Source organism: Lactobacillus sp. wkB10 (assembly GCF_000760615.1).
Classification (GTDB): domain Bacteria; phylum Bacillota; class Bacilli; order Lactobacillales; family Lactobacillaceae; genus Lactobacillus; species Lactobacillus huangpiensis.
Map to the genome: position 1 here is coordinate 1 of NZ_JRJB01000003.1, position 57,671 is coordinate 57,671.

At 35.2% G+C, this 57,671-nt stretch carries 54 protein-coding genes and 1 riboswitch (1 of these 55 running past the window's edge); of the genes, 18 read left to right on the forward strand and 36 right to left on the reverse strand.

The window, feature by feature from the left end:
• Positions 1-129: 129 nt before the first annotated feature.
• Both purB and LACWKB10_RS02375 read right to left on the reverse strand, forming a co-directional pair.
• On the reverse strand, positions 130-1,425 hold the full coding sequence (gene purB, locus LACWKB10_RS02370; RefSeq protein WP_034978345.1) for an adenylosuccinate lyase: 1,296 nt from the start codon (positions 1,423-1,425) through the stop codon (positions 130-132).
• Positions 1,426-1,428: 3 nt separating this feature from the next.
• On the reverse strand, positions 1,429-2,718 hold the full coding sequence (locus LACWKB10_RS02375) for an adenylosuccinate synthase (protein ID WP_034978348.1): 1,290 nt from the start codon (positions 2,716-2,718) through the stop codon (positions 1,429-1,431).
• Positions 2,719-2,912: 194 nt separating this feature from the next.
• On the opposite strand from LACWKB10_RS02375, the gene LACWKB10_RS02380 reads away from it, so the two are divergent.
• The 5 genes from LACWKB10_RS02380 (at position 2,913) to LACWKB10_RS09960 (ending at position 6,464) form a co-directional block, all read left to right on the forward strand.
• Positions 2,913-3,905, forward strand: coding sequence for a GMP reductase (locus LACWKB10_RS02380; protein ID WP_034978351.1), 993 nt, complete (start codon positions 2,913-2,915; stop codon positions 3,903-3,905).
• Between the two features lie 314 nt (positions 3,906-4,219).
• Positions 4,220-4,396 carry a hypothetical protein gene (locus tag LACWKB10_RS10175; RefSeq protein WP_161779302.1) on the forward strand — a complete coding sequence of 59 codons (177 nt, stop codon included), beginning with the start codon at positions 4,220-4,222 and terminating at the stop codon, positions 4,394-4,396.
• On the forward strand, positions 4,393-4,764 hold the full coding sequence (locus tag LACWKB10_RS02385) for a hypothetical protein (RefSeq protein WP_034978355.1): 372 nt from the start codon (positions 4,393-4,395) through the stop codon (positions 4,762-4,764). Before LACWKB10_RS10175 ends, LACWKB10_RS02385 begins: the two co-directional genes overlap by 4 nt.
• A gap of 32 nt (positions 4,765-4,796) precedes the next feature.
• Positions 4,797-5,399: a hypothetical protein gene (locus LACWKB10_RS02390; protein WP_034978358.1), complete on the forward strand. Its 603-nt coding sequence runs from the start codon at positions 4,797-4,799 to the stop codon at positions 5,397-5,399.
• Between the two features lie 51 nt (positions 5,400-5,450).
• Entirely contained in the window at positions 5,451-6,464 is a 1,014-nt protein-coding gene (locus tag LACWKB10_RS09960; RefSeq protein WP_034978361.1) for an SLAP domain-containing protein, read from the forward strand.
• 108 nt (positions 6,465-6,572) lie between these two features.
• Here the strand turns inward: LACWKB10_RS09960 and LACWKB10_RS02400 are convergent, their stop codons facing one another.
• The 19 genes from LACWKB10_RS02400 to lysA form a co-directional block, all read right to left on the reverse strand.
• Positions 6,573-8,273 carry an adenine deaminase C-terminal domain-containing protein gene (locus LACWKB10_RS02400; protein ID WP_034978364.1) on the reverse strand — a complete coding sequence of 567 codons (1,701 nt, stop codon included), beginning with the start codon at positions 8,271-8,273 and terminating at the stop codon, positions 6,573-6,575.
• Positions 8,274-8,336: 63 nt separating this feature from the next.
• Positions 8,337-9,392, reverse strand: coding sequence for an ABC transporter substrate-binding protein (locus LACWKB10_RS02405; protein ID WP_034978367.1), 1,056 nt, complete (start codon positions 9,390-9,392; stop codon positions 8,337-8,339).
• A 60-nt stretch (positions 9,393-9,452) separates the two neighbouring features.
• Complete coding sequence (locus LACWKB10_RS02410) at positions 9,453-10,505, reverse strand: PotD/PotF family extracellular solute-binding protein (protein WP_034978370.1); 1,053 nt, start codon at positions 10,503-10,505, stop codon at positions 9,453-9,455.
• Positions 10,506-10,528: 23 nt separating this feature from the next.
• Positions 10,529-11,572: an ABC transporter ATP-binding protein gene (locus LACWKB10_RS02415; RefSeq protein ID WP_034978373.1), complete on the reverse strand. Its 1,044-nt coding sequence runs from the start codon at positions 11,570-11,572 to the stop codon at positions 10,529-10,531.
• Between the two features lie 12 nt (positions 11,573-11,584).
• Positions 11,585-12,373 carry an ABC transporter permease gene (locus tag LACWKB10_RS02420; RefSeq protein ID WP_034978376.1) on the reverse strand — a complete coding sequence of 263 codons (789 nt, stop codon included), beginning with the start codon at positions 12,371-12,373 and terminating at the stop codon, positions 11,585-11,587.
• Complete coding sequence (locus tag LACWKB10_RS02425) at positions 12,366-13,196, reverse strand: ABC transporter permease (protein WP_034978378.1); 831 nt, start codon at positions 13,194-13,196, stop codon at positions 12,366-12,368. Before LACWKB10_RS02425 ends, LACWKB10_RS02420 begins: the two co-directional genes overlap by 8 nt.
• A 247-nt stretch (positions 13,197-13,443) precedes the next feature.
• On the reverse strand, positions 13,444-15,333 hold the full coding sequence (locus tag LACWKB10_RS02430) for a helix-turn-helix domain-containing protein (protein WP_034978381.1): 1,890 nt from the start codon (positions 15,331-15,333) through the stop codon (positions 13,444-13,446).
• 54 nt (positions 15,334-15,387) lie between these two features.
• Positions 15,388-16,446, reverse strand: a complete 1,059-nt coding sequence (locus LACWKB10_RS02435; protein WP_034978384.1) for a tyrosine-protein phosphatase — start codon at positions 16,444-16,446, stop codon at positions 15,388-15,390.
• Positions 16,436-16,936, reverse strand: a complete 501-nt coding sequence (locus LACWKB10_RS02440) for a PTS sugar transporter subunit IIB (RefSeq protein WP_034978387.1) — start codon at positions 16,934-16,936, stop codon at positions 16,436-16,438. Before LACWKB10_RS02440 ends, LACWKB10_RS02435 begins: the two co-directional genes overlap by 11 nt.
• Positions 16,911-17,354: a PTS sugar transporter subunit IIA gene (locus LACWKB10_RS02445; protein ID WP_052060246.1), complete on the reverse strand. Its 444-nt coding sequence runs from the start codon at positions 17,352-17,354 to the stop codon at positions 16,911-16,913. The genes LACWKB10_RS02440 and LACWKB10_RS02445 overlap by 26 nt, the downstream gene beginning before the upstream one ends.
• A 17-nt stretch (positions 17,355-17,371) precedes the next feature.
• Entirely contained in the window at positions 17,372-18,208 is an 837-nt protein-coding gene (locus tag LACWKB10_RS02450) for a PTS system mannose/fructose/sorbose family transporter subunit IID (protein WP_034978392.1), read from the reverse strand.
• Positions 18,205-19,023 carry a PTS sugar transporter subunit IIC gene (locus tag LACWKB10_RS02455; RefSeq protein ID WP_052060247.1) on the reverse strand — a complete coding sequence of 273 codons (819 nt, stop codon included), beginning with the start codon at positions 19,021-19,023 and terminating at the stop codon, positions 18,205-18,207. Before LACWKB10_RS02455 ends, LACWKB10_RS02450 begins: the two co-directional genes overlap by 4 nt.
• A gap of 231 nt (positions 19,024-19,254) precedes the next feature.
• The gene (locus LACWKB10_RS02460; RefSeq protein WP_034978395.1) at positions 19,255-20,322 is read right to left on the reverse strand and encodes an aspartate-semialdehyde dehydrogenase; all 1,068 of its coding nucleotides are present in this window, start codon (positions 20,320-20,322) and stop codon (positions 19,255-19,257) included.
• On the reverse strand, positions 20,319-21,506 hold the full coding sequence (locus tag LACWKB10_RS02465) for an aminotransferase class I/II-fold pyridoxal phosphate-dependent enzyme (protein ID WP_034978398.1): 1,188 nt from the start codon (positions 21,504-21,506) through the stop codon (positions 20,319-20,321). The genes LACWKB10_RS02460 and LACWKB10_RS02465 overlap by 4 nt, the downstream gene beginning before the upstream one ends.
• Before the next feature lie 18 nt (positions 21,507-21,524).
• Positions 21,525-22,283, reverse strand: coding sequence for a 4-hydroxy-tetrahydrodipicolinate reductase (gene dapB / locus LACWKB10_RS02470; RefSeq protein ID WP_034978401.1), 759 nt, complete (start codon positions 22,281-22,283; stop codon positions 21,525-21,527).
• A gap of 1 nt (position 22,284) precedes the next feature.
• On the reverse strand, positions 22,285-23,205 hold the full coding sequence (dapA, locus tag LACWKB10_RS02475; RefSeq protein ID WP_034978404.1) for a 4-hydroxy-tetrahydrodipicolinate synthase: 921 nt from the start codon (positions 23,203-23,205) through the stop codon (positions 22,285-22,287).
• Between the two features lie 18 nt (positions 23,206-23,223).
• Positions 23,224-24,363, reverse strand: coding sequence for an N-acetyldiaminopimelate deacetylase (locus LACWKB10_RS02480; protein WP_034978407.1), 1,140 nt, complete (start codon positions 24,361-24,363; stop codon positions 23,224-23,226).
• A gap of 8 nt (positions 24,364-24,371) precedes the next feature.
• Positions 24,372-25,082 (reverse strand): 2,3,4,5-tetrahydropyridine-2,6-dicarboxylate N-acetyltransferase, encoded by a 711-nt coding sequence (dapD, locus tag LACWKB10_RS02485; RefSeq protein ID WP_034978410.1) that lies wholly within the window; start codon positions 25,080-25,082, stop codon positions 24,372-24,374.
• A 9-nt stretch (positions 25,083-25,091) separates the two neighbouring features.
• On the reverse strand, positions 25,092-26,405 hold the full coding sequence (gene lysA / locus LACWKB10_RS02490; protein WP_034978413.1) for a diaminopimelate decarboxylase: 1,314 nt from the start codon (positions 26,403-26,405) through the stop codon (positions 25,092-25,094).
• An 84-nt stretch (positions 26,406-26,489) separates the two neighbouring features.
• A riboswitch (Lysine riboswitch) is annotated at positions 26,490-26,668 on the reverse strand.
• 281 nt (positions 26,669-26,949) lie between these two features.
• Between lysA and LACWKB10_RS02495 the strand changes: the two genes are divergently transcribed.
• Positions 26,950-28,302: an aspartate kinase gene (locus LACWKB10_RS02495; RefSeq protein ID WP_034978416.1), complete on the forward strand. Its 1,353-nt coding sequence runs from the start codon at positions 26,950-26,952 to the stop codon at positions 28,300-28,302.
• Positions 28,303-28,319: 17 nt separating this feature from the next.
• Positions 28,320-29,306 carry a diaminopimelate epimerase gene (gene dapF, locus LACWKB10_RS02500; RefSeq protein WP_034978419.1) on the forward strand — a complete coding sequence of 329 codons (987 nt, stop codon included), beginning with the start codon at positions 28,320-28,322 and terminating at the stop codon, positions 29,304-29,306.
• Positions 29,307-29,482: 176 nt separating this feature from the next.
• On the opposite strand, the gene LACWKB10_RS02505 is transcribed toward dapF, so the two are convergent.
• Complete coding sequence (locus LACWKB10_RS02505) at positions 29,483-30,373, reverse strand: LysR family transcriptional regulator (RefSeq protein WP_034978423.1); 891 nt, start codon at positions 30,371-30,373, stop codon at positions 29,483-29,485.
• A gap of 102 nt (positions 30,374-30,475) precedes the next feature.
• On the opposite strand from LACWKB10_RS02505, the gene LACWKB10_RS02510 reads away from it, so the two are divergent.
• A complete protein-coding gene (locus LACWKB10_RS02510) occupies positions 30,476-31,915 on the forward strand; it encodes an FAD-dependent oxidoreductase (RefSeq protein ID WP_034978425.1) in 1,440 nt (479 codons plus the stop codon).
• A gap of 71 nt (positions 31,916-31,986) precedes the next feature.
• Here the strand turns inward: LACWKB10_RS02510 and LACWKB10_RS02515 are convergent, their stop codons facing one another.
• Genes LACWKB10_RS02515 through LACWKB10_RS02525 form a run of 3 tightly spaced genes read right to left on the reverse strand, consistent with a single transcriptional unit; the run spans position 31,987 to position 36,018 of the window.
• Positions 31,987-33,228, reverse strand: a complete 1,242-nt coding sequence (locus LACWKB10_RS02515; RefSeq protein ID WP_081945325.1) for an MFS transporter — start codon at positions 33,226-33,228, stop codon at positions 31,987-31,989.
• Between the two features lie 42 nt (positions 33,229-33,270).
• Positions 33,271-34,755 (reverse strand): FAD-binding protein, encoded by a 1,485-nt coding sequence (locus LACWKB10_RS02520; RefSeq protein WP_034978431.1) that lies wholly within the window; start codon positions 34,753-34,755, stop codon positions 33,271-33,273.
• Positions 34,756-34,764: 9 nt separating this feature from the next.
• Positions 34,765-36,018, reverse strand: coding sequence for an MFS transporter (locus tag LACWKB10_RS02525; protein ID WP_034978433.1), 1,254 nt, complete (start codon positions 36,016-36,018; stop codon positions 34,765-34,767).
• A gap of 138 nt (positions 36,019-36,156) precedes the next feature.
• On the opposite strand from LACWKB10_RS02525, the gene LACWKB10_RS02530 reads away from it, so the two are divergent.
• Both LACWKB10_RS02530 and LACWKB10_RS02535 read left to right on the forward strand, forming a co-directional pair.
• Positions 36,157-37,074, forward strand: a complete 918-nt coding sequence (locus LACWKB10_RS02530) for a LysR family transcriptional regulator (protein WP_034978436.1) — start codon at positions 36,157-36,159, stop codon at positions 37,072-37,074.
• Positions 37,075-37,203: 129 nt separating this feature from the next.
• Complete coding sequence (locus LACWKB10_RS02535) at positions 37,204-38,100, forward strand: alpha/beta hydrolase (RefSeq protein ID WP_034978439.1); 897 nt, start codon at positions 37,204-37,206, stop codon at positions 38,098-38,100.
• A 57-nt stretch (positions 38,101-38,157) separates the two neighbouring features.
• Here the strand turns inward: LACWKB10_RS02535 and LACWKB10_RS02540 are convergent, their stop codons facing one another.
• Positions 38,158-39,561: an APC family permease gene (locus LACWKB10_RS02540; protein WP_034978442.1), complete on the reverse strand. Its 1,404-nt coding sequence runs from the start codon at positions 39,559-39,561 to the stop codon at positions 38,158-38,160.
• A 9-nt stretch (positions 39,562-39,570) separates the two neighbouring features.
• Positions 39,571-40,299 (reverse strand): gamma-glutamyl-gamma-aminobutyrate hydrolase family protein, encoded by a 729-nt coding sequence (locus tag LACWKB10_RS02545; RefSeq protein ID WP_034978445.1) that lies wholly within the window; start codon positions 40,297-40,299, stop codon positions 39,571-39,573.
• Positions 40,300-40,512: 213 nt separating this feature from the next.
• Here LACWKB10_RS02545 and LACWKB10_RS02550 point away from each other — a divergent pair, with 213 nt between their 5' ends.
• Positions 40,513-41,634: an SLC13 family permease gene (locus tag LACWKB10_RS02550; RefSeq protein ID WP_052060248.1), complete on the forward strand. Its 1,122-nt coding sequence runs from the start codon at positions 40,513-40,515 to the stop codon at positions 41,632-41,634.
• A 5-nt stretch (positions 41,635-41,639) separates the two neighbouring features.
• On the opposite strand, the gene LACWKB10_RS02555 is transcribed toward LACWKB10_RS02550, so the two are convergent.
• The 5 genes from LACWKB10_RS02555 to LACWKB10_RS02575 form a co-directional block, all read right to left on the reverse strand.
• Positions 41,640-43,190 carry an ATP-binding cassette domain-containing protein gene (locus LACWKB10_RS02555; RefSeq protein WP_034978448.1) on the reverse strand — a complete coding sequence of 517 codons (1,551 nt, stop codon included), beginning with the start codon at positions 43,188-43,190 and terminating at the stop codon, positions 41,640-41,642.
• Positions 43,191-43,465: 275 nt separating this feature from the next.
• Positions 43,466-43,909 (reverse strand): ASCH domain-containing protein, encoded by a 444-nt coding sequence (locus LACWKB10_RS02560; protein WP_034978452.1) that lies wholly within the window; start codon positions 43,907-43,909, stop codon positions 43,466-43,468.
• Positions 43,909-44,301 carry a cytidine deaminase gene (locus tag LACWKB10_RS02565; RefSeq protein ID WP_034978454.1) on the reverse strand — a complete coding sequence of 131 codons (393 nt, stop codon included), beginning with the start codon at positions 44,299-44,301 and terminating at the stop codon, positions 43,909-43,911. The genes LACWKB10_RS02560 and LACWKB10_RS02565 overlap by 1 nt, the downstream gene beginning before the upstream one ends.
• Before the next feature lie 43 nt (positions 44,302-44,344).
• Positions 44,345-44,728, reverse strand: a complete 384-nt coding sequence (locus tag LACWKB10_RS02570; protein ID WP_235191487.1) for a GNAT family N-acetyltransferase — start codon at positions 44,726-44,728, stop codon at positions 44,345-44,347.
• Positions 44,729-44,975: 247 nt separating this feature from the next.
• A complete protein-coding gene (locus LACWKB10_RS02575; protein ID WP_034978456.1) occupies positions 44,976-45,863 on the reverse strand; it encodes an SDR family oxidoreductase in 888 nt (295 codons plus the stop codon).
• 160 nt (positions 45,864-46,023) lie between these two features.
• On the opposite strand from LACWKB10_RS02575, the gene LACWKB10_RS02580 reads away from it, so the two are divergent.
• Positions 46,024-46,389, forward strand: coding sequence for a DUF805 domain-containing protein (locus tag LACWKB10_RS02580; RefSeq protein WP_034978458.1), 366 nt, complete (start codon positions 46,024-46,026; stop codon positions 46,387-46,389).
• 93 nt (positions 46,390-46,482) lie between these two features.
• Here the strand turns inward: LACWKB10_RS02580 and LACWKB10_RS02585 are convergent, their stop codons facing one another.
• Complete coding sequence (locus LACWKB10_RS02585; protein WP_034978461.1) at positions 46,483-46,923, reverse strand: MerR family transcriptional regulator; 441 nt, start codon at positions 46,921-46,923, stop codon at positions 46,483-46,485.
• 156 nt (positions 46,924-47,079) lie between these two features.
• On the opposite strand from LACWKB10_RS02585, the gene LACWKB10_RS02590 reads away from it, so the two are divergent.
• From LACWKB10_RS02590 to LACWKB10_RS02610, 4 genes are all read left to right on the forward strand, one after another.
• Entirely contained in the window at positions 47,080-47,724 is a 645-nt protein-coding gene (locus tag LACWKB10_RS02590; RefSeq protein ID WP_034978463.1) for an NAD(P)H-binding protein, read from the forward strand.
• Between the two features lie 1,731 nt (positions 47,725-49,455).
• Positions 49,456-50,721, forward strand: coding sequence for a M20/M25/M40 family metallo-hydrolase (locus LACWKB10_RS02600; protein WP_034978471.1), 1,266 nt, complete (start codon positions 49,456-49,458; stop codon positions 50,719-50,721).
• 1 nt (position 50,722) lies between these two features.
• Positions 50,723-51,541 carry a DUF3100 domain-containing protein gene (locus tag LACWKB10_RS02605; protein WP_034978475.1) on the forward strand — a complete coding sequence of 273 codons (819 nt, stop codon included), beginning with the start codon at positions 50,723-50,725 and terminating at the stop codon, positions 51,539-51,541.
• Positions 51,534-52,019, forward strand: a complete 486-nt coding sequence (locus LACWKB10_RS02610) for a hypothetical protein (RefSeq protein WP_034978478.1) — start codon at positions 51,534-51,536, stop codon at positions 52,017-52,019. The genes LACWKB10_RS02605 and LACWKB10_RS02610 overlap by 8 nt, the downstream gene beginning before the upstream one ends.
• Positions 52,020-52,425: 406 nt before the next feature.
• On the opposite strand, the gene LACWKB10_RS02615 is transcribed toward LACWKB10_RS02610, so the two are convergent.
• From LACWKB10_RS02615 to LACWKB10_RS02625, 3 genes are all read right to left on the reverse strand, one after another.
• On the reverse strand, positions 52,426-53,592 hold the full coding sequence (locus LACWKB10_RS02615; RefSeq protein WP_034978480.1) for a MalY/PatB family protein: 1,167 nt from the start codon (positions 53,590-53,592) through the stop codon (positions 52,426-52,428).
• 5 nt (positions 53,593-53,597) lie between these two features.
• Positions 53,598-54,488 carry a DUF3737 family protein gene (locus LACWKB10_RS02620; protein WP_034978483.1) on the reverse strand — a complete coding sequence of 297 codons (891 nt, stop codon included), beginning with the start codon at positions 54,486-54,488 and terminating at the stop codon, positions 53,598-53,600.
• Between the two features lie 254 nt (positions 54,489-54,742).
• On the reverse strand, positions 54,743-55,738 hold the full coding sequence (locus tag LACWKB10_RS02625; protein WP_052060249.1) for an AraC family transcriptional regulator: 996 nt from the start codon (positions 55,736-55,738) through the stop codon (positions 54,743-54,745).
• Positions 55,739-55,858: 120 nt separating this feature from the next.
• On the opposite strand from LACWKB10_RS02625, the gene LACWKB10_RS02630 reads away from it, so the two are divergent.
• Both LACWKB10_RS02630 and LACWKB10_RS02635 read left to right on the forward strand, forming a co-directional pair.
• On the forward strand, positions 55,859-57,334 hold the full coding sequence (locus LACWKB10_RS02630) for a glycoside hydrolase family 1 protein (protein WP_034978489.1): 1,476 nt from the start codon (positions 55,859-55,861) through the stop codon (positions 57,332-57,334).
• Between the two features lie 19 nt (positions 57,335-57,353).
• Positions 57,354-57,671 carry the beginning of a glucose PTS transporter subunit IIA gene (locus tag LACWKB10_RS02635; RefSeq protein ID WP_081945326.1) on the forward strand. 1,533 nt of this gene lie beyond the right edge of the window, so only the first 318 of its 1,851 coding nucleotides appear in the window; the start codon lies at positions 57,354-57,356; the stop codon falls past the right edge of the window.

The following is a 57,671-nucleotide window of genomic DNA, read 5'->3' on the forward strand; positions in this document are numbered from 1 at the left end:
TCCATTTTCAAAGTAGTTGAATATTTAGTCATGAAAAAAGTGCTCCTAATAGTCAGATTAATGTCTAACTATTATGGAGCACTTCAAATTTGGGGGTCATATCATTAAGTGAACTGCTTTACTAATTATTTATTCTAAACCAACTTTTTTAAAGATTTCATCAACATGACGCAAATGGTAATGATAATCAAATGCATCACTTACATCATCTTCTGAAAGATAGTTCATGATTGGACTGCTTTCAACTAATTTTCTAAAGGAAATTCCTTCGTTCCAAGATCTTGTGGTTAACTTCTGAACCATATCATAAGCATCTTCACGAGAAAGACCTGCTTCATCAATTAATTTTAAAAGCAAGCGCTGTGAATAAATCAGACCATAAGTTTTATCCATGTTCTTAAGCATGGTTTCTGGAAAAACATCAAGGTTAGTCAAAATGCGGTTAAAACGATCAAGCATATAATCAATACCAATTGTAGTATCAGGTAAAATTACACGTTCAGCACTGGAATGGGAAATATCGCGTTCATGCCAAAGTGATACATCTTCATAAGCAGTTATAATATGACCCCGTAAAACCCGTGCCATTCCGCAAAGATTTTCTGAGCCAATAGGATTACGTTTGTGAGGCATTGCTGAAGAACCTTTTTGCCCTGCACGGAAATGCTCTTCTACTTCGTGAATTTCAGAACGTTGCAAACTTCTAATTTCGGTTGCCCAATTTTCAATACTTGTGGCTATTAACGCCAAAGTAGCAATATATTCAGCATGCAAATCACGCGGCAATACTTGACTGGTAATTGGCTGCTGAGTTAAGCCTAGCTGTTTTAAGACACTGGTTTCAACAGCTGGCGGTACGTTAGCAAAAGTCCCAACGGCTCCGGAAATTTTTCCTGATTCTGCTCCTTTTGCTGCATGTTCAAAGCGTTCAATATCACGATTAATTTCCGCATACCAGCGAGCTAGTTTTAAGCCAAAAGTAGTGGGTTCAGCTTGCACACCATGCGTGCGCCCCATTTCCACCGTATTTTTATATTTACGTGCTTTTTCAGCAATCGTCTTTTTTAGTTCGTGCAGATCTTGAAGAATAATCTCATCTGCCTGTTTTAAGATATATCCTTGTGCCGTATCAACAACATCCGTCGAAGTCAGACCAAAGTGTACCCACTTTTTCTCAGGTCCAAGGCTTTCAGAAACTGTTCGTGTAAAAGCAACCACGTCATGATGAGTTACCTGCTCCAATTCTGCCACCCGCTCTGGCGTGAAGCTGGCATTTTGAGCAATTTTAGCAGCATCTTCTTTTGGGACTTCGCCTAATTCACTCCAGGCATTGGTAGCGGCAATTTCTACTTTTAGCCATGCTTCATATTTATTTTCATCAGACCATATTTTACCCATTTCAGGGCGAGTATAACGTTCCAGCATAAATTACATTTCCCACGGATTTTGTAAAACAATCGTTTGTTCACGATCAGGGCCAACCGAAACAGTAACTAAAGGTATGCCTACAAGTTCTGAAACACGGTTTAAAAACTTCTGTGCGTTTTCTGGCAAATCAGACCAAGTCTTAGCACCTGTGATATCTTCTTTCCAAGCAGGTAATTCTTCGTAAACAGGTTGGCAGCGGTCTAATTCTTTTAGACTTGCAGGATAGTAATCAATTTTCTGACCATCAAGTTCATAAGCAGTTGCAATTTTAATAGTGTCAAAACCGCTAAAAATATCAAGCAAGTTAAGACTTAAACCATTGATGCCAGAAACGCGTTTGGCGTGACGTAAAGCAACTGAATCAAACCAGCCCACGCGCCGAGGACGACCGGTAACTGTGCCATATTCATGAGCAGTTTCGCGAATACGGTCACCAGTTTCATCTAGTAATTCAGTAGGAAAAGGACCAGCACCAACACGGGTGGTATAAGCTTTGCAGACACCGATGACACTTTTTACCCGATTAGCACCAACACCGATACCGCTGGCAATTCCACCTGAAATTGTATTTGACGAAGTAACAAATGGATATGTTCCCTCATCTATATCAAGCATAATTCCTTGTGCCCCTTCAAATAATACCTTTTTATCATTATCCAAAGCATCATTAACTAACACTGAAGTGTCTGTGACGTATTTCTTCATTTTTTGACCATATTCAAAGTATTTGTCAAAAATATCTTCAAATTTCAGTGCCGGCTTGCCGTAAATTTTAGTAAATACTTCGTTTTTTTGCTCTAAATTAGCGCGTAATTTTGCTTCAAAAGTGTCTTTTTCAAGGAGATCACAAACACGAATACCAATTCTGGACGCTTTATCCATGTAAGCAGGTCCAATACCGTTTTTAGTAGTACCAATTTTTTGATCGCCTTTTGCTTCTTCTTGGTATTCATCTTGCTTGATATGATAAGGCATAATGATGTGAGCTCGATTAGAGATCTTCAATTTACTGGTATCAATACCCTTTTCAGCCAGGGTTTCTAATTCACTAAATAAAACCTCAGGATTAATAACTACGCCATTACCAATTACGGCCCCTTCTTTTGACGCAAAAATACCTGACGGAATTAAACGCATTTTAAAATCTTGACCATTTATTTCAATAGTATGGCCAGCATTATTACCACCATTTGAACGAACAGTATAAGCAGCTTCATTACTCAAAAAATCAGTAATTTTGCCCTTTCCTTCGTCGCCCCATTGGCTACCAACGACTGCAACTGCTGTCATATTTATTCACCTCATTAAATTTCTACAAATATCACGTAAATAGTCTAGCAATTTACCATTCTTTAGTCAAATTTAAATGCGAATTATTATGGTGGTTATATTTTTAATAGTTCGATTTTTATATTGACAAAAAAAGCATTTTTGATTATAGTTACTTCGTTTGTAAAGATATTTATTTAGGAGCCGATTTACTTATGAGCAATTATTTCAGTATGGAAGCATTTGATTATGATGATATCCAGCTTGTTCCGAATAAAGGGATCATTAAGAGCCGTCATGATGCAGATACCAGTGTTAAGTTCGGAAACCGAACATTTAAAATACCAGTCGTACCTGCCAACATGGAAAGCGTAATTAACGATGACTTGGCGGTTTGGCTGGCCCAAAAAGGCTACTATTATGTCATGCACCGCTTTCAACCTGAAAAGCGTTTCGCTTTTATCAAGATGATGCATGAAAAAGGTCTATTTGCTTCTATATCTGTTGGTATTAAAAAAGGCGAATATGATTTTATCGATCAGCTAGTTGCTGAAAACATTAAGCCTGAATATATCACGATTGATGTAGCTCATGGGCATTCTATCTATGTTATTGATATGATTAAATACATCAAAGAAAAATTGCCAGATACTTTTTTAACAGCAGGCAATATTGCGACTCCGGAAGCAGTTCGTGAATTAGAGGGTGCAGGAGCAGACGCCACAAAAGTTGGTGTTGGTCCTGGCCGCGCATGTATTACCAAGCTTAAAACCGGTTTTGGCACCGGTGGCTGGCAACTCGCCGCTTTAAGAATGTGCAGCAAAGTAGCAAGCAAACCACTGATTGCTGATGGCGGCATCCGTTATAACGGCGATATAGCGAAGTCAATTCGTTTTGGCGCTACAATGGTTATGATTGGCTCAATGCTTGCAGGGCATGAAGAGTCACCTGGTAATGTAATCAAAATTAACGGTAAAACATATAAGCAATATTGGGGGTCAGCTTCGGAAGTCCAAAAAGGAGCTTATCGAAACGTTGAGGGTAAACAGATGCTCGTTCCCTATCGTGGTCATATTGCCGATACCTTAAGAGAGATGCAGGAAGATCTGCAGTCCTCAATTTCATATGCCGGGGGCAGAGATCTTAGTTCAATTAAATTAGTTGATTATGTGATCGTTAAAAATACAATTATGAATGGCGACAAATAAGCAGTTCAAGTTTTTATCCCCAAATCATTGACAAATATGGTAATAATTTGCATTTTCCGTTAAAATAATGTTATCCCAGTTCTGTAGGTAGTCAGCGCTGGGATTTTTTGTGTTCAAAATATAAAAGGTTTTGTATCTTTATCAAAGGCTGTTTTGACTTGCCTAAATCTGAAAGCAGAGCTTATATATTTTCAATTATGTGGCTTGTATTTCTTTATTTATGTTTTTTTATCCTCTTTAAAGTGTTACACGAAGTACAGAAAGCGTATAATTTGTTTGTAGTAAAGTTGAATTTTTTATAGAGGTAATAAAAAATGAAATTTAAAAAAGTGATTATGTTGGTAGCCACCTTGATAGGTATTGGCACGATTGGCAATTTTATTAATACGCCAAGTAATGTGCAAGCCAAGCAAACCCAGGCTGTTTTCCTAAAAGCTGGCGTGGGACATGGTACTCATACAATCCCAAGACAAAGAAAATCGATAAGATGACTTTCACTAAAACAAAACAAATTTATTACGAAAATGGTCACCAGTATCCTAAATTGTTAAAAGCTAAACCTAAGGTTATGCCTAAACCAAGTAAAAAAACAAGATCTTGGGTTTATTTATCAAATAAAATGACTCAAAAAGGCTATACTTGGACTGGAGTTGGCATTTGGGGTTACCCTGACGAAGGTACACTTGATTGGTATAATGTTGCTAAATTAGCTGGTAATAAAGTTTTAAGTTATGCAGAATATCAGAATGTTTATTGGTATGTAGATAGTCACTGGTATCAGACAGCTAAACTTGCAAAAAAGTTAAAAGATCACAAATATCCAAATTACGACTTTATTATTGGCGGCGATGACTTATAAATTTATCCGGATATTTTTAAAGGGAATAAATAATGAAGAAAAAATCAGTTGTTAAATTTATTGCTACTATTTTTGTGCTATTGACTGGCCTTATTCTATTTTCACCTAAAAGCGTTAGTGCATCTGCTATAACAATTAAAGCAGCTTTTGATAAAAAATATTATAACGTTAATTCTACTAAAAAGGCTTATGGTAATTGGGTAGGAAATGTTACTTTTTTTACTCGTCATCTAAAAGTTAACACGGGGAAGCCAACGTTCTTTACTCCAAGCATATATGTTGTTAATAAAAAGGCGACGGGACTTTCTGCTAAAGAAGATGGTATTTACATAAATAACATCGACCACAAAAAGTTTGTACATGGTCGTGTTTATTTAATGCGATTTCGCTTTAATCTCTCTCACCTTAAGCCAGGGAAAAAATATCGTTTTAAAAATGACATGCACTTCAATAGCCCACATTATGCTAAATATCGGTGGTTTACTCAGAAGGCTTCACGCAAAGGCAATCTTTCCAATAGTACCCACCTTCCTCAAGTAGACCTGTATGTCAACTGTGGCGCCAAGAAATCCTTTTTGAAAAAGGTAATGCATAATAATAAAAAGATCGTTAATTCGAAAATTAAATTATATTAATTTAATAATTTTTTGGCTAATAAGTTTTATTATTTTATGAAGGGAGAAGCAATGAAGAAAAAGAGTTTTATTGTAATAATTGCCAGTATTTTAATATTACTAGGTACTGGTTCATTTAGTAGTCCGCAACCAGTATCTGCTGCTAAACATCAAATATTTGTGTCTAGTAAAACATATGTCTACGATCACAAGGGTAAAAAAACAACAAAAGTATATAAAAAGAGCAAGAGTCTTTATTATACTTCTATTAAAAAGATTAAAGGCTATAAATATTATCGTATCGGTAAAAATAAATACATTCACTACTATGATGGTTTACCGCTCAATATAGTCAAAACACCAAAAAATAGGCCTGCTAAAAACGGGGCAAGTTTGATGGATTTTATGGCAAATGATACTTCGCTAACTACTGCCCAAAGACAGGAAGCACAAAAAGCAGCCACTTTACTCAGAACAGGCAAGATTGATAGTCAAGCGCAAAAAGGTGCACCATCATGGTTCAATACTTATGTCAAGTTAGGTTGCAAAGATGATGCTACCAGCAACGTTAATATTAAAGCTTCTCTTCAGAGTCTTGCTAATGCAAACAAGGAAAGAACTAAAGCTGGAGTTGGTGCGCTAAAGATTTCTCCAACTTCTACAGCAATTTCAATGATTGATGCAGATTATCAAAAACAGGGTTCCTTAAATCATCCGGGCTTTTACGGCTATCATTTCAACCTGGAAAATCTTTCTGCCGGTGCTGAGCCAATTAGCAACTGGATGACTGAAAAAGTAGCCTGGGAATGGAACGTAAAGAAAAGCCCTAGCCTAGCGCCCTATGAGTTCACTCCTAATTGGGAAGACCCTGTATATAATCAGGCCGTTTTAGGAACAAACGGTTATAGAATGGCAGGACACTATACCAATTTATTAAATAAGGGACATCGCGTAATGGGCATGGCTCACATGACTCAAACTCCTTATGGTGCTGCTGATGCTTTTAACGCAACTAGTGAAGGTGAAGATGGCGCAATTACTTTGGCTCAATATAAGGCTATAGTAAAAGAATGGTTAAAGAAATAAACATCTTCACTTCTTAAGTATGAAAAAATCTGTTAGTTTATATTGTGAAATCTCACAATATCTGACTAGCAGATTTTTTAGTCATTATTTAATTAATTTTTTCACTCTCTACTTAATTTCTTCAAAAAGTGGAATCTTTTTCTGACTTTTGACTTCAAATAGACCCTTATCTGAAATTTTAATGGTTGGTGAAACCAGTAAAGACAAAGTAGAAAATGACATAATCTCGTTAGGATTTTTATACCCTAGTTCCTGCAATGTTTTGCGCACCTTGCCTATTTCTGTGCCTAAAACAGACATCGGTTGGTCACTGGCAACGCCGCCAATAGCTAATTTTGCATTGGCAACTATTTTATCACCCTTTGCTGCGATATAGCCGCCCTGCTGTTCAACCAGTTGATTCTGAATCTTGAGCATTGCGGTAGTATTCGTACCCATGATCATTATGTTGTGGTGATCATGAGCCCAAGTCGCTCCTACCGCACCGTCTTTTATAATACCACGGTCAACGAAGCCAAGACTATAATGTCCGCTGCCGCTATAACGGTCCTGCACCATAATCAGTGCTAAACCGGCTTTCTGCCATTGAACTATGTGATCTTTTACCTCGAGTTTTTCTTGAATATGGTTAGTAAAAGTACCCACAGGATTAAGTTGAATAATATTTGCCAATACTTCTCCGTTTGCGACTAAATTTGTTTTAACCACAAAGTCATCAGGTAATAATTTAGGCGCATTAACCGAGTGACGCAACTCTGGCAAAAATTGGTAACCTGTCTGCTCTTTGATATCTGCGGCATTAATCCCATTTTTATAAACAGCCGTGATTGACAAATCCTGCAGATCATCTAGGATAACAAAATCAGCTACTCGGCCAGGAGCAATTGCACCTCTATCCCATAATCCCATATGGCGAGCCGGTGTATAGGTAGCTATGTAAATTGCTTCTTCTGGTGTCATCCCCATTTTGATTGCTTTTTTCACCAAATAATTCAAGTGACCGTGAAGCAGAGTGTCAGGCATAGAATCATCAGTCACCAGGGCAACATGTTCAAAGTAGTTATTCTTAATAATCGTGTCAATTACTTCCTGCAGCATTGATTTTAGTTGCACCTCAACAAACATGCCATTAGGAACTTTCTCATTAACTAAGGCAGCTGTCTGTTCCGTATGGTCAGTGGTAACTCCAGCATAGATAACTTTAGCCAGATCTTCACCAGCATATGCCGGCACATGACCTTCAAGAGGCATTGTAGGTTTTTCCTCACGACAAACTTTGATAATGTCTTTGATCAAGGTTTTATGCGGAGAAGTCATATCCTTAAAGTTCATTACTTCGCCTAAACAAATAAAGCGCGAATCTTTAAGCAGTTCTTGTACTTCTTTCATGCCAATTTTGCCACCTGTCGTTTCCATATCCGGATTCGTTGATGGAACTGAAGATGGAATGCCAAAGAAAATATCAATTGGTGACGGCTCTGCAATGAAATTTTTTAGTCCCTTGATACCAGCAACATTTGTTACTTCATGATCGTCAGCAATAATCGTTGTTGTACCGTATTTTAAAATTGTTTGTCCCATAATCGCAGGAGTAGTCATGGATGAATCAATATGCATGTGGGCATCAACAAATCCTGGGATTAGATACTTACCCTTGAGATTAATTGTCTTTTTAGCCCTAATTCCTGGTAAATCCTGGTTAACCCAATAGAATTTGCCATTTTTGACTGTAACTTGAGTATCAACAAATTTACGTAAAAAAACATTAAAAACATGGCCATTTTTTATTAAAAGATCAACTTGTGTCATTTTTCTCCCCCATAAACAACGAAAGAGTTGAAATATTCCAACCCTTCATTTTTAAATTACTATTTACCGATTCATAATTTTATTCCATTGATTAACCCATGAAGACAAATGACTATTAACATAGAAGAAATTCATGCTCTTTGCGCGTTTTGCCACATCCCCATAAGTCTTATTAGCGGCTTCAGCCGGTGTTAACTTAACTTGCGTGTTAACTGGGGCGTTATTAAGTGATTTTGCACTGGCACATCTCTTTTGAATAGCTTCACTTAGTCTAAAATTAATATACTTATATGCAGCATCTGTATTCTTGCTATTCTTTAAAATGGCAACAACGTTGCTGTTAGAATATGTGCCTGATGCTGGAACAATGTATTTAAGGCCTGGATTAGTAGCCTGCAACATGCTGATAGCATAGTCACCAACAACGGCCACACTGATTTCACCTGTTTTGAACATATTGGTTAAATCTGAACTTTGGTCGTATGTCTTAACCACATTAGGCTTCAATTCTTTCATAGCCTTGAAAGCCGCCTTACCACCATCGCTTGGGACATCGACTTTAGCATGGCGACCCGCAATATACAGCATTGCAGGACCAAAAGTTGTTACGATATCAGGAATTGCAATCTTGCCTTTTAACTTTTTAGACCACAGTTGATCCCATTCTGTAATATGAACTTTTTTAGGATTATAAATTATACCTACGCTGTTAACAGTGTAAGGGACGGTACCTGTGTCTTTAGCCAGCTTTTGTTCACTACTGGATAAATATTTAAAATCTTTGATTTTAGAAAAATCTACTTTTTTATACAACTTCTTTTTCGTACCCGCATAAGCATTCTTTTGTGCCACTTCAATCACGTCAACTGAAGAATTAGGATTATGCTCAATTTGGGTTAAGCTCGTAGTTGTATCTGCAGCAAATTGTGCGGAAACTTTAACGTTATTTTTCTTGGCAAAAGGATTGAGTACATCTGATCTCATTTGCTTAGTCAAGATGCCGAACGTAGAAACAACTAACTTGCCACCGTTTGCTTTAGAAGAACAAGCTGAAGTAGCAATAGCTGCTCCCGCAACAATTAAACTTGCTGCCATTAAACATACTTTTTTAATTTTCATAATAGACCTTTCCGAAAATCATACTTGCCTTATTAATGAAGACAAGTTCTTTTTTGATAATTATTGGTTCATAATTTTATTCCATTGACTGATCCATGAAGGCATCTGCTTGTTCACGTAATAAAAGTCAATAGTTTTTGCTCTTTGTGCGATCGCACCATATGTTTTATTGGCAGCTTCAGCAGCAGTCAATTTTACTTGTGAATTAACCGGTGCATTATTAAGAGATTTTGCACTGGCGACTTTCTTTTGGTTAGCTTCACTTATACGAAAGTCAATATACTTATATGCCGCTTGAGTATTCTTACTGTTTTTCAAAATTGCAATATTATCGTAGTTAGCATATGTTCCTGAAGCTGGTACCAGATACTTCAAACTAGGATTAGTGGCCTGCAGCATGCTGATTGAAAAATCACCTACAACCGCTGCGGTAATTTCTCCCGTTTTAAACATATTGCTTAAATCTGAACTTTGAGAATATGTTTTAACAACGTTCGGCTTTAACTGTTTTAACGCTTTGAAGGCAGCCTTGCCATCATCCTTGGTTACGCTGACTTTAGCATGATCCCCTGCCACATAAAGCATTGCGGGACCAAAAGTTGTTACAATATCAGGAATTGCAATCTTGCCCTTTAAGTTCTTAGACCACAGGTCATCCCAACTTTTAATGTGTACCTTTTTCGGATTATAAATAATGCCAAAACTGTTAACAGTATACGGAACAGTATTAGTGTCTTTTGCCAGCTTTTGCTGGTCAGCGGATAAATACTTGAAGTTCTTGAGTTTGGAGAAATCCAATTTTTTAAAGAGTTTCTTTTTGGCTCCTGTAATTGCATTGTTTTGTGCCAATTCAATGACATCTACAGGTGAATTAGAATTGTGCTCAATCTGCGTTAGGCGAGTAGAACTGTCCCCAAACTGTGTAGACACCTTAACATTGTTTTTCTTAGCATATGGATCAAGCACGTCCGAGCGCATCTGCTTAGTTGCTAAGCCAAAAGTAGAAACCGTCAGCTTACCGCTGCCAGCATTAGACGAGCAAGCTGAAGTTGCCAAAGTTGTGCCGGCAATGATAAAACTAGCTGCTAACAAACAAGCTTTTTTAAATTTCATAACAAAACCTTTCTAAAGAATGATTATTCTGATAACGGATGAAGATGTTTAGCAGGAAGAGTTAGCGTTACTTCTTCTCCTGAGCTGCGCATCTTTTGCCGTGCTTCCTCAACTTGAAAATCCCCAATGGCTGAATGAATAGCATACTTAAAACTTTGTCCTAAATATTCACGACTCATGATTGTACCGGCAAATGTATTTTCAGAAGCATCTGCTAAATTCAAGTGGATGTTTTCCGGACGAATAGTCAGCACTTTTGCATCTTGATTTGGTTCAACCGTATTCAAAACTGTTTCGCCTACTTTGATATGATGCTCATCCTGACGATTAGCAGCAGTGACAGTAATAAAATTGTCATAGCCAATAAAACGGGCAACATATTCTGTCCGAGGATGATGAAAAATATTTTGTGGCGTATCAAACTGATCAATGCGTCCCTGTTTCATAATTAAAACCTTGTCAGAAATTGCAAAACATTCTTGCTGATCATGTGTTACAAACAGCACTGTCATTTTAAGTTTTTGCTGCAAGTCACGAATTTCTTCACGCATCTTCAGTCGCAATTTTGCATCAAGATTGCTTAATGGCTCATCCATTAGTAGCAATTCAGGATTGGTAACCAGAGCCCTTGCTAACGAAACTCTTTGTTGCTGCCCTCCGGAAAGCTGTGCTGGAAATTGCTTAGCCAGTTGACTTAAGCCGGTAGTTGCCAGCATTTCAGTCACTCTTTTCTTGATGGCACTTTTGTCAAGCTTGCGCATTTTCAGTCCAAAAGCAACGTTATCAAAAACATTCATATGGGGAAAAAGTGCGTAACTTTGAAAAACCATCCCGAAATTTCTCTTATAAACAGGTACTTTAGTAATATCTTTACCGTTAACTAAAACTTGTCCTGCAGTTTCTGGAATTAAACCGGCAATAATTCTAAGTGTTGTTGTTTTGCCACAGCCAGAAGGACCGAGAATTGAAACCAGCTCTCCGTTATTGACAGCAAAAGATATATCTTTTAAAACTTTAGTTTTGCCATCGTATGATTTTGCTAAATTTTGAACTTCTAAATTTGCCACTGCACTACTCCTCTACTTTGTAATATTTTTAATACCAATTGCTTTTTCAACCAAGAACATCATTAGTGCCGTAAAGATCATTAACAGCACAGAAATTGCTGATACAGTAGGGTCATAATTATTTTGCAAATAATTCAAAATTGCCGGTGGCAACATTGTAAGAGAAGGTCCGTTCATGAATAAAGAAACCGGAATGTTGTTGAAGGAATTGATAAAGCACATCATAAACGCAGCAATGATACTGGCTTTGATATTAGGTAAAACAATCAGAAAAAATCCTTTTTTACGAGAACAGCCACAAATCCAACCCGCTTCTTCGATATGACTGTCCATTAGCAGCATGCTGGCTGTAATTAAGCGAATGACATATGGTAAACAAAGCAGAAAATGTCCGACAATCAAGCCGATAAATACCGGAATTCTCATAGTAATGACTGCAGCTTGATAGAGTGCAAACCCAATAACAATTTCAGGAATTAAAGTTGGACTGAGGAAAAACGACTGAAACCAAGCGGCATGATGAATGTTGTAACGCGTCAAAGCGTAGACTGCAGGGATGCCAATTACTAAAGCCGATATGCTTGCAATCAAAGCAACAATTAGACTTGATTCAAAACCTGAAATAAAATCAGGCTGTTGGAAAATATTGCTATACCAAGAAAGGGTAAAGCCGGTAATTGGTAATGAAATTGAGCTTTGCGTATTAAAGGATGTAATTACGACTAAAATCAATGGCAACATGATTAAAGCCAAAATAATAATCGAAATCACCGTCAGAGTTTTATTTTTACGATCAAGCATTAATTGGCCTCCGATCTAAATGATGGCTAAGTCTTCTCATAAGCCACATTGAAAGAGCAGAAATAACAATTAAAATTAGTGAGATAACGCTGGCATTTTGCCAATTGCCCAACGTCATTGCTTGCTGATAAATCAAAGTCGCCATTACCAGATGGCGGTTGCCACCAAGAATTTCTGGGGTAGTATAGGCTGTCATTGTTCCGGCAAACACTAAAATGCAGCCAGTTAAAATGCCAGTAGTTAATTGAGGAATGATCACCTTAAATAATGTTCGCCAAGGACTGGAACCAAGAACGGCTGCAGCTTCTTCAATCTCCACATTTAATTCAGCCACGCTGCCAATTAATGAATTAATCATAATTGGTAAAAACAAGTAAACTGAACCAATAATAATAGAAGTATTAGTGTAAAGAATATTTAGCGGTGACTTAATTAGATGCAATGCCAGCAAAGTTTTATTGACGATTCCATCATGTCCCAAAATAATAATCCAGGCAAAGTTTCTTACAACTGCATTGGTTAACATGGGAAAAAGGATTAGCAAATTTAGTATTTGTCTAACTACTGTTTTTTGTCTTCCTATCCAGATAGAAATAGGCACTCCAAGGATCAAAACAACAATCACCGTTACAATTGCTATTAGAAAACTACGTCCAATGACTGCCCAATTAAAAGAACTTTTTAAAAATTGCGCGTAAAGTGAAAAGAAGCCACTTTTACTTTGGAATGTTGGTATTGCAATTTGAATTAAAGGGAAAAAAGTGAATACCAATACTCCCAAGAATGCAGGAATTAACAACCATACTGCTGTTTTGCGATTCATATATTACCTCCGCTTTGTATATTAGGTTATCTAATTTTTAATCTGCTGTCAACATCAAATACGAATAAAATTTATACTTGTTCATCAAATAGTTTGTATTTATTAGCAAATGAAAGTGCTTAATATTAACATACGCGTATAATTATAATTAATACGAACATTAAGCAAAAAACTCTTTTAAACTGAATAATTCAGTTTAAAAGAGTTAATTTTTATATTCCAAAGTAAATTATTATTAATGCCTTAATTACCTGTTAACAGTAATATTAAAGTATTGCTGCAATTCAGAGTCACCATTTTTAATTTCTAATAAACCTTTACTAAGATCGAGAACTATAATTTGTAAACTAAAAACCTTATGCTTATTTAACATCACCGGTTGTTTAAATTTAAAAACAAAATAATGTTTATTAACTTGGTGAGGACCCAAAAGTGTGAGATACATATTATATGGATAAGCATGATACCCTTCACTTAAAAGTAGTGCCTCAACATATCTAATAAAATTAGGTTGATATTTTGGCAAAATATTTAATTGAGTGATTAGATGGTCAGCTATTTTTTCTTGGATTCTTCCATTCAAACTTCCTATTGTAATTATTACTGGCTGTTTAAAATAATTGGCTATTGAACCAATTTTTCGCTTGGTCGATAATATTCTTTGCCATAAAGCCATTCTCAGACGATCATCAGAAAAGAAAGAAAAGGTTATTTTAGGAATGGGGATATTTTTAAGCCTGGATTTAATCTTTGAAGAAACTAATAAATAATCAAAATTAGCATAATCGATATTCTTTAATTCATACGAATAAACAAAAGTATAATTAGCATTATATTTAGCTAAATTAAGTTTGCCAATTAAATGACTACTTGCTAATTTACCATAGTCGTTTACAACTAAAAAGTTGGTGGGAAAATAGCTATTTTGTTTCTGGTGAATTTTACTGTATAGACCCAAAATAATTTCATTGAAGAGGCTGTCATTTAACTCCATTTGATCATAATCAGAGCAACAATTATATAAAGCCACAGTTAAGGAGCTGGTGGCAAAAAGTTTATGAGCCACATTTTCTGTGCTTAGCTCTCTATTGTAGAAAACAAAATTATATTTTTTTTTGAGATATCTAATAAAGAAGCCTCGATAAATGTAAGAAGCAATATCAGATTTTTTATCAATGTATAAAGAAAATTGTTCTGTAAGAGATTCCGAGATTTGTTTAGTTTGAAGATATACTTGCTGCGAAAAAGTTTTTAGTATTTTAAGATCAGGTATTTGATCAATTTCCGCATTAATTAATAAAAACAAGGCTAAATATAGCTCTTCTTTTATATTATTTTTAATTAGCTCTTTTGCAATTAAGAATGCTTTTGACCGCATCAATTCAACTTTAATGCTTTGATTTATTTTTAAGTTAATGTCTGGACGTAATTTATAAATAAGCAGGTATTTTGTTACTTGTTTAAAGCCATCATCTGTCAACGGAAAATCATATTTATGAACTAATTGGCATATACTTTGGCTCTTTTGCAATAAATTATCTTTAGTGACTCCATATTCAGAAAAAGCATATTCGGGCAACAACGAATCTTCTTGATCAAAATTATAAACGTCAAATAAATCGACTAAACATGAGCGAATTGCACCAAATTTTCCTATTATTTTCATACCATAGTATGGAACAGACTTTATTTTTAAGTTATAAATTCTAAAGAAATTCTTCACATCACGCATGTCCTTATTAATAGTTGCAATACTAAAATTTAGCCTGCTTGCGAGTTGATCAATTTTAGTGAAGTTTGGGCTTGCACAAAGGAATCTGCAGATTTTAGCAATTCGTAATTTATTATGAAATAAGTGGTTAAATTTAAGATTTAAATATTCCGAACAATTTTGCTTTAATAATTTCAGCCATTCATTTTCTGCTAAAGAATAGTCAAGTAAATAGCCTTTAGCTCTTTGACTAACAATTCTGATATCATGTCCTGCATTAAGCAAAGTTTTATTAATTTGCGCAAATTCAGTATTCAATGTTCGTGCGGAAATTCCGCTTTTCTTTTTTAATTCGGAAATAGTAAGTAAATCATTGTTTAAAAAAAGATTTAGCAAATTAATTTCGCGAAAAGTTAAATTTAACATTGTTTTACAAACTCACCTTTTTAGACAATCTTAATGCTTACTTTAACTGAAAACTTATGCTTTTTCTAATAATAACTGGCGTAACTTCAGATATTCCGTTTCAGTCAGTCTTAATTCGGTAGTTGCATAGTTATAAATAGAGCCATATTCGCGCATTATTTTTGTAATTGAAGCAGTAATAAATTCTTCTTTAGTATCAAAAAGAGAATACATATAATCTGCAATTTTCTTATCACCAGTTTGTTCTAAAAACTTTTGATAATAACGGGCATTCTTTTTGGCTCGTGCCTTTTTAGTTAACATATAATCATATACTAGTAAATCTTGTGGCACACCCAGAATACCTTCTAAAACCATAAAAGCAAAACCCGTTCTGTCTTTGCCACCTCGACAATGTTGCAAGCTAGGTAAATATTTGCTTTGCGCTGTGACTTTTATAGTATTGCTAAAAGCCGCAATACTTGAATGACTATTAACAAAAGATTCCTGTTGTCTGATCATTTGATCATTACCAGTTTCACCTTTAACTAAGGCTTCTTTTGCCTTTTCTTTCATGTCTTTTCCCGTATCCAAATTTTGAGCTTTACCTGCTATAGCCGCAGTTTGTGCATTAGGATCAAAATTGAAAGTGTGAATCTCTGGATCAATAACAGGATTAGGCGTTTCTTTAACTTCATCAGAGCTACGAAAATCAATTATTGAATGTAATCCCAGGTTCTTAACAAAGGTGTAACCTGAGGGCTGTAAATTATGCAAATAGTCAGAACGATAAACTTGTCCCCATTTAATTCTCATGCCATCGGTAGTTCTATATCCACCGATATCACGCAGGTTGTACATACCTGGTACGGGCAAAATGCGGTAACCAAATAATAATGGCTCATAGTTTTTAAAATTTAAAATAAAATAAGTTGGTCTAACAGTCGAATAAGCAAATTGAAAACATACCTTACATTTATTACTTGTTAACAGATATTTCCTTTGTCTAGTATATCTATCGTTATCTAGAGTCCAATAAAGTTCATAGTTATCTAGATTTTGTTCACTAGTTTTAATATCTATTTCTGTCTGACCATTATCCAAAACGTATGCTTCTGCGTAATCAATTTCCATTGTTCTTTCCCTGTACTTGTTGAATATATTCTTTGATCGGTATAGGAGCATCATAAGCGGCCATTTGGAAATTAATTTCCAATCCCGAGTCCACCAATTTGTCCAAAGCATCTTTTTCTTCATGAGTAAAACACAAATCATTGTTATAACGAATCGTACGCTCTTTACGTTCTCTCATGCCACCGAAGTTAACTGACTTTATGTCAACTCCCCCCTCAATTAAGTGCAATAAATCAAGAGTACTGGTTAGTATCAAAAAAGTGGTTTTTTTAATCGGATTTTTCTGATAAACACGAACAAATTTGTCAACTCCAAAAACATGCACAATATAACCAGGTGCGGCCATTTTTAACACTTGTTCCTGCACTGGATTACTAGCTGCCCTATCACTAATACATATAATTTGTTCAGCTCCAACATGACGCAGCCAAGAACTGGCTACCTGTCCGTGAATCAATCTATCATCAATACGAGTCCATTTGATTGCCATTTTGCTTTTCTCCTTCTTTTGCTTTTTCAGTAATATTCACTAATGCTTGTGGATATGCTCTTTCAATAATCTTCTTAGCTTCTGCTAAATTTTCAGGATTGCTTAAGCATAGTTCCAGTAAAACTGGCATATTTAATCCTGAATAAACCAAAACATTTTCATTTGTCAAAGTTAAATACGTAGACACATTAGCTGGGGTGCCACCGAAAATATCAACTAAGACAAGAGTTTCCGCATTTTTTTCATTAAGCGCTTTTAATTTAGTTTGAATCTCATCAAGACTTTCTTCATAAGTTTTACCTTTAGTAACAGATAAAACCGCAATATTTTTTTGGGGCAATCCGATAATCATTTCAGCCGACTTTAATGCTTCTTGAGCAAACAAGCCGTGACTGGCCAAGATAATATTTATAGCCATCATTAACCTCCTTACAATTATTTGATAATTCCCATTACTGCTAAAACTGTTCCCAAAATCAAAATAGCAAATATTAACCAAGTTAAATACTTACGTGGTAAATAAGAATGTAATTTATATAGACCTAGGGTAAAGAGCAAAGGTAAAAGTTTAGGCATGACACCATCTAATAGTTTTTGAATTACAATTTTTGTGCCTTTAGTATAAATTACCGTACCAACATTTATTTTGACGTATTGGGCAATAAGTGCGCCAATGACCATTACGCCGATCGCTGTTGAAATATTAATTATCCTTTGCATAACTTTCTTTTGGTTGCCACTTTTAATAAACTCGGTACCCTTTTCATAGCCAAAAATAATTCCATAATATTTAACAGCAATGTTAATTCCGTTATAGATTAAAAACATTAAAATTGGGCCTAAGACATTTCCTTGCAATGCATATGCAGCACCAATACTACCTGCTATAGCCTGAATAGTTATTTTAAAGACGCTGTCACCAATACCAGCTAACGGGCCCATCATACCTGCCTTGATAGCAACGACCGCTTCTTTTTCATCTTCACTAGTTGTTTCTTCAACAGCCGCAGTAATTCCAAGTATCATACCTGTTGCCGTAATTTGTGATAAAAAGTAGGTCAAATGTCGCTTCATGGCCTCTATCCTAAGCTCTTTATTATCACCATAAAGACGACGAATAATCGGCACCATAGCATTGAGAAAGCCAATAGCTTGAGTCAAGACCAACGTTGAAGTAACGTTTAGTCCCCAAATTTGCAACCGCCAAAATACTTTATTCAAATCTTTACGGGTAATTTTTTTCCTGTTTTTAGTTTCAACCTCATTAGTCATAAATCGTACCCCGCATCTTCATCAACTTGTTGATTATTAACACTATTACCTTCTGAGCCCATTTCATTTTGCTTATCGATGATTTCCATAATGTAGGAATAAATTACAGCGAAAATCAAAGAAATTAACGTAACTGGTAAAATACCCAAATTTAAATAAGCTGATAAAACAAAGCCAAAGATTAAGAATGGCCATAACGTTCCTTTCATCATCATTGTCATTAAAATAGATAGACCAACGGCAGGCAGTAGAGATGACGCTGTTCCTAAACCATTTAAAATATTGCTTGGAACAAACGCCAATATTTTATCAATTATGCCTTTTTGAAAATAAACAAAAAGAAATGTTGGCACTGCACGAATTGAAAACTGAATGATAAAAGCAACAATATTTATTTGCATTATTCCGCTTAAATCACCATTATTAGCCAGTTTTTGGGCCCACGGTTCAAAAAACTGCTTTAATACTCGAGTAACTACTATTAATTGTTGAATCAAGACAGCTACAGTAGTTGCTGCTGCAACTCCAGCTGCAATTCCTTTTGATGTAGCTCCCGTTCCAGAAGTAATGGAAACAGTTACCCCGATAATTGTACCGACAATCATATCTGGTGTTTGATAACCAGCCATATTGCCTAATCCCATCCACATTAATTCCAATGTTGCTGAAATTACCAATGCAGTTGGCAAGTCTCCCAAAATAAAGCCAACAATTGGACCAACAAGGAGAGGCCTCCGAAACATTTGTGGTCCCTGATCGTCAAACGAACAATATCCTGCCCAAAATGCGATGAGCAAAGCTTTTAAAAGACTCATTAATATACTCCTTTCATAAAATAACTTCTAATTTATATATATTTGATTAATACATTGCCAGTATAAAATAGCGCTTTCACAATATCCATGGATTTTTTACTGTTTAAAATTGCAAAAAAATAGTAGGAAAATTTGGCTAATATTTATTTCAATAACTAATTTTAAGTAAATAAAAACCAAGCTTTTGTCTTTTGCAAGCTTGGTTTATCTTATTAATTAACTTAAAACTTCCTATCTACTTGGTACATCTACTAAATTATCTCTGACTAAACACTCTGCAATTTCCACGGTATTGCTGGCAGCGCCCCTTAATAAGTTATCAGCAACTACCCACATATTAAACGCACCAGGATTTTCTTGGTCTGGACGAATACGGCCAACAAAAGTCTCTTTTTTGCCTGCTGCTAAAAGTGGTTGCGGATAAATTTGGTTTTGCGGATCGTCTTGTAAAACTAATCCGGGAGTCCGCTCAATTTCCTGCTTTATTTCAGCAGCAGTCGCTGACTGATCTTTTAAGGTGAAATAAACCGTTTCACCATGACCAATCTCAACTGGCACACGGACACAAGTAGCAGTAACTTTTATTTGCTTTGAATCCTGATCATTAAACAAAATTTTTTTAGTTTCATGAATCATTTTCCATTCTTCGTGCGTATAGCCATCATCTTCAAAAACATCAATCTGAGGCAATAGGTTAAACGCCATGGGGTAATGCTTTTTAGCAGACGCAGTTGGCAAAATTTTGGCTTCAGTTTGTTGATTATTCAGCCTATCTTGTGCTTGTCGCAACAATTCATCCCAGGCCGCTTTGCCAGCGCCAGAAACAGCTTGGTAAGTTGAAACAATAATTTGCTTAATACCCCATTTAACGTGAAGCGGATAAAGCGCGGCTACCATCTGAATGGTCGAGCAATTAGGATTGGCAATAATGCCATGATGATTAGCTAATTGGTCATCGTTAACTCCAGGCACAATTAGTGGAACATCATCATTCATACGGAAAGCACTTGTATTATCTACACATACTGCCCCCCTTTTTACAGCTTCAGGCAACAACTTTTTTGAAATAGCACCGCCAGCAGATGATAAAACCAAGTCAACGCCAGTGAATGACTCAGGTTGTGCCTCTTCAACTGTAATTTCTTGCCCTTTGAATTGTAACTTCTTGCCTGCTGAACGCTTGGAAGCCAGCAATTTAATTTGCTTGACTGGAATTGCTGCTTTTTCCAGTTCACTAATTAAACGTTGACCTACTGCACCTGTAGCGCCCAAAATTGCAACTACATACTCTCTCATCAATTTTCACCCTTTTCTGTTAAAAACTTTTGAATTCGACTCATAGCCGTATGTAGATTTTCGTCACTGGCAGCATAAGAAAAGCGAATATAGCCTTCTCCGCCAGGACCAAAAGCATTACCCGGAGTGCCACCAACTTTGGCTTTATGGGCCAAATCCAGTGCGAAGGCTTCATCATCCTTACCATAACTTGCCGGTATTTTGGCAAAAACGTAAAATGCACCCTCACTGGCATGAGTTTCTAAACCCATATTATTTAATGCACCAACAATATAGTCACGCCGTTTTTGATAAATTGGTCGTGCTTCTACCGGATCCTGATCACCATTTTCCAAGGCCTCAGCAGCTGCTGCTTGTGCCGAATTTGATGGAGCTGTAACCAAGAATGCATGCATTTTTGCAATTAAGCTAATTAGATCGGCTGGTCCAGTTACATAACCCAGACGGTAACCGGTCATCGCATGAGACTTGGATAAGCCATTAATTAGTAGGGTACGATCGGGTAAATAATGCGCAATCGATACGTGATTAAAGTTATAAGTCAGCTCACTATATATTTCATCAGAAATCACATAAAGGTGATGCTCTTTAATGATTGGTGCTATTTGCTCTAAAACAGAACTGGGACATTCCCTGCCAGTTGGATTAGTAGGATAATTCAGTAAAATTGCTTTAGCATGAGGGTGCTCATCCAGTGTCTTTTCCAAATCTTCGGGAGTTAACACAAAATTTGTTTCTGCTGTATTAATAGCAACCAACTCAGCTTTAGTGTATTGAATTAATGGAAAATAAAGGGCATAAGAAGGAGTAGGTACAATAATTTCATCCCCCGGTTGAAACAAAGCCAGCATTGTTGCGGCTATAGCTTCAGTTGCACCCACTGTAACTACAATTTCGCTGTCAGGATCATAAGTTAAGCCCTGCTTGCGCTGTAAAAAGTTGCTAATAGCCTGACGCAATCTGGGTGTTCCTTTTTGAGCAGAATAATGTGAATCATTATCTAAAATGCTCTGAGCAGCTGCTTTTTTAACATGTTCAGGTGTATTTAAATCAGGTTCTCCTAAAGTCAATTTTATTAAGCCAGGAATATCCTCAACTTTTTGGGCAAAAGCACGTATACCAGAAGGAGGGATTTTTTCTAATGGTGTATGAATAATAGAAGTTAAATCAGTAGCTAATTGTGGCATTTTTGTTCTCCTTATAAATTATAAAATCTGGTCTAAACCGACCACTAAATCTGGTAAATCCATTACCCGACTCAAGGCCACTTTCACGCCCTGCATAAATGAAGAACGAGAAAATGAATCTTGTCTGATAGTTAAAGCTTCTCCGGGACCGCCAAAAAGCACTTGTTCGTGAGCTACATAGCCTGGTAAGCGAACGGAATGTACAGGAACACTATCATAATCAGCACCGCGAGCTGCAGAATCATTCGCAGATTGAGAGCAATTTTCTGGGTTACGACTAGCTGCTATTAATTTTGCAGTCGCTATTGCTGTTGCACTAGGTGCATCCCTTTTATCAGCATGATGCATTTCAATTACTTCTGCATCAGGAAAATAACGGGCAGCTTCTTGTGCAAACTTCATTAATAAGACAGCCGACAAACCAAAATTTGGAGCAATAATGCCACCAATTTTTTCTTTTTGTGCAATTGCTTGCAGCTTTTTTGTTTGATCTGGGGTTAAACCACTTGTTCCAACAATGGGGTGCATATGGTGTTCCAAAGCAAATTTAGTATTTTCATAAACGGCTTGTGGGGTGGTAAAATCAATCCAAATATCGGCATCAATATCAACAGCAGTCAAATTGTCAAAGCATTTAACTGAAGCTCCAAATTCTGAACTTTTAGATGCCGTTGGAGCTAAAACAGCTACTAATTGACAATCAGTTAATTTATTAACTAATTGCACTGTTTGTTTTCCCATAGATCCTGTGGCCCCAGCTACCAAAATTTTTTTCATATTATACTCCTAGTTCTAACGGCAGTTTATGCAATAAAGCTGATTCATCTAAACCTAAATGAACAGCTAATTGCCTTTTTTCTGCTTCATTTAAATCCATAATAGGCAGACGACAGCCACCAGATGGTAAGCCTTGTGCATTTAAGACAGCTTTAACTGGAGATGGTGAAGGATACATGAATAAGGCTTGCATCTTCGGCATTAGTCGTCTTTGCAATTTCCCTGCTGCAGCTACTTTACCCTGATTTAAATCATCATACATTTCACGCATGGCCGAACCATAAACATGAGAAGCTACCGAAATCACTCCTTTTGCACCTAAAACTTTAGCAGTTAAAGATTGCAAGTCTTCGCCTGTATACACTAAAAAGTCACTTGCTGCGTGTTCGACAATATATTCTAAGTCTTCTAACTCCGCACATTGCTTAACACCAGCAATTTTAGGATTATGTGACAGACTAACCAAAGTTTCTTTGCTAATCTTAATTCCAGTCCGACCTGGAATGTTATAAATAATAATTGGGACGGGAGAATTTTCTGCCACTTTTTCAAAGTGGGCTATAATTCCTCTTTGATTAGGCTTGTTATAATATGGCGCTACTACCAAAGCCATATCAATGCCAGGAATTTGCCCTACTTCTTGAGTAAATGCAACTGTCTGTTCAGTATTATTACTGCCCGTGCCCGCAATTACGGGGACTCGCCCCGCAATTATTTGAGCAAACTTAGTATATAGTTCTATTTTTTCATCATGGGTCATTGTTGCTGTTTCCCCAGTGGTGCCACCAATCACAAAACCATTGCTGCCGGTATTAATTAAATGTTCTGTCAATTCTTTCAGTCCGGGATAATCAACTTTTCCTTCTTTATTAAAGGGCGTAATTATCGCGGTCAATAAATCTGCTTTATCAAAATTAGTCATGTTTTTTCTCCTTTTGAGCTACATATGACTCAGTAAAAAACCTACCATTGCTTTAATTCCTGTTACTATTGCTTCTTCGTGTGGGTTAAAGGTTGCAGAATGGAGTTGAGAATTATCGTTCACCCCCAGCCAGAACATGGTACCGGGAATTTGTGCCAGTAAGTAGCCAAAATCTTCCCCTGTCATAGCCGGTTGCATCTCTTGGTAATCAATTTGAGGATTTTTCTTCATATAATTAATGAATTCTGCTGTAATTTGGGGGTCATTTTCAACTGGCCAATAGCCACCCTGATTAAGCTGCAAATCAACCTTAGCATTAAAACTTTGCGCTATTCCTTGAGTCACATCCCGCAGGCGCTGATCTATTCTTTCAATCATTTTTTGGGTTAGTCCGCGAATAGTCCCTTCTAGATGAGCATGACCTGCAATAGCATTTCTAACTGTTCCGGCTCTGACCTTTCCTATTGTAATAACTCCGCTTGCAATGGGATCAATACTACGTGATACAATTGTCTGAATTTGTTCTATTAAAGAAGAAGCAGCTACTACCATATCATTGGCTTGTTGTGGATATGCGGCATGCCCATCTTTACCATATAAATCAATATTGATTTCAGTTGTTCCCGCAAATAATGTTCCTAAACGGCAGCCAATTGTGCCAGTAGGTAAGTCAGGAGTAACGTGCAAGGCAAAAAACTCGTCTGGACGCCATTTGCCAGTAAAGATTCCAGCCTCATAGGATTTTTTACCGCCACTTTCACTTTCTTCAGCTGGTTGAAAAAAGAAAAGCAAATTATCCTGTGGCTGATGTTCACAAAAATAATCCAAAATTCCCAGTGCCACTGTCATGTGAATATCGTGACCACAGGCATGCATTTGACCTTGAGATTTGGAGGCAAACGGCAGAGACGTTTTTTCTTCAATAGGTAATCCATCAATATCTGCTCGATAACCGATTGTTTTTTGCGGTTTACTTCCCTGAACCCTGACCAATATTGCTGTGGGCACCTCAGGGCATGTGCGAACTTCAATATATTTTTGAGTAAAATTGCCAATAATCTGTAATAAATATTTTTGTGTTTGGTGTTCATGCAAGGCTAATTCAGGGATTTGGTGTAAATCTCGGCGAATTTTAACGAGTTGCTCAGAAGTTAACATTAATTAATTCACAGCTTTCTTAATCCCTGTTCAATTCCTGTCTTAGAGGCAGTTTTTTGATCACGCATTTTAACAACTTTTGCCGGCACTCCGGCTACGACACTATTTGCTGGGACATCTTTAGTTACTACAGCACCTGCTGCTACCACTGCATGGTCGCCAACTTGGACACCTTCTAAAACCACGGCGTTAGCACCAATCAAAACGTTTTTGCCAATTTTCACAGGCTGTGCTGAAGCCGGTTCGACAACTCCGGCAATTACGGCACCCGCTCCAACATGACTGTTAGCACCAATGATTGCTCTACCGCCCAAAACAGCATTCATATCAATCATGGCATTTTCACCAATTTCCGCACCAATATTAATGACTGCACCCATCATGATTACAGCATTTTTCCCTATCTCAACGTTTTCACGGATAAGCGCACCAGGTTCAATTCTGGCTGAGACGTTTTTTAGATCTAATAAGGGAATAGCAGAATTACGACTGACATTTTCCACTTGATAATATGTTATCTTTTCTGCGTTTTTTTCTAAAAAGGGTTTCAATACTTGCCAATCTCCAAAAACGACACCAGTGTGAGTTTCATTAAAAATTTTGCAATCTTCAGGCCAGTCCAGTTTAGCCATCTCACCTTTGACATATACTTTAACTGGTGTTTTTTTGGTTGAATTAGCAATGAAATCAATGATTTCAGCAGCCGACATTTTTTTCATATTTATTAATTATCCTTTCGTTTGATAAAAGCGATCATGGCTGATTAGATCCGCATAAGTTTCACGTGTAACTACTACTTGTGCTTGACCATTTTCTGCAAATACAACGGCTGGACGTGGAACACGGTTATAATTTGAAGCCATACTATAGCCATAGGCCCCAGTAGCCAGAACTGCAATTACATCACCTGGTTTACTTTGAGGCAGTGACAGTTCGTTAATAAGAATATCGCCTGATTCACAATAGCGCCCTGCCAGTCTGACAGTTTCTTCAGGCTCTGCATGAGGATTTTCTGCTAATAATGCCTCATATTGTGCTTGATAAAGTGCCGGTCTGATATTATCTCCCATACCACCATCTACTGTAACGTAAGGCAATAGTCCCGGTACTTCTTTGCGTGCACCAACTGTATATAAGCTATAACCAGCCTCCCCTACAATTGAACGACCCGGTTCTATCCAGATAGCCGGCATTTTTAAGTGACTTTCTTGTATGCATTTTTTGACTGTCTGCACTATTTGGCTGATAAAAGCTTGCGCAGTCAAAACTTTGTCCTGTTTGGTATATCTAATGCCAAACCCGCCACCTAAATTTAAGACTTGAGGCTGGTAATCATATTTTTGTTTCCAGTTATTGACCAGTTGCATAAGTTTTTCAACTTCCAGCTTAAAACCAGCTGTTTCCAAAATTTGTGAACCGATATGAGCATGGAGGCCGATCAAGTCCATCTGTTTATTAGCTTTTACCTCTAAAAATGCCTGCTCGGCTTGACCTGATCTAATATCAAAACCAAATTTACTGTCCTCTTGACCAGTTTGATCATACTCGTGAGTATGAGCTGAGACTCCTGGAGTTAGCCTCAGCATTACTTGCACTTGAGCATTTGTTTTTTGCAAAATTTGCGTCAGCAACTTAATTTCATAAAAATTATCCAAAACAATGACACCGACATGATTTTGGACAGCCATTAATAGCTCATCTGCTGTCTTATTATTACCATGAAAACTGATTTTTTCTGCCGGAAATCCTGCTTCTAGAGCTGTGTACAATTCTCCGCCAGAAACCACATCAACATGTCCACCAAGTTCATTAATTACCTGATAAATCGCAATTGTAGCAAAAGCCTTACTGGCATAACTAATTGCATAATTCACATTTTCTTCTGCAAATGCATTTTGGAAAGCCTGAAATTGCTGTCTGATTTTTTGTACGTCATAAACAACTAATGGGGTACCAAACTCCTTTGCCAGTTTCAATGCATCCACCCCACCAATTGCCAAGTGACCTTGAATGTTAGTCTGGTAATAATCATTAGCAGCCATTTAAGTCTCTCCTTTTTGTTAAATAAAAAAGGCTCTCTTGTTGTGCTTAACAAAAGAGTCCTTCAAGTTATTATCTGGTATCAATTTTGTCGATAGCGCTCCGCGAATATAAAATTGCGACAGTCCGTAACCTGTTAGATTACGTCCCAGCTAATTAATTACCGCAATAATTAATGCTTCGGCAACCGCCCCTTTTACTGGCTTCTCAGCTTTTGCAGAAACTCCACCAGCTACTTTTGTTGGTTGCAACCTCTTCGATTTATTAAAATATTATTATTAATTAATATGATTGTCAACCATTTTTGCTGGTAAATATTTTTTGATTTTCAAATCCCTAAAATTATTTTTTGTAATTAATTGTTTCAAAGCTGCAGCGAAGACCGTTAAAACCGGCATTTATCGACAGCTTTTTTACCAAAGTTATCTTAAGAGAAATAATAGCGTTATTAATTAGCAATTTTCTTTTTCGGTTGAAGATTAAAATTTTAATGTTAAAATCCAATACTAATTACTTAAATTAAATTTAATTGTGAAAGGTATTAACATGAAAGTTGTAAAATTTGGTGGTAGTTCTCTAGCGGACGGAGAACAATTTCAAAAAGTTTTAAAAATTATTAATGCTGATCCGGCTCGTAAAATCGTAGTTACCTCAGCGCCAGGAAAAAGATATAAAAATGACACTAAAGTAACAGATTTATTAATTGAGTATGCGCAAAAAGCAATTGCTAAACAAGATTACAGGGAAGTCGTTAAAACAATTTGGTCCAGGTATCATGACATTGCCTCTTATTTTAAAATACCCGAACAATTATTAAAGCCCTTATTGCAAGAATTACAAAATCTACCCAATATCTCTTATCCAAACAAGGATTTTTTAATGGCGGGCTTTAAAGCGCACGGAGAAAAACTAAATGCTCAGCTTTTGACTTTAATTTTACAAAGTCGTCATATACCAGCTCGCTTCTTAGACCCGAAAGAATCTGGTTTTATTGTGACCAACAATCCTAATGACACTCAGGTTTTACCGGAAACTTACAGCAATTTGCAAAAGTGGGCTCAACCTTCAGACTTATTAATTGTTCCCGGCTTTTATGGTGTTACTCAAGACGGTTTAATTGCTACTTTTTCTCGTGGTGGTTCTGATATTACAGGAGCAATTTGGGCACGCGGACTTGACGCTGACCTTTATGAAAATTTCACTGATGTCGATGCTATTTACGCTGCTGATCCTAGAATAGTTACGCATCCCCACGCTGTTAATGTTATGACATACCGCGAGTTGCGGGAACTGTCATATGCGGGCTTTTCAGTTTTTCACGATGAAGCTATTATTCCTGCAATTGAAGGACAAATACCAATTAATGTCAAAAATACCAATCACCCAGATTTGCCGGGAACAATGATCGTACCTGAAAATAACTTTCAGCCTCAAAGTACAATTACAGGAGTAGCTAGTTCTGGTCATTTTGCAGCATTATATTTACATAAGTACTTGCTAAATAAACAGGTTGGTTTTACTCTTAAATTACTACAAATTTTTTATAAATTTAATATATCTTATGAGCACATGCCTTCAGGAATTGATGATTTAACTGTGATTTTTGACAAACGCCAATTTAATGAGCAAATCCGCCAGCAAATGTGTCTTGAAATTCAACAGGCACTTAATCCTGATCAATTAGAGTGGATTAATGACTATGCCATTATCATGGTTGTAGGAGAAGGAATGAAAAACAAAATTGGGGTAATGAAGAATATCACGCTGCCTTTGGCACAAAAGCATATTGCAATTCATATGATTAACCAAGGTGCTTCAAGGATCTCAATTATGCTGGGTACTAAAAAAGCAGACGCAGCAGCTGCCGTTAAAGAAATCTATCACAAGTTTTTTAATTGATTTAAGGAGCAATTTTTATGGTACAACTACAAAAAGTTCACGGTTCACAGAATACATTTTTTCTACTAGATCAAACCCAATTGCAAACTCCTTTAACTAAAAATGAATTAGTTAATTTGGCCCAACAAATAACTAACTCCGCCACAGGATTATTAAACGGTGCTGATGGCTTGTTAGTAGTAAGCAATTCGCAGCACCCACAAGCCATAGGCAAAATGCAGGTCATTAATGCTGACGGTTCTTTTGCTTCCATGTGTGGCAATGGCCTACGAACTGTAGGTCGTTATCTAGCGCAAAAATACCACAAGCAATCTTTCAAAGTCGAAACAATGCAAAGCGATTTGCGTGTCAGTTGTCAGGCAGACTGGGCTCAAAACGTTAAAGCAGTTAGTGTCGAAATCAGCCCAGTTAGTTTTGCAGCTGGAGATCTTCCTTTTACTAACTTAGGTTGCTCTGAACTACTAAACCAAGCAGTACCTGAATTTGCACCCAAGTTAACCTTTTCAGCAGTTGCTGTTCCCAATCCTCATTTGATTAGTTTAGTTTCAGATGAAGTTTTAAAAAGTGACTTGTTAGCAAATTTAGGAACAAAATTAAATCAGAAAAATCCTTATTTTCCAGACGGAGTAAACGTCAGTTTTGCTCAGGTTCTGAGTTCTGACCACCTTTTCGTCCGCACTTTTGAGCGCGGTGTAGGTTTTACCAATGCTTGTGGTACTGGCATGTCTGCAGCAAGCTTAATTTACGCTTTGACTAACAAGTCACAGGATCTGTTTAATAAATTGCTGACTGTTTCAAATCCCGGAGGATTTGTCCAAACAAAGGTACATCGCAACGCCAATAGCTGTTGGATTGAATTAATTGGAAATGCGACAGTTACACATTATATTGACGTTGCAGAAAATGACTTGCACCAGAAGCAGCCCGATTTTAATAATTTTAAGATTACAACTACTTCAGAAAATGAAGCATATCAGAATTTTATTGCTGTGAATAATAACTAAAGCAGCTGATATTTTAAAAACCAAACTTAAACAAGTTTGGTTTTTTATGGCTTATATTTATAGTTACATTATCATTGTTTTTAATTAATATATTAATAATTTATTATGATTTTTTATCAAAAACATCAGAACATAGACAACTTTTGAAATTGAGCTTTTTCTTTAAAGAATAGTATCTAGATATCAGATTTGATACTTTGCCTTAAATTTGCCATTATTTTTGAAATCAACGGATCTCTTTCTCTTAGAGATGAATACGCTAATCCATATGAAAAATCATCATAGTAATTTAGTTGCCGGTAACTTATACCTTTTTGAGCAGGATTAATGGCAAAATTAGGAATAATCGCTACTACTCTTTCCGCAGCCAGAACGTAGTTGTACATTAAAAAGTAGTTATCAACTGCCTTAACATTCTTCTTATCGAGTTTTTGATATAGAAGTTGGTTAAGCTTAAAAAGGCTAGGATAAGTTTGATCTGTGAATAAAACTAATACTCTATAATTTTTAAGTTCAGCTAAATTTACTGTTTTTTTAAAACGCAGATTGTTATCAGAATTAAACATCAGCAAAAACTTTCCAGCAAGTAATTGGTCAAATCTTATTCCTACAGCATTATTAACAAGGTCACTTGAAACCAGTGCCATATCAATCTTATTATTAGCAATTTGAGAAACATAGTTTCCTAAATAATTAACAATAAAATTGAAACTTGTTGGTTCAAACCCCTTTAAAAAATCTGGTAAAAAGATACTTTCAAAAGGCGAATAGTCCAACCCAATTTTGATATCACGGAAAGACTTTTCCTGATGAATATTTTTGATATTAGCAATTGCTGCATCTTTTTCCTTAAGAATATTGAGGGCCACATTGTAAAAATAGATACCATCAGTTGTCAATGCAATTTGATGTGGATTACGAACAAGAAGTTGGGTTTTTAATTCTTTTTCCAAGTCATTAATATTTTTTGAAATTGCAGATTGCGAAAAATTAAGTTTGCGTGCTGCAACCGTGAAGCTTAAATTGTCACTGACAGTGATGAAACAACGAAGTTGGGTAAAATTCATTTTACTATTCCTTTTAGTGATAAGCTATTCCAAATTATAAAACTCAGTACTATACCCCGCAGTCTATCATTAATTGCAAGAGTAAAAGAAAGGATATTTAAAATGTTGGATAATTATGATGTAGTCATTGTAGGCGGTGGTCTGTCTGGATTTGCCGCAGCAACTGAAGCGGCTGATAAAAACTTAAAAACTCTTCTTGTAGAAAAGGGTCATACTACTGGTGGAACAGGCAACTATGTTGAAGGGATTTTTGCAGTTCAGTCACAGATGCAAAAAGAAGCAGGAATCAACATTAAACCTGAAAGCATTCTCAAAACCGAACTAGATTACTCCCATTATGAAGCTAATGGATTAATCTGGAAAAAGTATATTGAACAATCAGCTGAAAATGTCACTTGGCTGCAACAACATGGCGTAAAATTCAAAGGTGTCGTTAATATGGGCACTGGTTTTGCCACATGGCATCTATTTGAAGGATATGGTGATAAAGCTATTCATAACGCCTTAGAACCCTATATCAAAAGTAAAGGTATTGAAATAAAAACTTTAACCCAAGCCACTGAAATAACTCAGGCAGAAACAGGAGAATTTAGTCTTAAACTTGTTAATGTTAGCGATAAGTCTGAACAGACTGTTTTAGCTAAAAATATTGTTTTGGCTTCTGGAGGTTACTTAAACAATAAAGAACTAATGAAGCATGCTCATAAATATAATCCTCAAAAAATTGTTGCTGTCAATTCTGGTAAAAGTACAGGTGACGGTCTAAAATTGGCCTGGTCACTAGGTGCACGTAAATTTTTCACCGGAATGACAATGAATTTTGGTGGCCAAATTTATGATGAAACTAATCAAGTGCCCGCTTACGAACTATCTGATTGGAACTTAGGCAGTGCTGTCTGTGATGAGCCAGTTTTATGGGTTAACGAAAATGGCGATCGTTTCGTTAATGAATATGCATGTGTAACAAATTGGGCCAATGAAGGGAATTCTATGTTACGTCAAGATCGTATTTTTGCGATTTTTGATCAAAAAACAATTGATGATTTTACTAATAAACAGTTCCCACTTGATTTGCATCCATTTTATGAATTACCTAACTATCCCAACTTGAAAAAAGAAATTAAAACTGCCTTAGACAAAAAACTCAGCTTTATAACTAAAAGTGAAACTATATCTGACTTAGCAGAAAAATTAAATACTCCTAACCTTCAAAGAAATATTGCAAGATACAATCATTTTTCAGAAATTGGAAGTGATAATGATTTCGGTAAATCTGCAAAATATTTGCTACCGGTCAAAGAAGGCCCATTTTATGCTTTGGAAATGCAAGTTGGAGCCTTTACAACAGGCGACGGTCTAAAAGTTAACCTGAAAAACGAAGTTATTGATACCAACGGCAAAGCTATAAATCACTTATATGCTATCGGAAGCGATGGTTCCGGCGTTATTTATGGTGATACATATGGAGTCGAAGTTAGCGGCACACACGCAGGATACTGTGTCTACTCTGCAAGAAATGCAATCGATGACATTGCAAAATAAACAAGAAAGTACGTAATTTAACAAAAGAGGGATTGCTCAGTACGGTAGATTACTGAACAATCCCTTTTAGTCTACTTATATTCTACTTTGTGATAACCCCAAAAGAGTACAGATAGCATTATTATTAACAAAATGATTCCTAAAATAAAAACCACGTTCCAGTTTAATGAAAGTTCATAAACCAGACTAACTGCAGGTACTGCAAAGGCTCCTACTAAATAAGTAATAGAATTAATATATGAATATCCTGCCGCAAAATCTTTACCTAAAATGTCTTTTGCAAAGATCTGTTCTCCTGGTCCATAAATATCTGTCAAGATGTCAGCGCCAATGGCACTAACTAGGGCAAAAATCGGCTCATGTTTAACTGTTGCCAGAATCAGAAGAGGAAATGTGCATAAACCCAAAAATAACCATACTGGCAGAGACTTGGCCCCACCAAATTTTTCAGTAGTGATAGCAAACACTGGTGTAATTAGAATATCAATTCCCGTCATAATTGTTTCCATTAAGCCTCCTATTGCTGCGCCAAAACCAACTTTAACCGCATAAGTAGGAAAAAGCTGATTCATGTTTGAAGCAAAAGTAATTGCAATGAAGAAAATCAATGTGAGTATAAATGGCTGCGAGAGCCAAAGATTTTTCAACTGCTTTGAATTATTTACAGTTTTACTATTAGTATTTCTTTTTGAACGCTTATCAAAACCGTACGGCTTTAGGCCTACATCCTGAGGTTTGGCCTTCATTATTAACGAACAAGGTATCCCTAAAATTATTGTCAACCAAAACAATATAAACATTGTTTGTCTCCAACCTGAAATAGAAATTAGATAAGTTAAAACTGGTGTCATAATCAATAAATAAATAGTAGAAACAAATGAGCCCATTGTAAAAGCTAAATTTTTTCTACTAACAAACCAATTATTGAGGACAATACCTTGAACAACGGTTCCACACGTTGCACTACAAATTCCAACAATAACAGCAAGAATATATAATTCCCAAACTTGAGTGATATGTGAAAAATACCAAATACTGAGTGAGCCTATAATTATTGCCGTGAAAGTTATTTTACTTAAACTGATTTTAGCAATTATTTTATTAATTAACGGCAGCATTGCCGCAATGGAAAAACTAATCAACGTATAATAAAGTGACACAATTGACATTCTACTATTTAGTGAATGAACTAAAGGGTTTAGGAAAAGGCTAAATAACAATGTGTAGGTATATTCCAACAAACTCATTAGTAAGCCTGAAGCAATAATAATTAACCACGGGTATATTTTTTGTAATTTTGTTATTTTTGTCATTTTTCAACTAAACAATCATTGAACTTATTAAAAGTCAAGTTATCATTGCAAAGCCGCTTGCTGCCCAGCTAGTCTGCCAAAAGTTTGAGCATGGCTGCAAGTTAAACCTGGAACATGGTCTGGATATGAACCCCAGAAAAAGCCACCACTGGCATTACCAGCTGCGTACAAATGAGGAATCGCTTCTCCTGCTTTATTAAGTACTTGCATCTTGGTATTAATTCTCAAGCCATCAAGTGTTGCTAACAACCGGCCACCATAAACTGCTCCGTAAAAAGTACCTTCTTTGAGTGGTAAAAGTCTGAAATCTTCTTTACCAAATTGGTTGTCCTTACCTTCTGCACACATTTTATTGTAAGTATTCACGCTGTCCTTTAAATTTTCTACCGGAAGATTCAATTTCTCAGCTAATTCTTCGATCGTAGAAGCTTTTTGTATGAAGCCTTCTTTAATCCTAGTTGCAATTTCTTGCTTATTTTCTTCAGTATTGTAAAAGCCGGGCCAGTTTAAGCGGGCACAACCTAAAGTATGGAATTTTTGCAAATTATCCATTGTAGCATCATTCCAAATTGCTACTTGTAAATATCCTGGCTGCTTAGTTGCCCTATTCATATCAAACTCATATGGCGCACTTTCATTTCCTACACGTTCACCATTTAAGTTTAGTTTTAACAATGGATAACTTCCCATCCAAAAATAGCCGACATCTTCCCAAGACTTAACATAATATTCATTTGTATTAGTGCCAACTGGAACTGACCCACGATCAAATATGATTTCTGCAGGTTCTTCATCCCTCCAGGCACCAATTTCTAAGGCAGCAACCTGACCTGAACCATCATCTCGTGGACTATCAGAGTATACATTCTTCTTTAGGCCTAATGGATTCCATTTTGCCATTAAGGCTTCATTTGAACCATAACCACCTGTACAAATAATGACACCCTTTTTGGCTCTAAATTTCTTTACTTCAGAGGTTTTGGTATTTTTAGTTACCACACCGGTTACCACACCATTTTCAGTAATCAAATGCTCTAACTTAGTTTGCCATAAAAATTCGGCACCAAGTTCCTTGGCTTTTTCAACGACCCACTTACCATAGAAAACATCTTCATGCTTATCATTTGTAACATCATGTTCAGTTGGAAAAGCCGTGTTAATCAAAGTATGATATTCAGCATCTGGTTGTGCATAAAGATGTGAACCATGAGGCTTTAAAACATTATCTTCGAGCCAATCAACAGTTTCGGCACTATTATTAACCCACTTCCACAATAATTTTTGATCTACATTATCTTGAGCAAATGCTGACAAATAGTTAATTAACTTATACTTGTCAATTTCAATTCCTGCTTTTTTCTGAGCCTTTGTTCCAACAGCTGCAATACTTAAACGGTATAAAAAGCCCGTACTATTCATTTTATCAATGACTAAAACTTTAGCACCTTTTTCAGCAGCTGCACAAGCTGCCATGCCGCCAGCATTACTTGCACCAACAACAATAACATCATATTCGTTCATATTCATAATCTCCTCCTATTTTGCTAATTTATCTGCTCTTTTTTCACCAATAATAACTGCAAACAGAACTATAACTTCACAGATTGCTACAATACCAACAACAATATTCCAATTATGTGTTGCATCAGCAATATTACTCAAAACTGGCGTAGCAAAAGCACTTACTACATATGTAATAGAACTTGCATAAGAATAACCGGCATCAAAATCTTTGCCTAAAATATCTTTAGCAAAAATTTGTTCTCCTGAGCCCATAATGACAGAAATAGCATCTGCAGGTACTGCAGCTATCAAAGCCAATGGAATCAGCCTCGTTTGATTTGCAATAATCATCAATACTGGAGCTAGAATTGTTAAAAATAGCCACCAAGGCAAAGCTTTTCTTCCACCAAAGTGATCACTGGTAACCCCAAATAATGGAGTCATAATCAAATCAGCTACAGTAATGATAGTTGCAATTAAACCACCCACATTTGCGCCAAATCCAACGCCTTCAGCAAATGACGGCCAAAGAGATGTCATATTACCGGCAAACTCATTGAAGCAGAAGAAAATTAAAACAAGAACAAATGAAACTGATAAAAGCACTTTACCTGTACTGGAATTACTACTTTCTTCCTCTTCACTATCATTATTTACTTGATCTAGTTCAGCTTGTGAAGAAACCCCATAAGGCAATAAATTCAACTTAGCTGGTTCTACCTTAGTAAACAATGAACATGGAACACCAACGACCAACATAATAATTGCTAATATGATAAAAGCTCTGCGCCAACCATTACTTTGAATAATTTGAGATGCAACTGGAGTAATAATTGCCAAAAAGATAGTATTAAAGAATGCCCCAGCAGTGAAAGCAAAGTTTTTGCGTTTAACAAACCAATTGTTAATAACGACTCCTTGAACTACATAACCGCTGAAACCACAACAAATGCCTACAACTGCCGCTAAAACATAAAAAGCCATCACATTGTTGGCCATGGAAAATAACCAAGTCGAAGCTGCCGTAACGACAATAGCACCTAATAAGATTAATGAAACGTTAACCTTGTGAATAAATTTTCCCACTAGTGTTGTACCAACTGCAGTGGCTAAAATTAAAACAGTGTAGTAGTAAGAAACTGAACCTAATTTTCCGCCACCAATAGAATTAGCAAGCGGTGTCAAAAATAGTCCCATTACTTGTGTAAAAACACCAGAGACTACACCGCAAAGCAAACCAGTAGTAACAATCATCAACCAAGGATATATTTTTTGCTTTTTACTCATTTCCTCTATCTCCTTCTCTAGTTTAATTAAATTTATGGTAGCATGGTGTAAAGCACTTTCAGCAGATAATAAAGAAAGCAGCTTTTCCAATTTGGCAAAGCTGCTAATTTATTTTTGTTAATGAAATAAGGAAATTACATGAATACTAATCAACTTAAATATTTTCTATCTTTAGTTCAAACCAGAAATATTACACAGACTGCAAATCAGTTATTTGTGGCCCCTTCAACAGTTTCAAAAAATATTCATAAATTAGAAACCTTCTTAGGGATGAAATTAATAAAACCTGGTAGGCGTGGTATTGAACTCACGGCAAGTGGTGAATTCTTTTATATTAAGGCTAAAAGAATATATGCAGATATCAATGAAACAGTTACAGATATTAAAAACAGCAATTTAAGGGCTACTGAACCGATTACAATTGCTTTTACAGGATCACTATTTGAAATTGAATTTTTATCAAAGTTCATTCAAAACCTAGATAGTAAATTGCAGTCCAGAATAAATCTTGAAATTTTTGATCCTAATGACGGCAATGATATTTCCACATCATTGATTCAAGGAAAATATGATTTTGTTTTATATCAGAAAGATTTTTTTATAGACAAAAAGGAAATAACTTTTGAACCGGTCTTTTCAACTGGTCTATCAGTTATTGCTTCTAAAAAGAACCCGATTAGCAAAAATAAATCTTTAAAAATCAAAGATTTATCAAAACAAGAAGTTTACATTTGGAACTCTATTCCGCCCTTACCTTTAATCAATCACTTTAAATTTGAATTAACTCTTAAATATCCTGAATTTGATTTCAAAAGTATCAGCGATGAAGTAGTATTAGAAATATTTTGTGCCAGTAACAGATGTTTAGGAATCGTTCCGAGTATTCTTTACGACAAGGTCAATGAAAATTTGAATTTTATTTTATTGAATTACAATATTTCTTTTGCAAATGGCATTGCCTATCGCAAAGGATATGAAAAAAAGGAATATTTTCAACAAGTTTTCACAGCTTTAAAGCATGCGGAACTATCCGAAAAAAGCACGTGGATTGACTAGTTACAGGTTGTGTTTATTTCTTAAAAACGTATTCAATAATCACTTTAAAGTTAATTTATGACCTTCTTTTTTACTTATATTGAAGTAAAATATAATACTAAAGCGATTACAAAAAAGGAGAGCTGTAAAATGTCAGAACCTGACTATCAAAAATTAGTTGAAGAAACACGAATTGCAATAAAAAAAGGTGATGATCAGCGCGATGCTGGATTGCCAACACAAATTCCGGAAGTAGAACGGTTTGACAATATTTCCTATGGTAAGGATTCCAAGTATCAGATACTCGATGTTTATTTACCAAAGAATAGAACCAATGCCAAATTACCGGTAATCGTAAATATTCATGGTGGTGGCTGGATATATGGCACCAAAGAAACCTATCAGTTTTATTGCTTGGCTCTGGCTAAAGAAGGATTTGCCGTAGTTAATGCCAATTATCGATTAGCACCAGATGTGGTCTATCCCGGAGAGCTGGATGATATCAACCGTGTATTTCACTGGGTAGTCCAAGAGGAAAATGCGACAAAATATCAATTCGATCTAAATAACGTCTTTATTGTTGGAGACAGTGCCGGCGGCCAAATGGGAGAACAAATTTTAGCAGCTTACACTAACAATGAATACCGCAAGTATTTTGGTTATGCAGTACCCCGTTTAACAATTAAAGCTGCCGCTTTAAATTGTGGCGCCTACTTCCTAACCGAAATCCCCTCATATACTGGGGCACCCGAAGCCTATTTCAGACCTGAAATTCGTTTAAATAAACATGAAGAATTAAACGCCGAACAATTTTTGACCCAAGCACTGCCACCGCTTTTCTTAATGACATGCACTGATGATTTCTTACGTGATAACGCCTATATGCTTTCAGGCTATCTGAAAGCCAAAAATATTTACCATGAACTTCATTTCTATGGTGATAAAAAACATCCACGAGGTCATGTTTTTCATGTTAATCAAAAAGATGAATTGGCCAAGAAATGTAATGAAGATGAGCTAAACTTCTTCCGTAAATACATTAACTAACAGTGAAAAAAAGCCGAACTAGTATTGTCTAGTCCGGTTTTTTGTAAATTTTAAAATTTATTGCTGACTGCTTCTTTCTTTTCTGGAAAACCAAAACATAAACAGCGGCAAAATTATGAAGCCAAAAATCATCATAAAAATCGCGTACCAGTTAACACCAACGACTTTGCCATTTTCAATAATACCAAATTGAGCTTGCCAATTATATTTGACTAGCAAAAAGATTACTAAAGCAATTGACAATATTGGTACAAAAATATCAGTCCATACATTTTTAGGAGCCGGTAAAATTGGCTGCTTATTTTTACCATAGTAAAAGCAGATTACTGCTAGAGGAACAATGATGAAGCCTAAAAATCTGACCATAGCACTCAACGTAATTAAGTTAGTCATGTTATATTGAAAAGCTAAGGGTACTAAAATTGCTAGTGCTTCAGAAATAAAGAAAGTTTTAATGGGAAAGTTATTTTTAGTCCTTTCTGTTAAAGTAGCCGGCAGTTGATGTTCACGGGCCATTGCCTCCAAAATGCGTGGTGCATTAAAACTAGAGGCAACATTTATTCCCAGCATCGAAATAAGCGCTCCAACTAAAATTACATCCCTCAATATATCATTTTTAAAAATCGCACTGATTGCCACCACTTGTTTAGTTGTCATCAATGCCTTAGGATCCAAAACCATCGCTACTGCCACTACCCCAATATAAATAGCGGCAATAGCCAAAATTGCCAGTGGAATAGCCTTAGGTAAATTCTTTTCTGGTTCCTGCATATCTTCCGAACCAGAAGCAACTGATTCAAACCCGGTAAAAGCATAAAACGCAGAAACAACAGCCATAACAAGACCGGTAGTAGTTAAAGCCGGTACTATTTTATGCCCATTTTGCGTTATTTGGTCAACGGATGACAGGCTATGGCTGGCTCCAGTGGTAATAAGTAAAACAACTCCAGCTACAATAATCAAAATTAATGCAGCTAATTTACCAGCTGTAGCCATGTTCATTACAAGTTTCACAAATTTTTGCCCAAATAAGTTAATTACAGTTACTGCAAGCATTAATATAATGAAGCCAATGGTGACATTTAAAAATTTGTCAGGATTTCCACCAAAAATAGAAATAGTTGACTTTATTACACCGACAGCCATTACTCCCCAAGCAACACTAGCAGAAAAATAGCGCAAGATACCGACGTAAAAGCCAACATTGTCACCAAATGCCGCCTTAGAATAAGCATAAGAAGCGCCAGACTTAGTTACGTATTTGGCTGCCGCTGAAAATGAAATAGCTAAAATTGAAGCAAAAACTGCAGCGATGAAATAGACAATTAATGCTTTGCTCCCTGCCTGGCTAACCACGCTCCCGGGAGTTAAAAAAATACCCGAGCCAATAATTGAATTAATTGCTAAAAAGACAATTGACCAAAAGCCTAGTTTATCCCCAACGTTTTTATTTTGAGTCATTATTACTCCTTACTTGGCGTTTTTAACCACAAATTTAAATAAATTATTCATATATTTTGTATTCGGATTATTATGTAACATTTCAGGGTGCCATTGAATTGCTAGAACCGTACCTTGTTTATTTTCTAGCCCTTCGGGCACGCCATCACTTGCATCAGCAACTTCAAGTAAATCTGGAGCAACATCTTTTATCAACTGGTGATGAAATGAGTTAACCATGCATTCAGTTTTGCCTAAAGTTTTAGCTAGTAAGCTGTTTTTCTTAATAGTGACTTTATGGGTAGGTAAATCAGGCGTATGACCCTGCTCATGTTTCACAGTTTGTTCTGGACGATAGCTAAGATCTTGGTAAAGACTGCCACCATGTGCTACATTAATGATTTGAGCACCTCGGCAAACTCCAAGAACCGGTTTACTGGTTTCTTCCGCAATCTTTAATAACAACATGTCAAAATGATCTCGCTCAGGCCAAATCGGCCCTATTTTGGGCGATAATTCTTCACCATATAGATGAGGGTCAACATCGTGACCACCACTTAAAATAAGACCCTGAACATATTCCATTTGACTCTTTATAACTTCATCATTTTCAGTAAATGGAATTATGAAGGGAATTCCGCCATTTTTAACAACAGAATCCACATAGTCTTCATTGACATAACTACGTCTATAACCAGGAAACATTCCACCAGAATCAATCATTTCAGATCCGGCAATACCAATAATTGGTTTCGTCATTTTTTCTCCTCATTTAAGCTGATACTAATAGTTATTAATATTATAATAGTTATTATCAATTTAAGTGTATCTTTTGTTTTTAAATCTTTTTTTGCAGAAGTATAATAATAATTTATAGTTATTTATGTAAAAAATTAACTCTTATTTACTTTTCGTAGTAAAATATTCAAGTTAAAAATTTTGAGCAGGTTATTTCTAAAAGAGTGATGCAGCATGAAAGCAGTCAATAAAATCATTAAGCAGCAAAAAATAATGTGGGCTACTCTTCTAATTTTATTTTTAGTTTGTGTGATTTGTCGCACCCTGCCAAAAATATCCGATGTTAACTGGCAAACAATTTTATCTTTATTTAGTTTAATGCTTGTCACACAATATTTGATTAACATTAAGGCATTGGACTACTTAAGTCAAAAAATCATCAATCTAGCTCATACCCATAGACAAGTTACTCAGTTATTAGTTCTATTAGCAGGATTTTTAGCTATGTTTTTAACTAATGATGTTGCGATCCTAAGCTTAGTACCATTATTTTTAGTTATTCACAAGCAGGTTCATGGGCCATTTACTTTTCCTTTGGCACTAATCACAATTGCAGCAAATCTAGGAAGTGCATTGACTCCTTTCGGTAATCCACAGAACCTCTATCTATACAATCACTATCAGCTTTCTACGGCTAATTTTTTCAAAATTTCACTCCCATTGTTCCTAGTTAGTTTTGTTTTAATTTTGTTAACAACATTTGTAATTCCAGCAACTCCACTTCCAGTTTTAAAACAAACAGACTATGAGGTAAAACCAATTTCTCTAATCATTGCTTTTGCACTACTAATAGTTACACTTGCAGGAGTACTTCATTTCGTACCGCTAATTTATACCACCATAGCAGTAACAATAGCCATCATAGTCATAAACCATTTGCTTTTTACAAAAGTCGATTATGGTACTCTAATTACCTTTATCGGTTTTTTCTTAATAGTCGGAATTTTGGGCAGGCAAAAGCTGATCATTAACACTGTCACCCAACTATTGCATCAGAATTCTCTTATCACTTATCTGACAGGTATAACATTAAGCCAAATAATCAGCAACGTTCCAGCTACTTTTCTCATGACTCGATTCAGTACAGACATAGTCTCAATTTTTCTCGGTGTGAATGTTGGCGGTCTAGGAACTCCTTTAGCTTCATTTGCTAATTTGTTAGCATTAAAACAGGCACATGCCCATAGTAGTCGAATATCAATAGGTTTTTTAGCCTTTAACTTTATTTTATTAATTCTACTGGCGGGAATAGTCATGCTACTATTACCTCAATTAATAGAATTTGGTTCTCTTTAGAGACTTTATTTATTTTTGAGACTATTTATTTCCTGGGAAATATTTTCAATGTCAGTAAATGAAGCGTTAGGATCAGAAATCAGTTGGTCTAATTTAAATTGTAATAAACTGATTTGATTAGCAGTCTTAGCATTTTCTTTACTGGAGAAATCGCTAGGAGTTATTAACTTGTGATTTTTTATTTTCCAAGAAGTAAAGTTTAAGTTTTTTAACAGGTTCTGATCGTGAGAAACTACAATAACAGCAAACGGATAGTTTCTTAAAAATTCTTCTAAAGCATTAATAGATGAAATATCTAAAAAGTTGTCCGGCTCATCAAGTATCAGCAAGTTATGTTCACCTAAAAGCACTTTTGCCAATTTATAACAAACCAGCTGTCCTCCACTCAAAGCACTAACTTGCTTATCAAAAGACCTTTGCAGATGTAAGTCACCTAAAAGCTGCATTGTAGTGGTTTTATTAAAAATGCTGTTTTTATATATTACTTCTTTTACTGTAGCTGTTTCTTTAGTTTCCTGCGCCATATTCTGTTTGAAATAGCCCATTTTTAGCTGTGGATTAAGCCAGACAGCCAATTTGTTGTGAAATAATTTTGCTAAAAAAACTGATTTTCCAGCACCATTTTTTCCAGTTAACGTTATTTTTTCTTTTCCTTTGATTTTCAGTTCTTTAGTTATACTGAATAATTGCTTTTTATGAACAGCAACATCTTGAGTCTTGATTCTGACTATGCTGCTTTTCTGTGACAGCTCCAGGTTCATGTTTTCAATATTACCCAAAGTGATTGGATGATGAACTTGTGGCTTTTCCAGCGTTGTTTCTGCTTTAGCTATACGCCTTTTCAGTAAAGTACTTTTACGAAAAAGACTTTTCTCTAAACCGCTACTATCTTTTATTTTCCAATCAGACCAGGAAATATTTTTCTTTTTCTTAGTAGATTTTTTAGCCCTGGTTTCAAATTCTTGTTGGTTCTTTTTTAGTCTTTTAATCTCAACTTGTTTTTGAAAATACTGAGTGTTCTGCCTTTTTTCTTGTACTCTAAGAAATTGCTGGTATTCGTCATAAGTACCTTTAAATTCATAAACTTGCTGGTTTTTGATCTGCCAAATAACATTGACAAGCTTGCTTAAAAAAGTCTGATCATGACTTATTACTAAAAGTGGCTGTTTTAAGCCGTTTAAGACTTGAATTAACCATTTCTGTTGCTCAATATCTAAATTAGATGTCGGCTCATCCAAAATTAGCAGAGAATTCTGAGTTTGATTTATCTGAAGTAATGCTTGAATAATAACTGCTTTTTCCTTTTCTCCACCACTTTGCTCACTGTTATTTAAAATTTGGGGTACTAAAATAGTATGACAATTTCGTTTAACTTGCCCTTCTATCCCAAAAATTATAGGCTTTTCAGCAATAATGTTGACCAAGGTAGTTTTACCTACACCATTATCACCTATCAAACCAACTATTTGTCGGTCTTGAACATTTAAATGTGGAGCTTGAAATAAAACCTCACCTTGATAATCTACTTTAAGATTAGTAATTTTAATGTATTCCATATTTACACCTGCTTTTTGCTAAAGAAAAAGCACTGATAACCAAATTGCCCATAATTTGATTAGCAGTGCACAAAAAGCCAGTGAAACTAAAGAACCACCTTAATAGAGAACAGTACTAATTTCTGATTATCGGCAAAAATGCGTGATAAAAGCATTGGTTATCAAACTTTTTTGCTTACTAATAAAATCAGAACTTAATTCTCCATTTTTGCAATACCTTCTTTTCCTAAATTGTCTTAACTATATCATATTTCTTTCATTTTTCAACAGCCCAATTATTCAACTTTTTCAAAAATCTCACATACCATTGGTGCCTGTGGATAAAATTTTTGACCATTGGCTTTAAATTCTTCTTCAAAGAATTGATCATGAACTTTGCGCCAGTACTGATAACTGCGGTCTCCTTCACCTTCATGATAAGCATGTTCTGCGGAAATTTGATTATAAGGAATAATTTCTACCACTTTATCTTGGACAACACAGACAGGTTTGCCTTGACCATCGAGAATTATGTTCCAATCGCCAACTTTAGTCATATCTTCATCGCCTGGTACATATTCTGAAGTTGTAGCAGTTTTTATGCCTCTCCTAACTAACTCAGCCAATTCATCTGCATCTTTTTCATTAGAACCAAAAGCCCAAGCTTCAACTTTAGTGCCTGCAGGCAAATTATGCTTAAGACAAAAATCCTGCCAAAATAGTTTTACTTCTTTGTCCATTATAGCCACCATTCTGGGGTTAGTTCGCCCATTGTAGCGACTTTGTCTTTTTCATAATCCAGCATAATTTCAACTTGTCGATAATCTTTTTCCATGAGTTGAACAATAAATTCGCGACAAGCACCACATGGAGCTCCATTTTTACCATCTGCCATTAGTGCTAAAACCCGACTAATTTTAGTTTCACCATTGGTAATCATATTAAAAAGAGCATTGCGTTCTGCACAAACGCCTAATCCACACGCTGTGTCAACGCAAACTCCTGTATAAATTTTTCCCGATTCAGCTAAAACAGCAGCAGCGACACCACCGGCTTCCATATGAGGTCCAATTGCGGTGAAACCTTGTGCTTTCTTAGCTGCTTCATACATTTTTTGCCATTCTTTATCCATATTTTTCCTTCATTTCTTTCATAAACCAGCTATAAAATTTAGCTCAAATTTTCTTTGACATGATATCAAACTTATAGATGCCACCATTTGAATGTACCATTTCAGTATTTCTTTTGACATAGCCAGCTCTTTGGTAGACTTTAATTGCACGCAAATTAAAGTCAGCAACGGATAAAACAATTACTTTATAGTCATAGTTATTTTTGACAAAATTTTCAATAACAGTAATAAATTCGCTGCCTAGACCATGACCAGTCAATTTGGGAGCCAATCCTAATCCTATTTCAACTTGCTCTTCTCTTTGTTCATTTTGATCAAGACAAAAGAAAGCAACTAAGTTGTCGTCAGTATCCAAAACTTGAAAGTAATTATTTTTGCGTAACTCTGGAGACATTATTTCGTCATAGTCTTCTTGATCATTTTTCATATCATAAAAAGCATACTACCCGCTGTAATGCCATTCATCTGCAATAATCATGGCATTCTTTTGTGACAACAATGATATCTTTTGAAAAATGCTTTTATTCATTTCTTCACCTCTATACTCTTAGATATTAAAGTCTAATTAATTATTAAATATACTGAAAACCCATCCAAAAGGCAAATTTAGCTAAAAAAATCCGCTTTTGCTCACACAGAAGCAAAAACGGAAACTAAGATTTTATTGTTTATCTTTAATTAATTGCTTGTCCACCAGTTGCACCATAAACTTGTCCAGTAACATAACTAGCTAAATTAGAAGCTAAGAAAATATAAATGTGGGCTATTTCATCAGGTTGACCTGCACGATTTAATGGTTCTTCTTGACCAAATGTTGCCAGAGCATCAGTTGGCTGACCACCACAAACCTGCAAAGGAGTCCAAACTGGACCTGGAGCAACGCTGTTAACGCGAATTCCTTTAGGAGCCAAATCCTGAGCCAAATTCACTGAAAAACTGACAATTGCGGCTTTAGTAGCGGCATAGTCAAGCAATATTGGTGTTGGACTGAAACCTTGCAAAGAAGTTGAAGTTAAAATTACGCTGCCCGGTTTCATATGCGGTACAGCTGCTTTAGCCATTTCAAACATCGAGATAATATTTACTTCAAAAGTATCGTGAACTTGATCAAGTGACAAGTTTGCCAAGCCATCAGCATGTTGCTGAATAGCTGAGTTCATTACTAGTAATTCTAAGCTACCAAATTCTTTAACCGCTTTTTTAACAACTTTTTCAGCTTCGCCACGTTTGCGGAAATCAGCTGGCAACAAAACTGCTTTACGACCAGCCTTTTCAATCAACTCAGCGGTATCTTTTGCATCAGATTCTTCTTCTGGCAGATATTGAATAGCTACATCGGCTCCCTCTTTGGCAAAACCAATTGCTACTGCACGACCAATACCTGAATCACCACCAGTGATAAGAGCATGCCTATTTTTCAATAAACCATGGCCTTCATAGTCAGCCATATCTCCTGCAGGTGTTGGATCCATTTTGCTTTGCAGTCCAGGATATTCTTGTGATTGCTTAGGCATATCATCATGATAATAACTTTTTAATGGGTCTGATAATTTATTGTCCATTTGTACTTTCTCCCTTCAATAAATTCAATTTCAAGATACCGCTTTTATAATAATAAAACAAAAATATTGCTTATTAATTCACATAAGAACATTATCTTTGCTCATTCCAATACAATGCTTTATGATTAGTTTATTAGGTATAAATAGGAGGAAATATTTAATGTTTAAATCATATAAAAAGTTCTGGCAGAATATTTTTAATTTTTCTGGCACTGCCAATCGTTCAGAATATTGGTGGCCAGTAATTATAAACTGGATTCTCGCTTTTGTGTTGATGCATTTAGTTGAAAGTTTGTTAGGCCATTCAATTAATGATATTTATAATTGGGGTGACTGGAGTATTAAGACTAGTTCTCTCATTATTTCCTTCGTTGTCTGGATTGCAATGCTATCTTTGCGTTTTCGCCGTTTACATGATACCAATCACTCTGGCTGGTGGGTTCTAATTATGATAGTACCAATAATTGGAGATATTTGGTTTATTATTCTAATGTTGCTGCCATCAAAAGCAAATAATTACGATTAAAATAATGTTAATCTTTTGCTTCAAACCTGCCCAAGTTGCTTTGTTTAAACTTAAATAATATAAATTATGTGTAATAATGTACCTTTAGTGCAGTTATTGCACTTTTTCTTTTCCAGACAATATTTCCGCTAACCACTTTTTGCGCTCATCCCTGCATACGTCCATACTATGTTTTTTCGCAGCTTCATTATAAAAATTAAGCTTACGATTAATTACTTCCATTGATTTATCCAGTACTTTCATTTGTTCTCTCACTTTTTGTTTCTGTTTTAAAAACATTTCCTTGCGCTGTTCAACCGTATCAATACCATTCTCTGCTAGTTGAAGATAATTTTTGATTTCCTTAAGTGGCATTCCCGTTTTTCTTAGATAAATAATCGTACTAATCACTATCAGATCATTTGGTTCAAATTCACGAATTCCATTTTCATCACGTTTAACAAACTTTAATAAACCAATTTTTTCATAGTAGCGTAAAGTATATGTACTAATTCCCAGCAATTCGCTGACATCTTTAATTCTAAATTTTTTCATTAGTATCTCCTTTTTAGCAACTTCACCAAGATAGGATAAAGCACTTAATTTTTATATTTCACTCTCAACTAAACTAAACGACATTTATTAAAAAATTTGACTTAGAGTTGCTCGAACCCATTATACTGAACATTAATTACAAAAAGGGGTGTAATTATGAATTTTTTAATTTTAGCGGCTAATGGTCAAATAGCTCGAATCGTTGAAAACCGCATACTTTCTGAAGATAATTTTCAAGATATCAATTTAACTCTGGGTTTGCGTAATCCTCGTCGCTTAGTTTCATTGGAATCCAAAGCCCGAATAATGGAAGTTGATTTAAATAACAACCAAGCTGTCAATAAAGCCATGTATAAACAAAATTTAGTTTTCGTTGACGTTGTAGATCATACTAAGGATAACACCATCACTAAAAACGTAATTGAAGCGATGAAAGTTAACCATGTTTCACGTGTAATTTTTGCTAACATTCTTGGCATATATAACGAAGTTGGAGGTGAATTTGGCCGGTGGAATCATCAATTTGTTATGCCAGGACTACAGGCTGCCATTAACTCGGACAAACTTTTAGCAAGATCTGGCTTGCATTATACTACTTTACGTTTACCCTGGCTCAATGATCGTAATGAAATCAAATATTCTATTACTACTCATAATGAACCTTATATTGGTGTTTCAGGTTCACGCAAAAGCATTGCAGACGCAATTTTAAAAATTGTTCGAAATCCTGCATTATATGATAATGACAGCATTGGAATTGCCGATCCAGATACACAGGGAAAAGATCGACCTGTTTACTAAAGAGTCAGTATAAATGAAAACAGGAGCATTTATTAAACTAATCAAAGTGAATTAAAAGAATGTCCTATGCCCAAACTTCAACCAGAAAATGATGCAATTTTAAAAGTTGTTCGTTCCTCTGTATACGAATCCGATTTATTATGATTCTGTGGTATATCAAAATTTTCTGCAAATTCAACTTCGAAGCATGAAACATCGAGCGTTGTTGAAAAAATGGGCAAAAAATGTTGTTGATATTCAGCTGGAGACTTTGTGATTACATCATTTACACATGGTCGTGGTCAATGTTCAATCTGTTTAGCAAGATTCGATGGTAATCATCTCAATGAAGGTCATTTTATAATAGCGTTTATCAGTCAGACTATCTTAACTTTCATTACGCTAACTGGGTATTACTCAGAATATCTAGGAAGCGTACATATTATAATTAAGTTTCACATGAAACAAAAATTGACTATCATGTATTAATCCAGTGATAAAAGTGTATAATCTGTAATTTTTTAACTGATATATTTTTTCCCTTTCCAGCAAACAAGTAGCTGACTATTACTGAGTCTAACAGCATTTACAAACCAAACTTTTGCCAGTATCTACTGAAAAATTTATTCAGTTAAATGATAATATGTAATTTAGTAACTGTTTTTATTATAAAAGTAATTCAATTATTTACTTTAATTCGTATATTAGCTTGATCTAGTAGCAGCTTTTTCAAGATTTATAATATACAATATCTTAATCGTATATAAAATATTGATATAATTATCATAAGATAAATAATATTTATATTAAATTAATCACTTGTCTATGATTAAAATTTTTATATAATTTAAAAGGTACCGGTACAAAAATTAAAAAGCAAAGGAATGATTAATTTTAAATTAAGAAAATAGCAATCTCAGAACCGACTGCTTTAGCTTTAAGTCTAATTGCAATTTTTATGTTTAAAAAATAGAGTGTAATTATGGAAACAAATAAACAAAAGCTAACAGCAAATCAAAAAAGATCTAGAAGTAAGCCCAAATACTTTAAACTCTATCAGTTTTTTGCATACTTCTTCTCCATAATGATAAGCAGTAATTTGGTTGAAAAATTTTTACCGAATTGTTCGCCATTTTGGGCTAGTGGTAGAAATCTTCTGATATTTTTTATTTGTATTGCAATATATTTTATATTTTTTACTTTTACAGATAAAGCTCTTGACTATTTCTGTTCTAAAAACAACATTTAAACTATAATTTCGGGTGCAGATAAATCATCAAAATGTGATTTATCTGCTTTTTTAGTAATTTCAATAATTTACTTTTTCAAAATATAAAAAAGTGGTTTATTGCTTATTTAATAAATTCAACTATATGTTGCCGAAATTTTTGAAAGCAAAAATAAACCATGACCTGCAATCAAGGTTGCAAGTAATTAATATTAGCTAGTCCAACTTTTAATTCACTAAGTCCAATTTAGTCAAGCTAAAGCTGATAAATCTTAATTTTATCTTAGCTAATTTAGCCATAAAAATACCCCCCAAATTTGTCCTAAATTTGGGGAGGTCACATTATTTTGTAATTACTCTTTCTTTTCGTCCAAATATTAACACCTGTCCTCTAGCTACATATTTTGATAAAATACGAACTTTTATAACATAAAATAACATTTTCGTTCTTGCATAGTTGCTAATTTTATTTTATTCTTATTATTGTCACATATGATAATAATCAAACAAAAAGTGAGGATACAATGTCAAGTTTTCAAAAATACTATGCTAGACTAACTGAAATTGCCGATTTTTTACTTCATAATCCAGAACTTGGTTATAAAGAATTTAATACATCTAGAAGGATTGAAGATGAAATTAACAAAATTAGTCCTGAGTTAAAAATCGAACATTATCTAGATACAGGGTTAAAAATAACGTTAACTAATGGTAGCCAGAAAACTATTGGAGTTATCGCTGAAATAGATTCACTCTACCAGCCTAATCACAAATTAGCAGATGCGAATACTGGTGCTGCTCAAGCTTGTGGCCATTATACACAAGTCACTACCGCACTGGCAATTATGAATGAAATAATTACCAATCACCGACTTAAAGAGTTTGGTGCTAATTTGGCATTTATCTTCACTCCATCTGAAGAGTTCGTCGATCTTGCTTGGAGAAAACAACAAAAAGAGGCAGGCAAAATAGATTACTTCGGTGGTAAGCAAGAAGCTATCAAACTGGGTATTTTTGACGATATTGACTATTGTATTTCAGTTCATGCAATAGGTGAAGATTTTGATGAACGAACTATCGAAATTAATTGTGATCTCGCAGGCTTTAATTTTGATTATTTTGATTTTTATGGCAAAGCTAGTCACGCAGCCTTCGCTCCAGATGCAGGTATTAATGCTCAAAGCATAGCAACACTATTCAATACTGCTTTAGCTTTGCAACGTCAACAAATTAAGGATCCCAATCGTATAAGATTCAATCCAGTATTTATTGGAGAAAATCATGAATCAATTAACGTAATTCCTGATCATATTAAAATGGGTACGGATTTAAGATTTTTTGACATAGACAATGCACAAAAACTAATGAACCGTTTTAAACAGGCAGCAGAAGGTTGTGCATCAGCACTTGGTGGTTCTGTTGAATCTGAACGGCAAGTTGGCTACCTGCCTTTGATTTCCAGTAAGAGTATGAGTGCTATAGTGAAAGACGTCTTTTCTGCAAATGAAAAAATTCCTGGTTTAATAGAAGACCGGGGCTACACAATGGCAGCAGGTGATATCGGAGATGTTAGTTTCTTAATACCAACCATTCAAATCGGTTATGGCGGTTGGAACGGAACAATTCATGGTGATGATTTTACTTTAGTTGATCCTGAATTTGTACTAGCAATTTTCCCTGAATTTGTCTTTAACAGTATTCTTAAGATTTCAAATAACTTAGATCAGGTAAAAACTTATAAGAAAACAAAAGAAGAATATCTAACTGAATTAGAAAAGATGGCAAAATAAAATGAAATATTTAAAAGCATATGGTCCGCTAATCATTTTAGTGTTGTTAATAGATACAGTTTCTGAAATGATTAGTACCCAAGTATTTAAAATCGGCAAAATTGAAATCTCTATCTTACCTCTAGTATTTGCGGTAATTATTGCTATTTTAGTTTATTTAATCCCAGCAAAGCCTATTAAAAAACTTTACAATGATAAACGGGTGAAATTTGCCGGTAAATACATGATTCTTATCATGTTGCCTTTAATGGCACGTTATGGAGCGAATGTGGCCCCTAAAATCAACGAAATTATTTCTGTTGGTTGGGTTTTTCTAGTCCACGAATTAGGTAATTTAGGTACGATTATCTTCGGTTTACCTGTAGCGCTATTACTTGGCTTAAGAGAAGAAGCTATAGGTTCAACCTTAGGCTTAGGCCGTGAAGGTGAACTAGCATATATTAGTGAAAAATACACGCTAAATTCCCCTGAGGGTCGTGGCGTACTCGGAATTTATTTAATTGGTACCATTTTTGGTTCAATTATCTTTTCAATCCTAGCTCCACTTCTTCTAGGCATGGGCTTTAACTATAAAGCTGTTGCAATGAGTGCCGGTGTCGGTTCTAGTTCAATGATGACTGCAGCTTCATCGTCTTTAGCAGCTTTGGTACCAAAACACAGTGACACTATTTTGTCCTTTGCCGCGGCCAGTCAATTGCTAACTAGTTTTATTGGCACTTATATCATGTACTTCCTAGCAGTGCCTCTGCAAAGATTCATGTACACACACATCACCAGCCTACTAGACAAAAAGAAAGAAGTTTATCCAGATCATGACTAAAGAAAACAATTTATATGAATTATTTAAAGATGCAGTCATTCTTTTAATTAGTGTTAGCTTAGTATTATTTGTTCAATGGGTTAAATTAATCAGAAATCCCAAAAGCACACCAATTACTACTGACACATTCATTGGTTTAGGTATGTTATGGCTTTTTTCACTACTAGGCATAGTTATTAGTATGCTGATGAAAAAAGTGCCTTGGAAAATCATTCAGGGCTTCCCTATTCTAGGCTGGGTTTCAATTGTTTCTCTAATTTTTTGTTTGCTTAGTCCCTACTGTGTTCGTGTTATTAATGCTGTAGACTTCCTTTCACTAACAACCTCTGTTCTAGCATTTGCTGGAATATCAGTTACCCACCGTTTGAAAGAATTGACTAAAATAAGTTGGAAGATTTTAATCGTCGCAATTTTTGTTTTCTTTGGTATGTACTTTATGGACACCTTAATCTCACAAATTGCCCTTAATCTTAGTTAAAAGTAGTTTTTAAAAAGCCAAAAGTCGCGATAACTTTAATTAGTTTAAACGGCTTTTTATTTTTCCTTATATATAATTTAATAAAAATTGGAAGAAAAGCCATTTATATATTCCATTTTACTAAGATAACTGCAGTTCTTAATTTTTAACTACAGATTTAAATCAAATTTTTTACGTTATTTCCTAGTTTGGTAATATTTCCTGGGAAATAATACACAATTGTCTGCTTTAACTATTTGGTTCATTCCTTTTTCAGTTTCACATGAAACAATATAATTTTTAGAAACATATATTTTCAATATCTGTAAGGATTAAAAAATACTATAAATATTTTTGATCTGCTTAAAATTTTTAGACAATAAAAAGGCAACTATGATAATTACCATAGTTGCCTTTTTTAAAGCTCTCAAGCCAAATAATCTGTCAGTCCCACCTTTAACCGTTCTAAGCCATCTTTAACCATTGTTAAGGGACAAGCAAGATTCATACGCAAAAAGTCGTGACCATTTCCGCGATAAATACTTCCGGGTGATAAAACCAGACCGGTTGTTTTTTCTAAGAATTCCGCTAATTTTTGCGAATCGCTACTAATTTGACTTACATCAAGCCAAATTAAGTATGTTGCTGCGCCTGCAACTACCTTAACTTGTGGAAGGTTCTTATTGATGAATTCTTCAGCATAAGTGAAATTAACATTTAATTGCTTAATCAATGCCTCTAGCCAGTTGTGACCATGTTCATAGGCAGCAATTGTTCCAGGAATAGCCAGCAAATTTGGTTCAGCTACCTCATCGCTATTAAGACCGCGATTAACCATAGCGCGCAAATTACTATTTGGTACAATCACTGTTGCTGCGTGTAGTGCAGCAACGTTAAAAGTTTTACTAGGTGAAACTAATGAAACAACGTTTTCGCGTGCAGGATTATTTACTGAAAAAGCTGGGGTATAGTCTGAACCCTTGCGCACTAAGTCGCCATGAATTTCATCGGACAAAAGAACTACATGATACTGATAGCATAGATCTGCAACTTTTTGTACCTCTTTTTGAGTCCATACCTTACCAATAGGATTATGAGGATTACAAAAAATCATCAGTGTTGTCAAAGGTAAAGCTAATTTCTGTTCGAGATCGTCCCAGTTGATTGCATAATTTTCGCCATCAAATTGCAAGTCGTTAGATAAAACATGTCGGCCATTATTTTCTATTGAATTGTAGAAAACATTATATACAGGAGCTTGGACTAAAACGTTATCGCCAATGTGGGAAACTCGTCTTACAATTGCAGAAATTGCGGGTACCACTCCTGTAGTAAAAATCATCCATTCCTGCTGAGGCCGATGACCATGTTCTTTTTCGTACCAGTCAGCCACCGCTTTAAAATAGTCATCTTCAGGCCACTCGTAGCCAAAAACACCGCGATCGACTTTTCTTTTCATTGCGGTAATTATTTCGGGTGCTGTTTTAAAATCCATATCAGCAATTGACATTGGCAAATCACCCTTTTTGACATGCCATTTGACTGAATCTGTATCTCTTCTATCTGGTGCATTAACAAAATCATACTTATCCATTATTTCTAATCCTTCGGTTTCTGATTTTCATCTGAATGATTAACTTTCGCATCAATTTTAGCACAATCAATTTCAGTTTCACTAGGAGTTATTTTTTGAGGATCTAAAATTAATTTACCAATTGCAGGGGCAGAAATTTTACCAGAAATTGGATTTTTCACACTGTCAATTTTGCTTGAAATTGCAGCATTAATATTAGAAACATATTCAAATGCTAAGTCAGTATGAATTAAACTGGTATTTTTCAATTCCAGATGGTCAATGTAATTAAGCCCCTGGTCGCTTTCAATTTTACAATTGATAAACTTGATATTTTGTCCGTTCCATGCCAAATATTCACCATCTATTATCGAATCATACACAGCAACATTTTGACAATTCCAAAAAGCATCTTTAGAAATAAAGGTGGAATGATGTACTTCAATATTTTTAGCTCCGTCAAAAGCATAATTACCAATAACACTAACGTGGTCAAGATAGATGTTTTGACTGTCTTTACCAAAATAGTCACCGTTAACTTGACTATTGGTAATTCTAATATCTTTACAGGTCCACATCGTTTCTGCAGCATTAGCAAAATGAACATTGTCTAGGACTATTTTTTCTGCTCTCCTAAATAATTTCGGAGCCTGCAAAGCAGAATTTTTAATAGAAATATTTTTGGTATACCATATACCACTTCGCGCCATAGTTTCAAATACAGTATTATCCACATTAATGTCCCTGTCATACCATAATGGATATTTCCATTTAAAGATAGAATCCTTGATATCAATTTTACTGGCTTCCTTAAGCGGCGACTCACCTTCACCAAAAGTAATTCCTGCCAGTTGTGAATTTTTTAGTCCAAAAAGAATTCTTTCACCTTCAAAAAAATGATTTTTGATAATATTCATTCCGATCTCTTTTCTCTTTTGTATTTCTGAATTTTTTAATTTTTTGTATTGTTACCAGGAAAAACCCTAATTCTTTATTATCCTCTGAAAAGCTTCCAACTTAAAATGCTATTTGATTAGGTTCCTTTATTACAAATAGTTATAACAAGCATATCATTGGCTCCGTACGTATTTTATCATTTAGTTAAAAATTCATTGTATATTTGTAAGCTATATGATAAGGTTATTAAATAATTATTACATTTATTATTTTTTTAAATCTGCAAGTGCTGATTTTTCTGCCTAAATTGTTTGGGGGTTTCGTCAAATTTTTCATAAAACTTACTATAGAAAAAAGTTGTATTTTTAATACCTACGTTTAACATGATTTCAGTGATAGGCAATGAAGTTTCAGATAGAAGAAATTTTGCTCTTTTTAACTGTGTTTCAATTTTAATCTGAGAAAAATTTTTACCAGTTACTTCTTTTAACAGTTTATAAATTGTGCTGACAGAAAAATGAAGTTCTTCTGCTACTTCACCAAGTGAACAATTGCCATCTTTTTTCTCAATAGTTTGCAAAATCTGTAAAACACTCTTATCGGCCGTATTGACAATTAAATTTTGATTATCATCACCAATTATCCTACTCAAATAAAAAAATAAAATCGAGCAATAATTTTCAATTATGTTAATACTATTGGGCTTAGGAAAATAATGCTCTTCTAAAAGCATGTCAAAAATCTGCGAAAATTTTTTTGTATTTTCTGTATGGAAAATCAAAAAGTTATCGGAGCTTTGTTTACCTATAATTGCATTCAACAAAAATCTGCTCAAAGTATCTGAACCGTTAAACTGTGATAAAAAGTTTGAAGAAAAATATTCTTTTTTAAATATTATATTAAAAACTATGTCCTTAGTTCCCTTGTATGCAGCACTGTTTATGACATCTGTATCTAAAATACATACATCACCTTTCCTCAAAGTAATTCTTCTACCATTAATAAAAAATGTACATTCCCCAGAATAAATATAATTCATTTCCATATCTTTATGTAAATGCGGTGGTATTGTTGTATATCGTGTTTCGCGAATCATACCTATTTTGTTTTCCTTTAACGTATTGACAAAGTCAAAGAAGAATACTTGATGACCATGATAATTTTTAGTTTTTAATGTTTTGTAAAAAGGACTTAATTTGTTCTTATTTCGTAAATGCCATTTTTCGCTATCTGTAGTTTGAAAAATTTTTTGTTGTAATAATTTGTTCACAATGTTGCTCTAATGAATATGATAAAAAATAAAACTGTTAATGATATTTAAATAATATATAACTCCAATTATTATAGCATTGTAAGCGGTACAAGCACTTAGAAAGTGAGAGAAATAAATATGAAGAAAACAGATTATGATAAAAATTACCTACTTGGAGGAGCAATTGCGTGTTCTCAAGCAGATGGAGGCTTTCAAGAAGGAGGCAAAGGAATTTCTACACAAGATTTACGCTATCTAGATCCTAGCTGGACACCTGAACAAATTGAAGATAAGCACCAAAATAATCCTTTTTCACAAGAAGAATTTGATCAAGCGTTAAAAGATCAGGGAACAAAATATTATCCCCTTAGAAGAGGCATTGATTTCTATTATCACTATAAAGAAGATATAAAAATGCTGGCAGAAACGGGATTGCAAATTTTTCGTACTTCTATTAGCTGGTCAAGAATCTTCCCCAACGGTGACGATCAAGAACCTAATGAAGAAGGAATTAAATATTACCGTGACATGTTTACTGAGTGTAAAAAATACGGCATAAAAGTTTTCGCTACAATGATTCACTATGACATCCCCGTTAATTTGGTCATAAAATACGGTGGCTGGAAAAACAGAAAAATTATTTCATTTTTCGAAAAATATGTAACTGTTTTATATAAAAGATTAGGTGATTTAGTAGATTACTGGTTGCCATTCAATGAAATAAACGCTGCTAAGTTTTCCCCTTGGGATGGAGTTTGCTTAATACCTGGTACAGAAAAGAACATGGATCAAGAGATTTTCCAATGCCTACATCACCAGTTTTTATGTAGTGCTAGAGCAGTGCAACTAGGACGCGAGCTTGTGCCCGGAAAACTAATTGGCGGTATGATTGCCCGTTTCACTACTTACCCAGCTACTTCAAAACCGGAAGACAATTTGCAAGCCATCCAAGATGACCAGTATTCAAATTGGTTTTACTTAGATGTTTTAGCAAGGGGCTACTATCCAGAATACATGAAGCGTTATTTTGATAAAATAAACGTTCATATTCACTTCGAACCCGGTGATAAAGAATTGTTAAAAGACGGAACTGTTGGCTTTGTTTCCTTTTCATACTATTTTTCACAGGTTTCAACTAATGCAGCTAATTGGGAACAAACTGCAGGCAATTTGATTATGACTAAGAAAAACCCTTATTTAAAGGAATCCGAGTGGGGTTGGCAAATCGATCCTATTGGCTTAAGGTTCACTCTTAACCAAATATATGATCGCTATCACCTACCAATTATTGTTGCAGAAAATGGTATTGGTGCCCATGACGAATTGACTTCAGATCACAAAGTACACGACGATTACCGCATCGCATATCTTAGTGCCCATATAGATCAATTAGATGAAGCTGTAAAAGATGGCGTAAATTTAATTGCTTACACTATGTGGGGCATAATCGACATCGTTTCTTGCGGTCCGTTAACCATGGATAAACGATATGGCATAATCTATGTCGATTTAGATAATGGTGGCAAAGGTACAGGAAAAAGATACAAAAAGGATTCATTTTACTGGTACAAGAATCGAATCCAAGAACACATAGCTAAGTCGAAAAAGAAATAAATATACAGGAGGAGAAATTATGAAAAAGAAGGAGTTGGCTAACCAAATAATTAATTATCTTGGCGGAAAAAATAACATCAATAACTATTGGCATTGTGTTACCAGGCTTAGATTTACAATCAAAGATGCTAGTAAAGCAAAATTAGAAAAAATTGATAATTTACAAGGTGTTCTTGGAACTACTATCAAGAGCAATCAATATCAAATAGTAATTGGTCCAAACGTGGATTCAGTTTTTGCAGAAATTGAGAAAATTATAGGTCCTCAGCAAAATGATAATAGCCAAGATCAAGGTAAGCACAAGTTTAAAATCACTGGAAAAGTAATTCTAGATGTC

Coding starts and splice junctions, on each gene's coding strand:
- LACWKB10_RS02420 (WP_034978376.1), bottom strand. CDS start 12,373: ATGCTTGATCGTAAAAATAAAACTCTGACGGTGATTTCGATTATTATT.
- dapB (WP_034978401.1), bottom strand. CDS start 22,283: ATGAAAAAAATTTTGGTAGCTGGGGCCACAGGATCTATGGGAAAACAA.
- LACWKB10_RS02435 (WP_034978384.1), bottom strand. CDS start 16,446: ATGGAAATTGATTACGCAGAAGCATACGTTTTGGATAATGGTCAGACA.
- LACWKB10_RS02465 (WP_034978398.1), bottom strand. CDS start 21,506: ATGCCACAATTAGCTACTGATTTAACTTCTATTATTCATACACCATTA.
- LACWKB10_RS02440 (WP_034978387.1), bottom strand. CDS start 16,936: ATGGCAATCAAATGGACTCGTATTGATGATAGATTGATTCACGGACAG.
- LACWKB10_RS02405 (WP_034978367.1), bottom strand. CDS start 9,392: ATGAAAATTAAAAAAGTATGTTTAATGGCAGCAAGTTTAATTGTTGCG.
- LACWKB10_RS02385 (WP_034978355.1), top strand. CDS start 4,393: ATGACTTTCACTAAAACAAAACAAATTTATTACGAAAATGGTCACCAG.
- LACWKB10_RS02550 (WP_052060248.1), top strand. CDS start 40,513: ATGAAAGCAGTCAATAAAATCATTAAGCAGCAAAAAATAATGTGGGCT.
- LACWKB10_RS02620 (WP_034978483.1), bottom strand. CDS start 54,488: ATGAATATTATCAAAAATCATTTTTTTGAAGGTGAAAGAATTCTTTTT.
- LACWKB10_RS02515 (WP_081945325.1), bottom strand. CDS start 33,228: ATGACAAAAATAACAAAATTACAAAAAATATACCCGTGGTTAATTATT.
- LACWKB10_RS02630 (WP_034978489.1), top strand. CDS start 55,859: ATGAAGAAAACAGATTATGATAAAAATTACCTACTTGGAGGAGCAATT.
- LACWKB10_RS02495 (WP_034978416.1), top strand. CDS start 26,950: ATGAAAGTTGTAAAATTTGGTGGTAGTTCTCTAGCGGACGGAGAACAA.
- LACWKB10_RS02570 (WP_235191487.1), bottom strand. CDS start 44,728: ATGAAAAATGATCAAGAAGACTATGACGAAATAATGTCTCCAGAGTTA.
- LACWKB10_RS02580 (WP_034978458.1), top strand. CDS start 46,024: ATGTTTAAATCATATAAAAAGTTCTGGCAGAATATTTTTAATTTTTCT.
- dapA (WP_034978404.1), bottom strand. CDS start 23,205: ATGACTAATTTTGATAAAGCAGATTTATTGACCGCGATAATTACGCCC.
- LACWKB10_RS02535 (WP_034978439.1), top strand. CDS start 37,204: ATGTCAGAACCTGACTATCAAAAATTAGTTGAAGAAACACGAATTGCA.
- LACWKB10_RS02525 (WP_034978433.1), bottom strand. CDS start 36,018: ATGAGTAAAAAGCAAAAAATATATCCTTGGTTGATGATTGTTACTACT.
- LACWKB10_RS02555 (WP_034978448.1), bottom strand. CDS start 43,190: ATGGAATACATTAAAATTACTAATCTTAAAGTAGATTATCAAGGTGAG.
- LACWKB10_RS02455 (WP_052060247.1), bottom strand. CDS start 19,023: ATGAGTCTTTTAAAAGCTTTGCTCATCGCATTTTGGGCAGGATATTGT.
- purB (WP_034978345.1), bottom strand. CDS start 1,425: ATGCTGGAACGTTATACTCGCCCTGAAATGGGTAAAATATGGTCTGAT.
- LACWKB10_RS02575 (WP_034978456.1), bottom strand. CDS start 45,863: ATGGACAATAAATTATCAGACCCATTAAAAAGTTATTATCATGATGAT.
- LACWKB10_RS02505 (WP_034978423.1), bottom strand. CDS start 30,373: ATGAATTTTACCCAACTTCGTTGTTTCATCACTGTCAGTGACAATTTA.
- LACWKB10_RS02410 (WP_034978370.1), bottom strand. CDS start 10,505: ATGAAATTTAAAAAAGCTTGTTTGTTAGCAGCTAGTTTTATCATTGCC.
- LACWKB10_RS02585 (WP_034978461.1), bottom strand. CDS start 46,923: ATGAAAAAATTTAGAATTAAAGATGTCAGCGAATTGCTGGGAATTAGT.
- LACWKB10_RS02450 (WP_034978392.1), bottom strand. CDS start 18,208: ATGACTAATGAGGTTGAAACTAAAAACAGGAAAAAAATTACCCGTAAA.
- LACWKB10_RS02545 (WP_034978445.1), bottom strand. CDS start 40,299: ATGACGAAACCAATTATTGGTATTGCCGGATCTGAAATGATTGATTCT.
- LACWKB10_RS02615 (WP_034978480.1), bottom strand. CDS start 53,592: ATGGATAAGTATGATTTTGTTAATGCACCAGATAGAAGAGATACAGAT.
- LACWKB10_RS02590 (WP_034978463.1), top strand. CDS start 47,080: ATGAATTTTTTAATTTTAGCGGCTAATGGTCAAATAGCTCGAATCGTT.
- dapF (WP_034978419.1), top strand. CDS start 28,320: ATGGTACAACTACAAAAAGTTCACGGTTCACAGAATACATTTTTTCTA.
- LACWKB10_RS02605 (WP_034978475.1), top strand. CDS start 50,723: ATGAAATATTTAAAAGCATATGGTCCGCTAATCATTTTAGTGTTGTTA.
- LACWKB10_RS02430 (WP_034978381.1), bottom strand. CDS start 15,333: ATGTTAAATTTAACTTTTCGCGAAATTAATTTGCTAAATCTTTTTTTA.
- LACWKB10_RS02610 (WP_034978478.1), top strand. CDS start 51,534: ATGACTAAAGAAAACAATTTATATGAATTATTTAAAGATGCAGTCATT.
- LACWKB10_RS02540 (WP_034978442.1), bottom strand. CDS start 39,561: ATGACTCAAAATAAAAACGTTGGGGATAAACTAGGCTTTTGGTCAATT.
- LACWKB10_RS02400 (WP_034978364.1), bottom strand. CDS start 8,273: ATGACACAAGTTGATCTTTTAATAAAAAATGGCCATGTTTTTAATGTT.
- lysA (WP_034978413.1), bottom strand. CDS start 26,405: ATGGCTGCTAATGATTATTACCAGACTAACATTCAAGGTCACTTGGCA.
- LACWKB10_RS02425 (WP_034978378.1), bottom strand. CDS start 13,196: ATGAATCGCAAAACAGCAGTATGGTTGTTAATTCCTGCATTCTTGGGA.
- LACWKB10_RS02390 (WP_034978358.1), top strand. CDS start 4,797: ATGAAGAAAAAATCAGTTGTTAAATTTATTGCTACTATTTTTGTGCTA.
- LACWKB10_RS02480 (WP_034978407.1), bottom strand. CDS start 24,363: ATGTTAACTTCTGAGCAACTCGTTAAAATTCGCCGAGATTTACACCAA.
- LACWKB10_RS10175 (WP_161779302.1), top strand. CDS start 4,220: ATGAAATTTAAAAAAGTGATTATGTTGGTAGCCACCTTGATAGGTATT.
- LACWKB10_RS02380 (WP_034978351.1), top strand. CDS start 2,913: ATGAGCAATTATTTCAGTATGGAAGCATTTGATTATGATGATATCCAG.
- LACWKB10_RS02520 (WP_034978431.1), bottom strand. CDS start 34,755: ATGAATATGAACGAATATGATGTTATTGTTGTTGGTGCAAGTAATGCT.
- LACWKB10_RS02530 (WP_034978436.1), top strand. CDS start 36,157: ATGAATACTAATCAACTTAAATATTTTCTATCTTTAGTTCAAACCAGA.
- dapD (WP_034978410.1), bottom strand. CDS start 25,082: ATGAAAAAAATGTCGGCTGCTGAAATCATTGATTTCATTGCTAATTCA.
- LACWKB10_RS02560 (WP_034978452.1), bottom strand. CDS start 43,909: ATGGACAAAGAAGTAAAACTATTTTGGCAGGATTTTTGTCTTAAGCAT.
- LACWKB10_RS02600 (WP_034978471.1), top strand. CDS start 49,456: ATGTCAAGTTTTCAAAAATACTATGCTAGACTAACTGAAATTGCCGAT.
- LACWKB10_RS02510 (WP_034978425.1), top strand. CDS start 30,476: ATGTTGGATAATTATGATGTAGTCATTGTAGGCGGTGGTCTGTCTGGA.
- LACWKB10_RS09960 (WP_034978361.1), top strand. CDS start 5,451: ATGAAGAAAAAGAGTTTTATTGTAATAATTGCCAGTATTTTAATATTA.
- LACWKB10_RS02565 (WP_034978454.1), bottom strand. CDS start 44,301: ATGGATAAAGAATGGCAAAAAATGTATGAAGCAGCTAAGAAAGCACAA.
- LACWKB10_RS02375 (WP_034978348.1), bottom strand. CDS start 2,718: ATGACAGCAGTTGCAGTCGTTGGTAGCCAATGGGGCGACGAAGGAAAG.
- LACWKB10_RS02445 (WP_052060246.1), bottom strand. CDS start 17,354: ATGGCTATAAATATTATCTTGGCCAGTCACGGCTTGTTTGCTCAAGAA.